Origin of the sequence: Frankia sp. AgPm24, assembly GCF_023243055.1 — a bacterium.
GTDB classification, from domain to species: Bacteria; Actinomycetota; Actinomycetes; order Frankiales; family Frankiaceae; genus Frankia; species Frankia umida.
The window spans coordinates 1-56,680 of record NZ_JALKFW010000224.1; the positions used below are offsets into that span (position 1 = coordinate 1).

At 70.7% G+C, this 56,680-nt stretch carries 53 protein-coding genes and 6 pseudogenes (1 of these 59 cut by a window edge); 24 read left to right on the forward strand and 35 right to left on the reverse strand.

Translation table 11 applies throughout. The features are described 5' to 3' along the window. A partial coding sequence (locus tag MXD61_RS26820) for a helix-turn-helix domain-containing protein (protein ID WP_251080679.1) occupies positions 1 to 188 on the reverse strand: 188 nt, incomplete at its 3' end. Between the two features lie 309 nt (positions 189 to 497). After that, positions 498 to 1,568: a zinc-binding dehydrogenase gene (locus MXD61_RS26825; protein WP_374629625.1), complete on the reverse strand. Its 1,071-nt coding sequence runs from the start codon at positions 1,566 to 1,568 to the stop codon at positions 498 to 500. A gap of 84 nt (positions 1,569 to 1,652) precedes the next feature. Between MXD61_RS26825 and MXD61_RS26830 the strand changes: the two genes are divergently transcribed. Next, positions 1,653 to 2,078, forward strand: a complete 426-nt coding sequence (locus MXD61_RS26830; RefSeq protein WP_308222861.1) for a helix-turn-helix domain-containing protein — start codon at positions 1,653 to 1,655, stop codon at positions 2,076 to 2,078. Between the two features lie 138 nt (positions 2,079 to 2,216). On the opposite strand, the gene MXD61_RS26835 is transcribed toward MXD61_RS26830, so the two are convergent. The 3 genes and pseudogenes from MXD61_RS26835 to MXD61_RS26845 all read right to left on the reverse strand — a co-directional run bounded on the left by MXD61_RS26835 (position 2,217) and on the right by MXD61_RS26845 (position 3,488). Continuing rightward, positions 2,217 to 2,552: a hypothetical protein gene (locus MXD61_RS26835; protein ID WP_248816202.1), complete on the reverse strand. Its 336-nt coding sequence runs from the start codon at positions 2,550 to 2,552 to the stop codon at positions 2,217 to 2,219. A gap of 130 nt (positions 2,553 to 2,682) precedes the next feature. Then, a pseudogene (locus MXD61_RS26840) lies at positions 2,683 to 3,060 on the reverse strand (MFS transporter); the annotation flags it as partial. Positions 3,061 to 3,104: 44 nt separating this feature from the next. After that, positions 3,105 to 3,488 (reverse strand): cupin domain-containing protein, encoded by a 384-nt coding sequence (locus MXD61_RS26845; RefSeq protein ID WP_248816204.1) that lies wholly within the window; start codon positions 3,486 to 3,488, stop codon positions 3,105 to 3,107. Positions 3,489 to 3,719: 231 nt separating this feature from the next. Between MXD61_RS26845 and MXD61_RS26850 the strand changes: the two genes are divergently transcribed. Then, on the forward strand, positions 3,720 to 4,382 hold the full coding sequence (locus MXD61_RS26850; RefSeq protein WP_285223403.1) for a TetR/AcrR family transcriptional regulator: 663 nt from the start codon (positions 3,720 to 3,722) through the stop codon (positions 4,380 to 4,382). Between the two features lie 100 nt (positions 4,383 to 4,482). Here MXD61_RS26850 and MXD61_RS26855 read toward each other — a convergent pair. The 4 genes and pseudogenes from MXD61_RS26855 to MXD61_RS26870 form a co-directional block, all read right to left on the reverse strand. Further along, positions 4,483 to 4,725 (reverse strand): annotated as a pseudogene (locus MXD61_RS26855) (flavodoxin); the annotation flags it as partial. 134 nt (positions 4,726 to 4,859) lie between these two features. Further along, a complete protein-coding gene (locus MXD61_RS26860) occupies positions 4,860 to 5,267 on the reverse strand; it encodes a type II toxin-antitoxin system VapC family toxin (RefSeq protein WP_248816206.1) in 408 nt (135 codons plus the stop codon). Then, on the reverse strand, positions 5,264 to 5,509 hold the full coding sequence (locus tag MXD61_RS26865) for an AbrB/MazE/SpoVT family DNA-binding domain-containing protein (protein ID WP_248816207.1): 246 nt from the start codon (positions 5,507 to 5,509) through the stop codon (positions 5,264 to 5,266). Before MXD61_RS26865 ends, MXD61_RS26860 begins: the two co-directional genes overlap by 4 nt. Positions 5,510 to 5,585: 76 nt before the next feature. After that, positions 5,586 to 6,071, reverse strand: a pseudogene (locus MXD61_RS26870) (transcriptional regulator); the annotation flags it as partial. Between MXD61_RS26870 and MXD61_RS29070 the strand changes: the two are divergent. Continuing rightward, positions 6,068 to 6,699: pseudogene (locus MXD61_RS29070) on the forward strand (CoA transferase); the annotation flags it as partial. The pseudogenes MXD61_RS26870 and MXD61_RS29070 overlap by 4 nt on opposite strands. 156 nt (positions 6,700 to 6,855) lie before the next feature. Here MXD61_RS29070 and MXD61_RS29075 read toward each other — a convergent pair. The 3 genes and pseudogenes from MXD61_RS29075 to MXD61_RS26895 form a co-directional block, all read right to left on the reverse strand. After that, positions 6,856 to 6,948, reverse strand: a pseudogene (locus tag MXD61_RS29075) (TetR family transcriptional regulator); the annotation flags it as partial. Positions 6,949 to 7,252: 304 nt separating this feature from the next. After that, on the reverse strand, positions 7,253 to 7,597 hold the full coding sequence (locus tag MXD61_RS26890; protein ID WP_248816212.1) for an MBL fold metallo-hydrolase: 345 nt from the start codon (positions 7,595 to 7,597) through the stop codon (positions 7,253 to 7,255). Next, positions 7,525 to 8,115, reverse strand: coding sequence for an MBL fold metallo-hydrolase (locus MXD61_RS26895; RefSeq protein ID WP_248816213.1), 591 nt, complete (start codon positions 8,113 to 8,115; stop codon positions 7,525 to 7,527). Before MXD61_RS26895 ends, MXD61_RS26890 begins: the two co-directional genes overlap by 73 nt. A 138-nt stretch (positions 8,116 to 8,253) precedes the next feature. Between MXD61_RS26895 and MXD61_RS26900 the strand changes: the two genes are divergently transcribed. Next, a complete protein-coding gene (locus MXD61_RS26900; protein WP_248816214.1) occupies positions 8,254 to 8,631 on the forward strand; it encodes a helix-turn-helix domain-containing protein in 378 nt (125 codons plus the stop codon). 113 nt (positions 8,632 to 8,744) lie between these two features. Here MXD61_RS26900 and MXD61_RS26905 read toward each other — a convergent pair whose 3' ends face one another. Then, positions 8,745 to 9,206 (reverse strand): flavodoxin family protein, encoded by a 462-nt coding sequence (locus MXD61_RS26905; RefSeq protein ID WP_248816215.1) that lies wholly within the window; start codon positions 9,204 to 9,206, stop codon positions 8,745 to 8,747. Between the two features lie 296 nt (positions 9,207 to 9,502). After that, positions 9,503 to 10,027, reverse strand: a pseudogene (locus tag MXD61_RS26910) (transposase); the annotation flags it as partial. A gap of 101 nt (positions 10,028 to 10,128) precedes the next feature. On the opposite strand from MXD61_RS26910, the gene MXD61_RS26915 reads away from it, so the two are divergent. Both MXD61_RS26915 and MXD61_RS26920 read left to right on the forward strand, forming a co-directional pair. Continuing rightward, entirely contained in the window at positions 10,129 to 12,321 is a 2,193-nt protein-coding gene (locus MXD61_RS26915) for a WD40 repeat domain-containing serine/threonine protein kinase (RefSeq protein ID WP_248816216.1), read from the forward strand. A gap of 460 nt (positions 12,322 to 12,781) precedes the next feature. Then, positions 12,782 to 15,148, forward strand: a complete 2,367-nt coding sequence (locus MXD61_RS26920; RefSeq protein WP_248816217.1) for a protein kinase — start codon at positions 12,782 to 12,784, stop codon at positions 15,146 to 15,148. Here MXD61_RS26920 and MXD61_RS26925 read toward each other — a convergent pair. From MXD61_RS26925 to MXD61_RS28250, 6 genes are all read right to left on the reverse strand, one after another. Further along, positions 15,138 to 16,463: a PIN-like domain-containing protein gene (locus MXD61_RS26925; protein ID WP_248816218.1), complete on the reverse strand. Its 1,326-nt coding sequence runs from the start codon at positions 16,461 to 16,463 to the stop codon at positions 15,138 to 15,140. The genes MXD61_RS26920 and MXD61_RS26925 overlap by 11 nt on opposite strands. Further along, entirely contained in the window at positions 16,460 to 16,897 is a 438-nt protein-coding gene (locus tag MXD61_RS26930; protein ID WP_248816219.1) for a hypothetical protein, read from the reverse strand. The genes MXD61_RS26925 and MXD61_RS26930 overlap by 4 nt, the downstream gene beginning before the upstream one ends. After that, positions 16,890 to 17,828: a ParA family protein gene (locus MXD61_RS26935; protein ID WP_248816220.1), complete on the reverse strand. Its 939-nt coding sequence runs from the start codon at positions 17,826 to 17,828 to the stop codon at positions 16,890 to 16,892. The genes MXD61_RS26930 and MXD61_RS26935 overlap by 8 nt, the downstream gene beginning before the upstream one ends. A gap of 289 nt (positions 17,829 to 18,117) precedes the next feature. After that, positions 18,118 to 18,519 carry a type II toxin-antitoxin system VapC family toxin gene (locus MXD61_RS26940; RefSeq protein ID WP_248816221.1) on the reverse strand — a complete coding sequence of 134 codons (402 nt, stop codon included), beginning with the start codon at positions 18,517 to 18,519 and terminating at the stop codon, positions 18,118 to 18,120. After that, positions 18,516 to 18,761, reverse strand: coding sequence for a hypothetical protein (locus MXD61_RS26945; protein WP_248816222.1), 246 nt, complete (start codon positions 18,759 to 18,761; stop codon positions 18,516 to 18,518). The genes MXD61_RS26940 and MXD61_RS26945 overlap by 4 nt, the downstream gene beginning before the upstream one ends. 69 nt (positions 18,762 to 18,830) lie before the next feature. After that, positions 18,831 to 18,965 carry a hypothetical protein gene (locus MXD61_RS28250; RefSeq protein WP_285223399.1) on the reverse strand — a complete coding sequence of 45 codons (135 nt, stop codon included), beginning with the start codon at positions 18,963 to 18,965 and terminating at the stop codon, positions 18,831 to 18,833. Between the two features lie 535 nt (positions 18,966 to 19,500). On the opposite strand from MXD61_RS28250, the gene MXD61_RS26950 reads away from it, so the two are divergent. From MXD61_RS26950 to MXD61_RS26985, 8 genes are all read left to right on the forward strand, one after another. Beyond that, a complete protein-coding gene (locus tag MXD61_RS26950; RefSeq protein ID WP_248816223.1) occupies positions 19,501 to 20,289 on the forward strand; it encodes a hypothetical protein in 789 nt (262 codons plus the stop codon). 463 nt (positions 20,290 to 20,752) lie between these two features. Then, positions 20,753 to 21,109 carry a transposase gene (locus MXD61_RS26955; RefSeq protein WP_248816224.1) on the forward strand — a complete coding sequence of 119 codons (357 nt, stop codon included), beginning with the start codon at positions 20,753 to 20,755 and terminating at the stop codon, positions 21,107 to 21,109. 720 nt (positions 21,110 to 21,829) lie between these two features. Continuing rightward, a complete protein-coding gene (locus tag MXD61_RS26960) occupies positions 21,830 to 22,786 on the forward strand; it encodes an acyl-CoA desaturase (RefSeq protein WP_374629638.1) in 957 nt (318 codons plus the stop codon). Next, complete coding sequence (locus tag MXD61_RS26965; protein WP_251080689.1) at positions 22,786 to 23,040, forward strand: acyl carrier protein; 255 nt, start codon at positions 22,786 to 22,788, stop codon at positions 23,038 to 23,040. Before MXD61_RS26960 ends, MXD61_RS26965 begins: the two co-directional genes overlap by 1 nt. Continuing rightward, positions 23,037 to 24,050 (forward strand): cyclopropane-fatty-acyl-phospholipid synthase family protein, encoded by a 1,014-nt coding sequence (locus tag MXD61_RS26970; RefSeq protein ID WP_248816227.1) that lies wholly within the window; start codon positions 23,037 to 23,039, stop codon positions 24,048 to 24,050. Before MXD61_RS26965 ends, MXD61_RS26970 begins: the two co-directional genes overlap by 4 nt. Then, positions 24,047 to 25,498: a cytochrome P450 gene (locus MXD61_RS26975; RefSeq protein ID WP_248816228.1), complete on the forward strand. Its 1,452-nt coding sequence runs from the start codon at positions 24,047 to 24,049 to the stop codon at positions 25,496 to 25,498. The genes MXD61_RS26970 and MXD61_RS26975 overlap by 4 nt, the downstream gene beginning before the upstream one ends. After that, positions 25,495 to 26,271 (forward strand): thioesterase II family protein, encoded by a 777-nt coding sequence (locus MXD61_RS26980; RefSeq protein ID WP_248816229.1) that lies wholly within the window; start codon positions 25,495 to 25,497, stop codon positions 26,269 to 26,271. Before MXD61_RS26975 ends, MXD61_RS26980 begins: the two co-directional genes overlap by 4 nt. Beyond that, positions 26,268 to 28,127, forward strand: a complete 1,860-nt coding sequence (locus tag MXD61_RS26985) for a fatty acyl-AMP ligase (RefSeq protein WP_248816230.1) — start codon at positions 26,268 to 26,270, stop codon at positions 28,125 to 28,127. Before MXD61_RS26980 ends, MXD61_RS26985 begins: the two co-directional genes overlap by 4 nt. A 209-nt stretch (positions 28,128 to 28,336) precedes the next feature. On the opposite strand, the gene MXD61_RS26990 is transcribed toward MXD61_RS26985, so the two are convergent. After that, the gene (locus tag MXD61_RS26990; RefSeq protein ID WP_248816231.1) at positions 28,337 to 29,410 is read right to left on the reverse strand and encodes a hypothetical protein; all 1,074 of its coding nucleotides are present in this window, start codon (positions 29,408 to 29,410) and stop codon (positions 28,337 to 28,339) included. Between the two features lie 177 nt (positions 29,411 to 29,587). Then, positions 29,588 to 30,115 carry a hypothetical protein gene (locus MXD61_RS26995; RefSeq protein ID WP_248816232.1) on the reverse strand — a complete coding sequence of 176 codons (528 nt, stop codon included), beginning with the start codon at positions 30,113 to 30,115 and terminating at the stop codon, positions 29,588 to 29,590. 332 nt (positions 30,116 to 30,447) lie between these two features. Here MXD61_RS26995 and MXD61_RS27000 point away from each other — a divergent pair, with 332 nt between their 5' ends. The 6 genes from MXD61_RS27000 (at position 30,448) to MXD61_RS27025 (ending at position 35,569) form a co-directional block, all read left to right on the forward strand. Beyond that, complete coding sequence (locus tag MXD61_RS27000; RefSeq protein ID WP_285223400.1) at positions 30,448 to 30,933, forward strand: sigma-70 family RNA polymerase sigma factor; 486 nt, start codon at positions 30,448 to 30,450, stop codon at positions 30,931 to 30,933. Then, complete coding sequence (locus tag MXD61_RS27005; RefSeq protein WP_248816234.1) at positions 30,930 to 31,580, forward strand: anti-sigma factor; 651 nt, start codon at positions 30,930 to 30,932, stop codon at positions 31,578 to 31,580. Before MXD61_RS27000 ends, MXD61_RS27005 begins: the two co-directional genes overlap by 4 nt. A 466-nt stretch (positions 31,581 to 32,046) precedes the next feature. Then, a complete protein-coding gene (locus tag MXD61_RS27010; RefSeq protein WP_248816235.1) occupies positions 32,047 to 32,436 on the forward strand; it encodes a superinfection immunity protein in 390 nt (129 codons plus the stop codon). 206 nt (positions 32,437 to 32,642) lie between these two features. Beyond that, a complete protein-coding gene (locus MXD61_RS27015) occupies positions 32,643 to 32,837 on the forward strand; it encodes a hypothetical protein (RefSeq protein WP_248816236.1) in 195 nt (64 codons plus the stop codon). Between the two features lie 156 nt (positions 32,838 to 32,993). Next, a complete protein-coding gene (locus tag MXD61_RS27020; protein ID WP_248816237.1) occupies positions 32,994 to 34,313 on the forward strand; it encodes an LLM class flavin-dependent oxidoreductase in 1,320 nt (439 codons plus the stop codon). Between the two features lie 56 nt (positions 34,314 to 34,369). Continuing rightward, a complete protein-coding gene (locus tag MXD61_RS27025) occupies positions 34,370 to 35,569 on the forward strand; it encodes an LLM class flavin-dependent oxidoreductase (RefSeq protein ID WP_248816238.1) in 1,200 nt (399 codons plus the stop codon). Positions 35,570 to 35,642: 73 nt separating this feature from the next. On the opposite strand, the gene MXD61_RS27030 is transcribed toward MXD61_RS27025, so the two are convergent. Then, positions 35,643 to 36,350, reverse strand: coding sequence for a metal-dependent hydrolase (locus MXD61_RS27030; protein ID WP_248816239.1), 708 nt, complete (start codon positions 36,348 to 36,350; stop codon positions 35,643 to 35,645). A gap of 220 nt (positions 36,351 to 36,570) precedes the next feature. On the opposite strand from MXD61_RS27030, the gene MXD61_RS27035 reads away from it, so the two are divergent. Then, positions 36,571 to 37,908 carry a hypothetical protein gene (locus MXD61_RS27035; protein WP_251080694.1) on the forward strand — a complete coding sequence of 446 codons (1,338 nt, stop codon included), beginning with the start codon at positions 36,571 to 36,573 and terminating at the stop codon, positions 37,906 to 37,908. 211 nt (positions 37,909 to 38,119) lie between these two features. Here the strand turns inward: MXD61_RS27035 and MXD61_RS27040 are convergent, their stop codons facing one another. Then, positions 38,120 to 39,040 carry a hypothetical protein gene (locus tag MXD61_RS27040; RefSeq protein WP_248816241.1) on the reverse strand — a complete coding sequence of 307 codons (921 nt, stop codon included), beginning with the start codon at positions 39,038 to 39,040 and terminating at the stop codon, positions 38,120 to 38,122. 341 nt (positions 39,041 to 39,381) lie between these two features. Here MXD61_RS27040 and MXD61_RS27045 point away from each other — a divergent pair, with 341 nt between their 5' ends. Continuing rightward, entirely contained in the window at positions 39,382 to 40,350 is a 969-nt protein-coding gene (locus tag MXD61_RS27045) for a DMT family transporter (protein WP_248816242.1), read from the forward strand. Here the strand turns inward: MXD61_RS27045 and MXD61_RS27050 are convergent. From MXD61_RS27050 to MXD61_RS27060, 3 genes are all read right to left on the reverse strand, one after another. Next, on the reverse strand, positions 40,281 to 41,456 hold the full coding sequence (locus MXD61_RS27050; protein ID WP_248816243.1) for an AIM24 family protein: 1,176 nt from the start codon (positions 41,454 to 41,456) through the stop codon (positions 40,281 to 40,283). The two genes, MXD61_RS27045 and MXD61_RS27050, sit on opposite strands and share 70 nt — an antisense overlap. Positions 41,457 to 41,526: 70 nt before the next feature. Further along, positions 41,527 to 42,204 (reverse strand): AIM24 family protein, encoded by a 678-nt coding sequence (locus MXD61_RS27055; protein ID WP_163550206.1) that lies wholly within the window; start codon positions 42,202 to 42,204, stop codon positions 41,527 to 41,529. A gap of 2 nt (positions 42,205 to 42,206) precedes the next feature. Continuing rightward, on the reverse strand, positions 42,207 to 43,811 hold the full coding sequence (locus tag MXD61_RS27060) for a TerD family protein (protein WP_248816244.1): 1,605 nt from the start codon (positions 43,809 to 43,811) through the stop codon (positions 42,207 to 42,209). A 308-nt stretch (positions 43,812 to 44,119) separates the two neighbouring features. On the opposite strand from MXD61_RS27060, the gene MXD61_RS27065 reads away from it, so the two are divergent. Further along, positions 44,120 to 45,103, forward strand: a complete 984-nt coding sequence (locus MXD61_RS27065; RefSeq protein WP_248816266.1) for an aldo/keto reductase — start codon at positions 44,120 to 44,122, stop codon at positions 45,101 to 45,103. A 532-nt stretch (positions 45,104 to 45,635) separates the two neighbouring features. Here MXD61_RS27065 and MXD61_RS27070 read toward each other — a convergent pair. After that, entirely contained in the window at positions 45,636 to 46,205 is a 570-nt protein-coding gene (locus MXD61_RS27070; RefSeq protein WP_248816245.1) for a hypothetical protein, read from the reverse strand. Positions 46,206 to 46,485: 280 nt separating this feature from the next. On the opposite strand from MXD61_RS27070, the gene MXD61_RS27075 reads away from it, so the two are divergent. Next, entirely contained in the window at positions 46,486 to 47,268 is a 783-nt protein-coding gene (locus MXD61_RS27075) for a sporulation protein (protein ID WP_248816246.1), read from the forward strand. Positions 47,269 to 47,325: 57 nt separating this feature from the next. Here the strand turns inward: MXD61_RS27075 and MXD61_RS27080 are convergent, their stop codons facing one another. From MXD61_RS27080 to MXD61_RS27110, 7 genes are all read right to left on the reverse strand, one after another. Continuing rightward, positions 47,326 to 48,321: a DUF4097 family beta strand repeat-containing protein gene (locus tag MXD61_RS27080; RefSeq protein WP_248816247.1), complete on the reverse strand. Its 996-nt coding sequence runs from the start codon at positions 48,319 to 48,321 to the stop codon at positions 47,326 to 47,328. Then, a complete protein-coding gene (locus MXD61_RS27085; RefSeq protein WP_248816248.1) occupies positions 48,318 to 49,118 on the reverse strand; it encodes a response regulator transcription factor in 801 nt (266 codons plus the stop codon). Before MXD61_RS27085 ends, MXD61_RS27080 begins: the two co-directional genes overlap by 4 nt. Further along, a complete protein-coding gene (locus MXD61_RS27090) occupies positions 49,106 to 50,530 on the reverse strand; it encodes a histidine kinase (protein ID WP_248816249.1) in 1,425 nt (474 codons plus the stop codon). Before MXD61_RS27090 ends, MXD61_RS27085 begins: the two co-directional genes overlap by 13 nt. A gap of 233 nt (positions 50,531 to 50,763) precedes the next feature. Further along, entirely contained in the window at positions 50,764 to 51,189 is a 426-nt protein-coding gene (locus tag MXD61_RS27095; protein WP_248816250.1) for a GNAT family N-acetyltransferase, read from the reverse strand. A gap of 163 nt (positions 51,190 to 51,352) precedes the next feature. Next, positions 51,353 to 53,623 (reverse strand): alpha/beta fold hydrolase, encoded by a 2,271-nt coding sequence (locus tag MXD61_RS27100; protein WP_248816251.1) that lies wholly within the window; start codon positions 53,621 to 53,623, stop codon positions 51,353 to 51,355. 59 nt (positions 53,624 to 53,682) lie between these two features. Continuing rightward, complete coding sequence (locus tag MXD61_RS27105; protein WP_248816252.1) at positions 53,683 to 55,467, reverse strand: N-acetylglutaminylglutamine amidotransferase; 1,785 nt, start codon at positions 55,465 to 55,467, stop codon at positions 53,683 to 53,685. A gap of 252 nt (positions 55,468 to 55,719) precedes the next feature. Beyond that, positions 55,720 to 56,680 carry the 3' portion of a carboxylate--amine ligase/circularly permuted type 2 ATP-grasp protein gene (locus MXD61_RS27110; protein ID WP_248816253.1) on the reverse strand. It continues 1,655 nt past the right edge of the window, so only the last 961 of its 2,616 coding nucleotides appear in the window; its start codon lies beyond the right edge, outside the window — the gene reads right to left on this strand; the stop codon is at positions 55,720 to 55,722.

Genomic DNA, 56,680 nt, shown 5'->3' on the forward strand with positions numbered 1-56,680 from the left:
ATCCGCCGCTGTTCCTGGGACCACGCCCGGTGCCGTTCGGCAAGTGCCCGGTTGTACACGTAGCGGACACAACCGAACGTTTTCGCGAGCTGTTCGGCCTGTTCCGGGGTCGGGTAGAAACGGTAGCGGTACGCCCGCTTCACCACCCGACTTCCCACACCTGACAGAATACACGATTCCCCGGTCATTCTGGCAGCCGAGTTGACGCGCTGACCCCGCCCTGAAGGACGGGGCCTGCGCGCTACGTTTCCCGGTCACGGGAGTCGGCCAACCCCAAGACTCGTACCGCCGCCACACCGGAGCTACTGATCGCCACCGACAGGATCTCGCCTGGCGGGCCTGGCTCGACGTGAACGAGGATGTCTCCGACGGCGCCTGGCTGGTCCTGGCGAAGAAGGGCACGACAGCAACCGGCAGCGTTGCGCCCTGCCCAGCCAGCGGGGACGTAGGTACTCAAGCAGGCAGGTTTCCACGCCGGCCGCGTCACGTCCGCCCGGTCAGGCCTGTCCAGCCAGCAAAAGCAGCTTTCCGGTGGTCCGCCGACCCTCCAACAGCCGATGCGCCTTCGCGGCGTCGCTGAGATCGAACACCTCCTGGACGGGAATGACGAGTGACCCGTCGGCTACCAGGGCGAGCGCCTTCTCCGTGGCCGGGGCGATGATCTCAGGGGCGGCGAGTGCCAGATCGATGCTGCTCCAGCCCATGACCGCGACGTTGGCCAGGGCGAGTGCCATCGGCGACGGCAAGGACTCGGTCCTTCCAGCAGCCGATCCGAACTTCACCAACCGCCCCCTCGGGGCGAGCGCGGCGAGGCCGGCTTCGAAGACCTGGCCACCCACCGAGTCGAGCACCACGTCGGCGCCCCGGCCACCAGTCGCACGGTGCACGGCTGTCGCCAGCTCTGCGTGTGGCACGACGATGTCGTACCCGTGGGCCCGGGCGACCTGGACCTTGTCGGCCGAACCCACCGTCCCGATGAGAACGCTGACGCCGAGATGCCGGGCGACGGCCGCGATGGCCGCACCCGCCCCACCCGCGGCGGCGGAGACGACGACCACCGACCTCGGTCCGACCCGTGCCAGTTCGGTCAGCATCGCCACCGCGCTCGTCCCGATCGTCACGGCTGCCGCGGCGGCCTCCAACGACATCCCGGCGGCAGCGCCGACGAGCGGGAACACCCGAGCGGCCGGGACATTCACGAGCTCCGCGTACCCTCCGACAATCGTAAAAGCGGCTACCGCGGTGCCGACAGGAAGATCAACGATGCCCGGGCCGACAGCGGCGACGTGACCACTCACTTCCAGGCCCGGGACGAACGGCAGGGCGGGCACGGGAACGGCCCCGCGTCGTTGCAGCACTTCGACGAAGTTCACGCCCGCGTACGCGACCCGTACGGCGACCTCACCCGGGCCGGGCTCGGGCTGGACGAGGTCTCGCCGGATCAGGACCTCTGGCCCGCCGGTCCTGTCGAATCCGACGGCGCGGCATGTGCGCCCGGCACCCGGCGCCTGAGTCAGGGGCGTCGGTACGACGGAACCAGGACTCGGTGCGCTCGACGTTTCACTCATGGGGAAGACGCTCTACGGCCACGTCCCAACTGGGAAGTACCCACTTCTCAGTAAGCTACTTTCCTCATGGGCTACGCTTCGGTCGTGGATCACACGTCTCACGAATCGGGCCCCCGGCCCCTGGTGGCGTCGTCCGGCCTACCAGCCGACGTCTACAGCGCCGGCTGTCCCACCCGGGATGTCCTGGATCACCTCGCGAGCAAGTGGACGATTTTGATCATCGACGCGCTCGGTGCGGGGACGTATCGGTTCGCGGAGCTGCGCCGCACAATTGACGGAATCTCCGAGAAGATGCTTGCGCAGACCCTGCGTCGCCTGGAGCGAGATGGTCTGCTCACCCGGACCGTGTACCCGGAAGTCCCACCGCGCACCGAGTACGCCCTCACCCCCCTCGGACGCAGCATCAGCGCACCTATCGCATCGCTACGCATCTGGGCCGAGCGGAACATCAACGACGTGCTTGCAGCGCGCGGCGCGTACGAGTCCAGAAGCAGTCATCAACAACGCTGACGGTGCTTCCACTTCAGCCCGGTGACGATGGCCCCGACACCGCAAAGCCGCCGTGGACGTGGAGGGCGTACGGCCGACCTTGCGGCACGGATAGCAAATCTGGTCGCAGAAATGTGCCGAACCCTGGTCAGGAAGAAGTCACTTTTGGCGACGGCTGGTCCGACTCGAACCGTTCAGTGTGGTGATGCGCTGTCGTAGATCATCGAAGAACACGACCTCGTAAGAAGGCCCCAGCTCCCGCGCTACGCGGATCGCCAGAGCGTAGCCTCGCTTGTTCCAGTCGGCCTGGACCTGTTCGCTCGGCCAGCTGTAGCCGTTGGCGATCAGTATGCGGGTGTAGTCGGCCGACCACAGGGCGAGCTCGTCACGCAGCACGTCGGTCAGCGGCAGCGCTTCGGGCGACAGCTCGACGCCTTCGGCCCACAACGGAAAAGCGTAGTAGTCGGCCATCACCTTCACCCGCCGCACAGCCATGGTTGATCATAACGCCGAGATCAGTTCTGAGCCTGTGAGACGCACGCCGCCGAACGCTGCGGCGTCAGCGGCGGTCCCCGCATCGGTCGTATCGCTAAGAAGCGTGCCCGCTTCTGCTATCGGGTGACGCCGTGATGAGGGTGAAGGCGATGGGAGCGAGGACGGCCGCGCCGACACCCTGCATGGCCCGGAAAGCAATGAGCTCCCCTGAACTCTGGGCGAGCCCTCCGGTCAGACTCGCCACCCCGAAGACGACGAGCCCGGCCAGCAGCGCCCGGCGCCTCCCGACCATGTCGCCGATCCGGCCGCCCAGCATGATCAGGCCACCGAACGTCAGCGAGTAAGCATTGACCACCCAGGTCAGGCCGCTTGGGCTGAAGTCGAGCGCGGACCGGATATGCGGCAGCGCCACGTTCACCACCGAGGTGTCCAGCGCCACCATTGCCTGTACCAGCAACACGACCACGAGAAGCCACCGGGCGAACTTCTCGGACGGGTACCTCGGGATTGTCTGGTTCGCCGTGGTGGTGGGAACAATGGTCTTGGGGTCCGTCACGCCCGCTTCTCCAACCGGGAGCCGAGGCGCAGTGCGATGCTCATCAGATCGCTCGGAGCATCCAGTTCGAAACGGTGCCAGCGATGGCGCGGGACGACGAAGCCGGTCCCGGCACCCAGGGTGATCACAGTCTGCGCGCCTTCAGCCTCCTCCTGCCGCAGATAGAGGCGGACCTGCCCGGACAGCACGCACACACCCTCCTCGCTTTCGGGATGCACTTCCCAGTGGTCGCTGTGGAGGTCGTGGTCGGTCTCCGCGTGCGTGAGGCTGACCGTCCAGCCCTCGTCATCGGCATCCATCCGCCGTTCCTCGACGGTGACGGTTCCGTCAGGGCGCAGGCGCAGCACAGCGGTGAACAGGTCGACAGGAGTCAGGTCCATCAACGGGCCTCCTAGGCTCGCGAGGGGTCTGCGGCATGACGGCGGTTGGGCTGGAAGCGCGCCGACCGCCTGAGGCGACTTTAGGAACACGTTCGAAAAGTAGCTCAGGCGGCGCTTGGAGTCGAGCCGCGGCCGGCAACGTGATCCAGGACACTCACCGACAGCGCCGTCGAGCCGGGGCATGATGAACCCGTGACAGCGGCAGACTCCTCGGTCCCGGCTCGCGGCCGGATGGGTCGCCCGCCGCGCACTTCCCGCGCGGACATCATCGCGTCAGCACGCCGCTTGATCGACCGGGACGGCTGGGAAAAACTGACCATGCGCCGACTTGCCGCGGAGGCCGGCACCGCGTCGACGACTCTGTACCACCACGTCCGCGACAAGGACGATCTGCTCACACAGCTCCTGGACGACTATGCGGAGCAGATGCCCCGCCCTGCCATGCCAGCCGACCCACGAGAACGCATCATCACGGCCGCGACGGTCATCCGGGAGACGCTGGCCGCCTGGCCGTGGGTCGTCGGGGTTCTGATCCAGGATGATCGGGTGGGCCGGGCAGCGCTGGGGATGGTGGAGGCACTCCTCGCCGGGGCCATCGAGTGCGGATGCACACCGGAGCAGGCCGTCGACCTGTACCGGAGCATCTGGTACTACACCGCCGGAGAGATCCTCGTCCGGGCGAACCGTGACCGTCAGCGAGCCGAAAAGCGCGGTCCGGCCCAGCGCGACGACCTCATACGTGGGGCCGACGCCACCGAACTACCGCACCTCGCGGCGCTCGGGGAACGCTGGGCCAGCCTGGCCAGCCGGGACACCTACTCTCTCGGCCTGCGCAACCTCGTTGACGGATTTCTCCGAAACCTGCCAGATCGCGGCGAACCCAACCGTGCGTAGCAGTACCGGTTGCCCCACTACGGGGATGGCCCGAGCGTTCAGCCGTCAGGCCGTGGGTGAGACCTCTCCGCGCTCGTTGTCGATCAGATGCCCAGCCGAGTCACTCGGCCATCAGACTGGCCGCGACCGTCGCCCCGAACTCCCAGCAGCCCTCACGGTCAGCAGCGGACAGGTCGCCCACGACGGCGAGCGGGTCACGTAGACGCTTCCATTTCAGACCGGTGGTGATGGCCTCGACCCCGCGGACCGCGCCGGTCGTGTCGGAGTTGCCGTGGACGTAGAGCGCGTACGGCCGCCCGACGGTTGCATCCAGACAGGGGTAGTGGATCTGGTCGCAGAAATGTGCCGAACCCTGGTCAACGACGTTTTACTTTGAGGTACGTCCCAGCATTGACCGGAACGGGAGCCGACCGGGCTGAACGCGGCCTGTGGGCTACGGGATCAGCTGCGGGCGCCAGGAGCGGGCTGGTCAGCCCGTCAGGAAGCGAGCTGCTCCACGGTGACTCCGATGGCTTCGTAGGTCGCGGTGGCTCGCTGGTCGAGACTGATCAGGGTCGCCTGGTGTTCCGCCGCCGTGAAGGCGATCAGGGCGTCATAAGCCGGGCCGCCCAGGATCTGGTGGGCCGCCACTGTGGCCAGGAGTTCCTGGTAGCCCGGCTCCGACAAGGTGAGAAACGGATCGGTGAACCGCTCGGTAAGAAACGTGTGCACGGTCGACGGCAACGCCCGGTGCGGGGGCGGAAGGCGGGTCAGGACCGAGTAGGACTCGACCGCCGCGTGCGCCACCAGGCGCGGCCGGCATGCCATGGCCTTGCGCGCGACGGCATGGTGCTCGTGCCAACTGGCGAAGCAGGCCACGACCACACTCGTGTCGACGGCCTTCATCGCCGGGTTCGCTCCAATGTCGTGCGTACCAGGTCGGCTGTCAGTACCGGCATGTCCGTCCCGGCAACGGCAACCACGCCCTCGCCCTCATCCACCAGCGTCATCGGAGTTGGTGCCGGCACGATCTCCAGCCGCCCGTCTCGCTCCACGATCTCCAACGACTGGCCCGCCGTAAGCCCGAGAGCATCACGCAGCGCCTTGGGGATGACGACGCGCCCCGCAGCGTCAATGGCAGTCCGCATGCCAGAAATCTACCATCGACTGCCCAGGGCGGCTTCCTCCGCGGCCACCTGGATCACACGCCGGCCGCCGCCGGTCCGAGGGGAATTCCTGGGTGCCGAGTACGCGCAGCAGATCCAGCCGCTCGCGGGTTTCGGCGTCCGCGCTGGCGGCCTGCAGCCGGTCGACGAGCCCGGTGACCATGGGGTCGCCAGAGCGGCGACCGGCGACCGCGCGCAGGTCCGCGACGAGCTGGCGGGCGTGATTTTCCTGTTCCTCGGGCGGGCAGACGGCGCGGGCAGCGGGGTCGGTGAACCAGCGGTGGGCGATGTAGCGGCGGTCGCCGGAGTGGCCAGCGTGGTCGCCCATCACCAGCAAGGCGGCCCGGTTCTGGGCGAGGACCTCGCCCAGGTCGGATATCACCAGGGCCGGGGTGTCACCGAGCAGGTCGAGCATGCGGATCAGACCGGCGCGGGCCAGGTGGGCCACCCCGTCAGCCGGCTGGGGTTGGTGACCGGCCAGGTAGAACAGGTGGTCGCGCTCGTCCTCGGACAGGCGCAACGCCCGGGCCAGCGCTCCGAGCAGCCCGGGTCCGGACCGAGGCCGAATGGCGAGCCTCGGCTCCCGGCGCGACCGCCGCCACCGGACCACTGGTGCACACCACGGAACGCGACGACGACGCCGCACTCACCCTGGCAGGCGGCGCGCTACCCCTAGCGGGTCTGCGGGTACTCGACCTCACCCGCGTCCTCGCGGGACCGGTCTGTGGACGGACCCTCGCCCTGCTCGGCGCGGACGTCCTGCGCTTGGACCCGCCGGTTCCCGCGGAGATCAGCTGGCAGCACCTCGACACCGGCCAGGGCAAACGCTCGGCGCTCCTGGACCTGGCGACGGCGTGACGCCCGGCGCCCTGCCCGCGCAGGCGCTCGACCACGCCACGGGCTACGTCCTCGCGGCAGCGATCATCGACGCGCTGGCGGCGCGCGCCGCCGACGGCCGGGACCGCAACGTCGCCGCCTCCCTCGCGCGCACCGCGACCTGGCTCCTCGCCGCCCCCGGCCCCGACACCCATCATCCGCCGGCCGCCGCGCCTCTTCCCGCGGCGCCGGTCACCCATGGCCAGGTCACCACCGCGCGCCCGGCGATCCCCCGCTTCGACGACTACCCCTTCCCCGCGCACTCATGGGGCGGCGACCAGCCCACCTTCCGCTGACGGACCAGGCCACCACCGCGTCCGACCGCGATCTCGTCACCGGAAGACCCCGCCGGCCGGAAGTGGATCTCACGCCGTGCAGGACCGGCGCCTGCATACCTGGCCTGGCGACAGACCTGGATCGCCGCGACCACCTCCTGATCACTGGGCGCACCCGTTGACGAACAGGTCGATCCACCGCGCCAGCGCGGCGTAGGAGGTCGCGCTGGTCGCCAGCAGGGCTGGTCCAGCCTGGGCGAGGCCCTCGACCCAGACACCCTCGCTTCGATCCGCCTCCACCAGGTTCGGCAGGATGTCATCTCGTGACCACCGCCGTCGTCCTCGGGACAGGCTCGCCGGTAGCCCGAGGTTCGAGTTCAGACCGGTTGCGATCGTCTCCACGTTCCGGATCGCGCCCGTGGCGTCAGAACCACCGTGGACGTACAGGGCGTACGGCCGACCGATGATTGCTCCAAGCAGGGATAACAGATGCAATCTCGGAAATGCGCCAACCCCTGGTCACGGGACCGCCACTTTTCGCAACCTTTCGCCGGCCCCCGTCCGGCGGCTGGCCTCAGCGTGGCGTGAACCTGTTGTTGTCGCGGCGGATGTGCATGGCCCGCTCCCCGCCGAAGTAGGCGGGGATGACCAGAGCATTCACCTCGGCGGCGTGACCGAGTATCCGCTGACGGGTCCTTACTGCCTGCCGCGGGTCATGGCAGAAGCAGCTGGACACGTGCGGTTCCCAGAACTGGGCGGGGCTGTGCACCAGATCACCGACAAGCACCGCCCGTTCGCCAGCCGACTCCACAGTGACGACCCCGCTCCCGGGTGTGTGACCGGGCGCTAGGTCAAGGCGCAGGTTCTCGTCGATCGTATGGGATTCTTCCCAGATAATGGCCTGGCCGGCCTGTAGCACGGTTCGATCGACTCGGCGAATACGGCGGCCGAGCGTCCGGGCTGCTCGACGAGCACGTCGGGGTGAAAAAAGTCGAGGTCGGGCCGGGAGAAAAGATAGCGGGCATTGGGAAACGTCGGCGTCCAGCCGCCACCATCAGCGCCCTGCCGAGTGTTCCAGCCGACGTGGTCGGCGTGCAGGTGCGTGCAGATCACCAGATCGACGTCGGCCACGGTGACGCCCGTGGCCGCGAGCCGGGCGGGGAGGTCCGCGCCCGCCGGAGCCCCCGGTCGGATCACCGACGCGCTCAGGCCCGTGTCGACGAGAATGGTCCGGCCAGCGCTGCGCAGCAGCCAGGTCTGGACGGCGATCCGCACCTGGTCGGTGTCGGGATTCCAATGCGCGGGCGCCAGCCGGAACTGGTGTGCCGTCCAGGTGTCCGGGTCGGTGCCGGGGAAGAAGTCGGCGGACGCCAGCGTCCAGTGTTCGACGTGCGGGATCCGCGTCAGCGACACGGCGCCGACCTCCAGGGTGTCCATGACGGATAGCCTGGACGGGGCGTCCGTCGTGGGGAAGAAGGCACATTAATGTCCACTGCCGAGTCCACGGAGTCCCCACTTCGACTTGCCGGTGAGGCGACCCCAAGGTCCGCGGCTGACCGGAGCGCCGCCGCGTGGGTGGTGACCGAGGAGCAACGCCGGGACTGCCCGGTGACAGGCCTGCTGCGCCGCGTCGGCGACACATGGAGTCTGGTGGTCATCCGACTGCTGGCCGAGCGTGCCTACGGTTTCAATGAGCTTGACCGCGCTATCGAGGGGATCAGCCGCCGCGTGCTGACCCGAACCCTGCGCGGTTTGGAAGCTGACGGATACATCCGTCGCACGTCACTCGGTGACCGGCCCGCCCGCGTGCAGTACTCCATCACCGACCGCGGGGTCTCCCTGCGCGAGCAGCTTCTCCTGCTCGGCCAGTGGGCCGTCGCCGATCGCGGAGGTGACACGGAGGCGAAGGCCCGGATCGCCGAGCTGGCCGAGGCGGGTAGCCAAAAAAGCTGATCATTTTACGATTACGCGCAACGGGCGCGCGGACGTGATGCTGATCTCCGATGCCGAGTACGCGTCGATACGCGAGACCCTCGACCTCCTGTCAGACGATTCGGATGGTTATGCTACGTGTCCGCGAGCGTGGCCGCCACGGTCGCCCCCAACTCCCAGCACGCTTCGCGAGCAGCAGTGTCGAGCGCTCCCACCACCGTCAGCGGCTCCCGCGAGCGCCTCCACCGCAGCCCCGCAGTGATCGTCTCGACCGATCGTACGGCGCCTGTGGTGTCGCTGCCTCCGTGGACGTAGAGGGCATACGGCCGACCGATGGCTGCTTCAAGGCAAGGATAATACACACCATCAAAAAAGTGCTTCAAAGCCCCCGACATATATCCGATATTCGCCGGAGTACCAAGAATATATCCATCGGCAGCCAATACATCCGAGGCCGTGGCCGAGAGTGCCGGCCGAACCTCAACCTCCACGCCCTCGATTTCGTCCGTCCGAGCACCCGACAGAACGGCCTCTAGCATCTCCTGCATGGTCGGGGACGGGGTGTGATGGACCACCAGCAGCTTCGCCACAGCCATACCCTACCAAGCTAAGGCCCACCCCCTCATACGAGAAGGTGGGCAAGTGGTCAGGGACAGGTGCACGGGCTATATACCCAAACACGCCTCCGTGCAGCATCGTGGCCGGCAAGGTGGTGAATCGCATCCATGTAGCGGGCGGCTGCGTCCATATCTCCGAAGCAGTGACGGGGAGAGATCCAGCCATTCGGTTCCCGATAGGCGAGGTGGATTTTCATGCCCACCGGAATCGGCTGGGCCTCAATCTGCGGCTTCGGGAACTCCACGCGCGCCACGCAACATCCAAGCGGTGTGCGTCAAACGCCCGAAGGCCCTGCCTGGTAGCCGGATAGCGCCTCGTGGCGCGGTGTAGATCGATTCGCGCTTCGCTCCCTGATTTTCCGCATGGATTCCTCGGACAGGTAGCGCCGGTCGGAGACCTGCCACTCGTCGTGGGTCTCCATGAGCACGGCGGTCGCGAGACGAAGCAGCGCTTCCCGATTCGGGAAGATCCCAACGACGTCGGTGCGGCGTCTGACCTCCCGGTTCAACCGTTCCAACGGGTTGTTCGACCAGATCTTGCGCCAGTGCGGTTCCAGGAAGTCCGCGACGGTGTCGACCTGGGCGCGCACCAGCTCGGCGGTCGGCTGCGCGAAGACCGTCCCGATCGTGGCCGTCACCATCGACGCGGCATGCTTGGGCACCCGAACAGCGACGTTGCGCTGGAAGTGGACCCGGCACCGCTGCCACGAGGCGCCGGTCAGCACCTTGCTCACCGCGGCGGTCAACCCCCGGTGCGCATCGGAGATGACCAACTGGACGCCGTCCGCACCGATGGCCAGGCCCCGGTGAATTGCCGGGCGCCGGTCCCCGAAGGCCCGGGCACGTCCCGAATTCCATGGGTCTCGCGATACCCACCAACGGCCTGTGCAAGGTTTGCGGTGTGATTCTCAACGAGGCGCAGCTCGCTGCGGCGCTGCCCGCCTACGATCTGGGCCCCCATCTCGGTCGGGGGGCGTTCGGAGTCGTCCTGGCCGGTCGGCACCGTGAGCTGGGCCGGGACGTCGCCGTCAAGGTTCTGCCGATCAGGCAGACAGGGACATCCGAGGCTCGGCTGCTCGCGCTCCTGGACCATCCACACATCGTTCGGGTCTTCGACGCCGTTACCGTGGACGACCTCCATCTGATCGTGATGGAGCTGCTGCCGGGCGGAACGCTGACCCGCCGCGCGGCGGGGATCACCACCGAGGCCACGTGCGCGGTCGGGCTGGCGGTGGCGGACGCGCTGGAGTGCGCCCACCGCAACGGGGTGCTGCACCGCGACATCAAGCCGGAGAACATCCTCTTCGACCGCTCCGGGCTGCTGAAGGTCACCGACTTCGGCATCGCGAAGATGGTGGAAGGCGCGGCGGCGGACGCGAGCGCAAGCGCCGTCGTCGGCACGCCCCGGTACATGGCCCCCGAACAGCTGCTCGCGGGACGGCTCAGCGCCGCCACCGACCTGTACTCCCTCGGGACGATGCTGTACGAGCTGTTCAGCGGACGACCGCCGTACGGCGCCGGGCTGTCCGCTCCGTCGCTCATCGCCCACCACCTGAACGTTCCGGCGCCACCGCCGGACGGTGTTCCCGCCCGTATCTCCCAGGTACTGATGCGCGCACTCGCCAAGGAGCCCGCGGCCCGTCAGCCGTCCGCCCACGCCTTCGCCCTGGAGCTGGCCCAGGCCGCCGCCACCGAGCTCGGCCCGGGCTGGCTGGCCCGCTCCAGGATCCCGGCGCGCCTCGACGACGACATCCGCGCGGCAGCCGACAGTCACCCACACCCGACCGCGAGCGAGACCCCGACCGCGGACGTGACCCCGGCACCGCACGCATTCCAGGGCGCGCACGCGACACCGGGCGCACCTCCGACCCCGACCCCGCGTCCCGCGCCTGACGCGGGTGGCTCCGCGGGGCCGGGAAGCGGTGGAAGCCCGCTGGCCGGTCTCCGGCACCCCAGCCGTCCCGTCGCCGCGGCGATCGTGATCGCGCTGCTCGCCGGAATCGGGACCCTGCTGACCATCACCCTGAACGACGGTGATGACAGCGACGACGCCGCCGGAACACACGTGGCCACGGCCGGCCCGCAGAGCCCGCCGTCCGGTGCCTCGCCATCAACGTCCACCACCGACAGGCCGCCGGCGCCGCCCGGTACCAGGAACGCCCCCCGGCTGCTGGGCTCCCCGCTGACCGCGCACACCGCGGCGCTGTGGACGGCGCGGTTCTCGCCGAACGGCAGGCTGATGGCGACCGCCGGTGACGACCAGGTCGTCCTGCTGTGGGATGTGTCCGACCCCGCCGCGCCCCGTGACCTCGGGACCAGGGCAATCACGCATCCGGGCCGAGTGGAGGAGGTCGCGTTCGCCCCGGACGGCCGCACTCTCGCCGTCGGCGGCGACCGCACGCTGCGGCTGTGGGACATCAGCGAACCGACTGCCCCGCGTGCCATCGGCCAGCCGTTGAGCGGCCACCTCGGCTACGTGTACTCGATCGCGTTCTCACCGGACGGCAGGCGGCTCGCGTCCGGCGGTGGCAACGACTCGCTCGTTCTCTGGGATGTGTCGGACCGGACCAGACCGGTGCTGCTGACGCGGTATGACGGCAGCACGGCCGCGGTGGCCTTCGCGCCGGATGGGCGCAGCCTGGCCAGCGGCAACGGTCCACGGGTCCTGCTGTGGGACGCCTCGACGCCGAACAACGCCAGCCCGCTGGCCGAGCTGCCCTCCGCAGCCGCCGCCTATGTCTACGGCCTCGCCTACTCCCCGGACGGCCGGGTGCTCGCCACCGCCGGGGACGCCAGAACGGTCCAGCTGTGGGACGTCACCAACCGGGCGACGCCCCGCCCCCTCGGCCCACCGCTGACCGACCACACCGCGACCGTCGTCTCGGTGGCCTTCGCACCGGACGGGCGCACGATGGCCACCGCCAGCGACGACCACACGGTACTGCTCTGGGACGTCACGAACCCCGCCGCGCCAAGCCGGCTCGGTGAGCCGCTGACCAGCCCCGGCTTCATCTCGGTCGACTTCTCACCGGACGGACACACCCTCGTCACCGCCGGCGGCGACCACCTGGTCCGCCTGTGGAGCGTCGGCTGACTTGTGACTCCGCGAGTGGGATCTCGCTTCGAAGTACCAGGCGTTCCGCTGCCCGGCCTTGTCCCCGGGCAACGACCAGGATGCTCCGGGGGCAGTCCGGGGGCGGTACCGATCGTGCTGGCGTAGGTTCAGGCTTCTCACCAGCATCTTTGACAATCGGGCGAGAAACGGGCCCATACCCGCGTTGCACACGCACGGCGCGGCCCCTGTTCACTGCCGAGTCCACGGAGCCCGCTTTTCGTGCTCGGCCAGTGGACCGCCACCGATCTCGAAGACGGCATGCACGGTACCAGCTTTTCAGGTCACCGAGGGCGCAGACGTTGTCTCGGCAGCGCGGAGACCATCCGGTCGTTCGACGGGGAGAAGCCAGGTTGTGGCGCTTCGTGGCTGACTACTAGGCTTCATCACGATAGCGGCCTGATGGAGACGAAGTGAGACGACGGACCGTACGGGACGATCGGTGATCATCGACCGGGAACGGGTGGCGGAGGCCCTGCCTGGTTATCTTCTGGGTGAGCAGCTTGGGTCAGGGGCGTTCGGGCTGGTTCTCGCGGGCACGCACCGGCAGATGGGCAGACCGGTGGCCATCAAGGTGATGGCAGCGGTGGGCACCGCATCCCCTGCGGCTGGCTTCGCCGCCGAGGCGCAGATGCTGGCCCGACTGGACCATCCGCACGTCGTGCGGGTCTACGACTATGTCGAGGACCGCGGCCTGTGCATCGTTGTGATGGAGTTGCTGGCCGGGGGCACCCTGACCAGGCAGCGGGCGGCGATGGGCCCCGAGCAGGTCTGCGCGGTGGCGTTGGCGGTCGCCGCGGCCCTCGAGCACGCGCACCGCCACAAGGTGCTGCACCGCGACATCAAGGCCGACAACATCATGTTCGCCGGTGACGGCACGCTCAGGGTCACCGATTTCGGCATCGCCAAGCTGTTCGAGGGCTCGGGGACGACCACCACCGGTATCGCTGGCACGCCGGCGTACATGGCCCCGGAACAGATCGAGGGTGGCCAGCTGGGGCCGTGGACCGACCTGTACGCACTGGGAATCGTCCTGCACAGCCTGTTCACCGGACGGCTGCCGTTCGACCCGAAACTGCCGCTGCTTGTCCTGCTGAGCCAGCAGGTGACCGAGCCACCACCGCCGATGCCCGGGGTGGCCGCTCCGCTGGCCGAGGTGGTGTTGCGCATGCTGGCCAAGTCCCCCGCCGACCGTCCCCCGGATGCCGCCACGTTCGCACTCGAGCTGGCCTCCGCCGCCACCGCCGTGTTCGGTGTCGGGTGGACCGCACGTGCGCGGCTGCCGCTGCATCTCGACGAAGCGGTGCGTGCCGCCACCAACCGTCCACCCGGGTGGGCACGCTGGGACTTCTTCATCGCCCATGCAAGCGCCGACCAGCCGTGGGCGGACTGGATCGCCTGGGAGCTGGAGGCCGCCGGCTACCAGGTGCTGCTCCAGGCGCGCGACGGCGCGGCCAGGTCACGGTGGACCGCCAACCTGCGTGACGGCATCCGGCACTGCGCCCAGGTGCTGGTCCTGCTGTCCGGCGCCGGTCTGGGGCCGGTGGTCGAGCAGACCGGATGGGGCGCCGAGCACGACGCGGAGATGGAGACGCTCGCGGACCGGATCGTGGCGGTGCGGGTCGAGGACCGTCCCCACGCGGATCCACCAGGCGCAGCGCCGGTTCTCGACCTGTTCGGCTACTGCGCTGACACCGCGCGCAAGGCCCTGTTGGACCGGGCGGCTGTCGCCCTGGCCGGGCGGGCGGAGTCCCCGGGCCCGGGAGTTCACACATCTCTCCCACCGGTCAGGGCGATGACCGGGCCGGTGACCCTGGTGCCGCCCCGGCTGCCGGCCCTGCTCGTCGCGCCGCCCTTCCCCGCGAGGCTGGGCTCCCCGCCGCCGGACCACGGGGAGAGCTCTCCGGTACCGACCGCGTCGTCCCGCCCGCCGACGTCGGACCCGCCGGCATCCAGCCCGCCGGCCTCGGGCGAGTCGGCCTCAGGCGAGCCGGCCTCAGGCGAGCCGGCCTCGGAACGGTCCGGGTCGTCGGCCGAGGCTGTCCCGGATGGCGCGGAGCCGTCGGCAGGCGAACCCCGCGAGAAGCCGATCGCGGGTCGGCCCACCGGTCCGCGCGTCAGGAGCCTGCGACGGGGGCTGGAACGCAACACTGTGATCGTCGGCGTTGTCGTGCTCGTCCTGGCAGTCGCCGCTGGAGTGCTCATGGTGTCCGTTTACCCTCGGACATCTCCTCGCCGCCCCACGGCGCTGCCACCCGCCACGGTGCCGGCGCACTCGGCACCCGCGGCCAGCCCGACCCGGTCGCCGTCGGTGCAACCGAGTGGCTCGGCCTCGCCTACCGCGGCGGTGACCACCCCGCCCAGCAGCTCCGGCACGACCGCCGCCGGGAGCACCGCGCCGACGAACGCCGCCACGAACGCCGTGACGCAGGCCGCCGTGCGCCCGACCGCGGTCTCTGTCAGCGGCATCAACGGTGGTGACGACCGGACGCAGGTTCCGGGTTCCGAGGCGGACACCTCCTGGGTCGGCAACAACGCGACGTGTTCGGCATGGCTGGACAACAACGGCTCCGGCGCGCTCGCGGGGGTGCTCAACACCTCGCTGACCCAGTCCTGCGTGGCCGAACTGTTCCGTAGCGACGGGATGGCATATACCTTCTCCGCGTCATGGGGTGCCAAGAAGACAAACTTCATTCCAGTCGCGGGTTACACGATGTGGATCTGTGTATGGCACGCGGACCAGCAGTCGACCACCGAGCAGTGCTCACCCCACTTCAGGATGAACGGCACCGTCCCGGTCAGGAAGTGACATCCTCATGGTCCCCGGTCGGCCCCTGCACCGACGAGGCCGGCGGGGCATCGGCGTCCGAGCCGAGCGGGGCGAGCAGTAGCACCACGTCGGACGGGACGCTGAAGCCGATGGCGCTGCCCAGCGGGGACCGTTCGTCATAGTCGGCGACGAGCAGCTCCGGCAGATCCGGCGGGAGCAGACCACGCTCCTGGAACTCCTGGGTGACCCGCCGTACCGGCCGGGTGAAACCACGCAGGCTCCGTTCCTCGGCGTAGCCTCCGATCCGGTAGACCTCCTCGCGGCTGATCGAGCCGTCCAGTTCCGCCGCTCGCCGGACGACCTCCGCCTGCACGGGCGCCTCGTCGTCGAGGCGGCGCATCACCGCCTGAATCCCGGCCGCCGTCCATCCGTTCTCCTCGAGCAGACGGCTCACCCGCTCGACGTCCTCGACCGAGGAGTCCGCCACGTTGACACTGAGCGCGTTCTTCGCGTGGTGAAGCAGGCCGTCCGGGCGAAGCATGAAAAGCCGCCTGCCGGTGGCCGCGTACATTTCCCGGAACAGCTCCAGCCGGGGGCCGCGGGGCCGGCCCTCGGTCCGGTGCCACCAGTCCTCCTTCAGATCGGCGGTGACGAAGACGACGTCGGTGCACCGCCGCTGTGCCTCCCCGACCGTCTGACTCCAGACCAGGTAGTCACCGACCGCACCGTCCCCACCCTTGGCCTTGTCCATGTAGCCCGGGGGAATGCGCGCCTCCAGCCGCCTGCGGCCTTCGGCGACGCCTTTCGCATGCTCCTGCGTATCGGGCGGGCGGCCGACCCGGCCGTCGAGGATCCGTTCCAGCGCCGCGAGAACGGGATCCGTCGCGGTATCCCGCAGATAGTCGTACGCGGAGCTGTCGTCGATGACGGAGATGTCATGCGCCACCTCGTTGAAAGCCTCGTCCAGCAGATCCTTCAACCGCGTCGACTCCGACTCCTCCAGGGCGACCCGGTTCGCCCACGTCTGAAGCGCCTGCGACGCCTGGGAGCGTAGGTCGACGAGCCGTTTCCTGGTCTCCGCCGTACCCCGCGGGTCACCCAGCACCGCCTCCCGCGCACCCCAGAACTCCGCGACCACCTGGGGCGGGATCCACAGACGGTCCCCGATCCTCGTGAGCACCTCGATCAGGTCACCACGAGCAGCCGTCGTGTAGCGATAAAGATTGAGCAGCACGTTGGTGTCCGGGACCACCAGGCCCGTCACCAGCGCGTTCTGGTAGTCGACGTCCGACGGCGTCCGGTACCCCTCGTAGCCGTCGAAAAGGCCGAGTCCGGGCGAGGGCCCGGTGGTCACGAACGCAGCTCGTTGCGCATCGCCTGCTGGCTCACCCGGACCCCGACGGTTCCATCGACGATCTTGCGGACCAGTTCCTCCCGGCGGTCCTTCGACACCCCCCGGATACCGAGGCCGCCGGCCAGCCGACGCAGTACGGCGACGGACCCCAGCCCCGCGACATATGTCGTCGCCTCTTCTCGGTCATACAGGCCCGCAAGACGTTCGGACACCGCAGCCGGGTCGGGCGCACCGGTCGTGCCCCGTTTCTCCACCGACGTGTCCGTCGTCGGGTCGGTCGGCGGCGCGTCCACCGGGGCCGTCGCCTGCGGCGTAAGGGTGAGGGCTCGCCGACCGGTGACGAGATCGCTCAGCGCCTGCCCGTCGAGGGTCCGCACGAAGGCCGAAAACCGGTCGAGCGCGACGGCAAGGAGTCCTGGGACGTCGTCAGCCATGTGGTACCGCTCCGATCTTCCGCACGAACTCGGTCACCAACAGGCGGAGCTCCCGCTCGATGTCCGGGCCCAGACGTTCGGACAGCACCGCGGGAACGCATCGCTGCGGCGCGGACGCGTAGTACGTCTGGCTTTCCCGGAGCATGGCGTCGAACGTGGCCACCCGGCCGCGGGTCTGGTCGACGAAGTTCTGGAACGTCGGGATCAGCTGCCCGGCACGGGCGTAGCGGACCATCGTGAAGACGACGCCGAGCAGGTGCGGCGACAGTCCGTCCACGGCCCCCTGACCCGTTGCACCGGTCTCGGCGGCCGCATGGAGCTGCCGCCTGAACGCGTCCAGCCGAAGCTTCAGATGATCGACCGCGAACGTGGACAGAACCTCGGGACGGGCCGGGACTATCACACCGTCGCTGGCGGCGATAGCCGATCTGGTGATGATCCCGAAGTTGGGCGGACAGTCGATCAGCACGAGGTCGTACGCCTCGTCCCGGACGGTCTCCAGCGCCTCCCCAAGGCGGCGGATGACGCGCAGGTACTTCTCCCGTGAGCGGTATGACTCCGCCTTGCCGATCTCGATCGCAAGTGCTTCCTCGACGTCGCCCAGCATGAGATCGGACGCGACCAGGCCAAGCTCACCCCCACCCGCACGGATGTAGAAGTTCGCCGGCTCGGGCACGGTCACGAACGGGACCAGGCTCACCCGCCGGTTGGCGGGTCGGCGGATCTCGTACCAGTGCCGGATCGTGCGTTGCGGCGCCAGCATGGTCCGCCACTCCTCCGGCCGGTAGAACGACAGAGTGAGGCTCGCCTGCGGATCGACATCGAGCAGCAGAACGCGCCGACCCTGCCGGGCGATCTCGGCTCCGATGTTCGCGGTGAGGGTCGTCTTGCCGACCCCACCCTTGTAGTTGATGACGCTCGCGACCTTCATCGCGCGGTCTCGGCGGTCGGCGGCCCGGTGGTACCCGCGTCCCGTGTCCACACGCCACGAAACGCCCGGCCCACCACTGGTCCGCCTACTACTGCTCCCCCCACCAGTGCTCCCCCCACCAGCGGCCGCACCACACCACCATCGACATCCGGCGCGGATGCCCGTAAGCGCCGTGTCGATGCGGAAGGTGAGATGCGCCTTTCAGTGCATGCAGAAGGTGACAATATCACCACCCCAGGAGGGCGTTGAGTGCGTTGGTCATCCCTAGAGGGAAGCGTGCCCGCTTCTGCTATCGGGTGACGATGACCGTCGCGCGGTGTCCGGCAGCGTTCCTGAGCTTGGTGTCGCCGGTGAGCAGCTCGCAGCCGAGTGCTTCGGCGAGCGCGATGTAGGCGGCGTCGTAGGCGCCGAGGTCGTGCCGCAGTTCCCACATCCGGGGGTGGTAGGGCCAGACCGGATGACGGGTGATCCGCAGGCGCGCGTAGTCAGCCAGCATCTGCTCGCCGCGATGATCAGTGATCTTCCCTCCGGCGGCAAGCCCGCGAACTGTTGACGCGACCTCGACGTCGAGATGGTGCGGGGCGTGCAACGTACGCGGGGCGGACAGACGATGCCGGAGCACCTCGTCGCCATTACGGACCGACAGCACATCCATGACGAGCGAGCAGTCAACCACGTACGTGAGGGTCAACGCCGCCCCTCGTCGCGCGCCGCGAGGACGTCGTCCATGGTGAGCTCCACCGGTTCCCTGTCCCGGGCGATGCGGGCGATGACCTCGGCGTTGGTCTCCATGGCCGCGTCAGCATCCATCAGGTCCCGCAGATACCCGGACAGCGACTGGCCGAGCGATCTGGCGCGCTCGCGCAGGACCGCCAGCGTCGTCGGATCGACATCGCGCACCTGGACGATGCCCAGATCAGCGGACTCGCTCACATCTCCACGCTACCACGCGTTCATGCATGGCGCATGAACGCATCCTCGGTGCCCAACCAGACCCGAGCGCTACGACATCAGGCTCGCCGCCGCGCTGGCGCCCAGCTCCCAGCAGGCCTCCCGGTCCTTCGCGTCCGGGGTACCGATCACCGTCACCGGCTCATGCAACCGCTTCCGCTTCAGACCGGTGGCAATCGTCTCCACGCTGCGAACCGCACCCGCGGTGTCGGAGCCACCGTGAACGTACAGGGCGCATGGCCGACCGATACTTGCTTTCAAACAAGGAAAATAGGCCTGGTCGCAGAACTTGCGGAAAGTCAACTACGTTGCACGGTCACGCTACGTGTTTCCATGAGGTCGCCACCTCGGTGACACCGAACCCCGTGAGCCGGGCCTTTCGGCGAGATCCGAGGCCCAGGATCCGCGAACATCAGCGGCCATCTACCGGGCGAGGGCCGTCCGGTCGCGAGAACGGGGCGCTCCACCCAGGCGATATTGCCACACAGAGCACCCGCCAGGTCACAACAGGATAGATTAGAGGGCGCCGTCCGGACGAGGCCCGCGCCGCGGTAGCCACCATCACGGAGAGGATCGAACTGCCTGGATGGGAAGGGACAACGGAACACGGCCCGCGCAGATACGGTCAGGCTCGGGAGCCCGGTACCCTACGCACCGACTGTGGGCACTGATCGCGTCGATCCTCCTCACAATCGGGGGCATCGCCGTACTCGCCTTCAGCATGGCCGCAGACAGCGAATACTACGGATCAAACTCGACCTACAACAACGACTACTCAGATCCTCCGCACATCCCGTTGGCCGCGCTTTCCCTCTTCCTGATGCTGCCGATAGGAACGATTCTCACCTGCCTACTCGGCTGGGACCTCCATCGTCATCGACGACGGACGATGGGCAGGTTCACGGCCAGTGAACGGCGGGAGATAGATCGCGTACAGGCTTGGCACGCAGAGCTGCATCAAAACTGGGTCTACGCCCGCGGCCTGCTCCATCATCTGACCACCGGTCGTGGCATGCAGGAGCTGCGTTTATGGGGACCCGTTGTACGCCCGGACGAACGCGTCTATCTGCATGTTCCAGCATATTACTCGCGCTTCTACGGCACCGATCCCATCTACGTCCACATGTCCGGGGTCTTCCTTGGCAGCGCACCCTTCATGGCCGCCGGATACGCGCTGACCGCGCTGGGAAATCACAGCCGCCGCCAGGCCGCGCTGGCAGCCTCGATTCCGCAGTGGCGGGAATTCACGACTGCAACCGTCCTCGTGACCAGCGAAAGGATACTGTGCGAGGTCGGCGGCCGCTGGCTGTCCTTCTTTCCGCGCCAGGCGGTGGCCATCTATCCGGATCCGGCCGACTGGTCGATAGTCCTCGACTTCGGAGACATCGAACCGCTTCGTCTCTCGGGCCTGAACGGTCCTACTCTCGCTGTCGCAATCGTGTGGATCGTCTACGGCCACTCGGCGCTGGCGGAACATCCAGGGCTGGAGCCCCTTCGCCGCCATCCGTAGGCGCCAGTCGTGTACGCACCGGGTTGAGTCTGCCCCCCGATCCCTGCCAGACGGCGAGCCAGTGCAATGGTTGAGACCTGTGGATCGGCCGGGAGGACGTACCTTCCCGGTGATCGAGGTTGAGGTCCCAGTCAGGCCGACGTTGACGCGTCGGTCGGGAAGGCACACCCGTACTCCCGGTAGTACCCGAGGACAACACACCCGAGAACGGCTCGACGGCCAGGCCGTCGCTGATTGATGAGATCGTCCGGGAAGGTGCCCGGCGGATGCTCGCGGCCGCGTTGGAGCAGTTCCTCGGCTCGGGTGCCGGCCTGTCCGCCTCGACAGTGACCCGGCTGACCACGGCCTGGCAGGGCGACTACCAGGCGTTCACCGCCCGGGATCTGGCCGGCATCGACTGCCATCCCAAGCGTGGAACCGCCGGAATCGACGCCCTCGGGGTACTGACCGGTTTCACCGGGTCATGGTCCACGACGCCTGGGCCCCCTACGACACCTACACCAGCGCCACCCACCAGCTGTGCGTCGCCCACATCCTGCGTGAACTGCAGGCCGTCAGCGACACCGCCCCGGCCGGGACCTGGTGCTGGGCCAACGCTGGCCACCCACATCGGGATCGCCCAGACCTCACCCCGCGGCACGACACACATGGCCACCCGCCACGCCCGGGCCTGCCGCACCCTCACCGGCGCCCGCCAGTTCTACGCGATCCGAAGCTACCTGACCACCGCCACCAGACACGGCATCGGCCAGGTCCCCGCCCTCGTCCACCTCGCCGAGAGCCACCCCTGCCCGACACCGGGGCCTTCGCACGGATGTGATCACTCTGCTGGTACGGCTCGAACGCCGCTTCGAGAAAAGGATCTCGTCCGCAACGAATACCTGACCAGGCCAGGCGGCGGCCGCGTCCCAGCAGAGGTAATCGCCGAGATCGTCGACGAAATCTTCCTCCCGCTCGTCCGCCCGACCAGCCCCGCCATCCACCGGCCGGACGATCCGCCCCCGACAGCATCGGAAGCAGAGCCCGGAAAAAAGTGATCCTGTACGTCGCCGGGGCCCTCTGCCGGAAAAGCACGATCCGTTTGCGCACCCTATTGGACGATCCTGCTTCGTGATGGACCAGCGGCCCGGCGTGGCCGGCGCTTACCTTGTTAGCCGTACACCAATGACCCGGCCAGCCAGGGAATATCCCCTCGGTAACCGCTTCCGCCGCCGTCCCGCTCCTGGGGCGGAACACCGGTCGTCCTCGCGGTCACCCAGGCACCGTCGGCCAGAAATGGCGCGTTCGCGCGTTGTTCGCCTGGCCGGCCGACCACCGTTGACCGAACGTCCGTGTTCGACGGCCCGAAACCGCGACCACCCTTCGACCAGCTTTCCCGCCGACCCGCGCCGATGTGCGCGCCACGGCACCCCGAAGAAAGGTCGGTGACGCAGTGGACGGCCAGCCAGTCGTACTCGGCGCGACGACGACGGACGGCACCGGCCCGCCCTCCGGGCCGACGGACGATCAGTCTCGCCACACGGCACCTCGCCGCACGACCATCAGCAACGAGTACGTGCACCGGCTCCAGCGCCGGCACTTCCTGCTCTTCGACGTGCTGCCGATTCTCGGCACCGCGGTGGCCCTCGCCCTGCTCGCGGTGCGTCCGATCACCCTGGTCGACCTTGCGCTGCTGGGGGCGATGTGGGCCATCACCCTGATGGGCGTCAGCGTCGGGTACCACCGGCTGTTCACCCACCGCTCGTTCACCGCGGCCCCGTTGCTCGGGCTGGTCCTCACGGTCTGTGGATCGATGGCCGGGCAGGGCGGGCTGGTGTCGTGGGTCGCCCTCCACCGCCGCCATCACGAGCGCAGCGACCGTGACGGGGACCCGCACTCGCCGAACCTCGCCGGCGGCGGACTCGCCGGCCGGCTGCGGGGCCTGGCCCATTCCCACTTCCTGTGGATGCGCCGCCACGAGTACCCGAACGTCGTGCACTACGCACCGGACCTGATCGCCGATCGCCGACTGATCTCCGTCGCCCGGCATTACCACGTCTGGGTCGTGCTCGGGCTGGCGCTGCCCGCCCTGGTCGGCGGACTGGTCGAGTGGAGCTGGTACGGCGCGGTCACGGGCCTGCTGTGGGGCGGACTGGTGCGGATGTTCGTGGTGGAGCATCTCATCTGGGCGATCAACTCCTTTCTGCATTCCTTCGGACGCCGGTCGTTTCGGACCCGGGAGAACAGCCACAACAGCGGCCTGCTCGCCCTGCTGACGTTCGGCGAATCCTGGCACAACAATCACCACGCTTTTCCGGAGTCGCCGTCGTTCGGATTGCGCTGGTACCGGCTTGACCCGGGAATCTGGACCATCCGCGCATGCGCGGCGCTCGGCCTCGCCAGCGACCTGAAGACACCGTCGGCGCGCCGGCAGGCCACCCGCTACGCCGATCTCCCCGCCGCCGAAATCCCCGCCGCCGACGTCGCCATCGCCGTCGCCGAGGAAAGGGCATCGTGATGCACAGCCAGGAATCCATCGCGCAGTGGTGCCGGTCGTATCTTGCCGGCGTGCTCGGCACCTCGGCGGAGAAGATCCTGCCGGACGCGTCCTTCGACCGGCTCGGCATCGACTCGGCGGTCGCCGTCTCGCTGCTGATCGAGGTGGAGAACGAGTACGGCGTCGATCTGCCGCCGGAGGCGCTGTTCGAGAACCCGACGATCAACGCCGTCGCCGCCTATCTGTACCCCCGGGTAGGGGCTGGCGCCGTATGACCACCGCGGCGGACATCGATGCCGGCGCCCGGCGGGCAGGGGACAGTCCGCGGGCCGAGGACAGTTTGCGGGCGCAGGAGGCCATTCGGTACCACTATGACGTCAGCAACACGTTCTACCAGCTCTGGCTCGACCGGTCGCTGGCCTATTCCTGCGCCATGCCGGCCGCTCCGGACGACTCGCTCGAGCACGCCCAGCAGCGCAAACTGGACTTCCACCTGAACGCCGTCGGCATCGGCCCCGCGGCCGGTGTCGGTGCCGCTCCCGCGGCCAGCATTGGCCCCCCGCCCGGCCTCGGCCCCGTGCCCGGGAGCGGCTCGAGCACGCGGGTGCGGTCACTGCTCGATGTCGGCTGCGGCTGGGGCGCCGTCCTGCGGCTGGCCCGCGACCGCGGCGTCCCCCGGGTCGTCGGGCTCACCCTCAGCGACGAGCAGGCCGCCCATCTCGACGCGGACCGCGGCCCAGGCTTCGAGGTGCACACCCGCGACTGGCGGGACTACACCCCGGACGCCCCGTTCGACGGAATCATCTCGATCGGCGCGTTCGAACACTTCGCCCGGCCGGAGGACACCGCAGCCGAGCGGATCGAGCGGTACCGGGAGTTCTTCGGCCGCGTCCGGGACTGGCTCACCGACGACGGCGTCCTCTCGCTGCAGACCATCGCCTATGCCAACATGCCTCGGGAGAAGGCCAGCGCGTTCATCCAGGAAGAGATCTTCCCCGCCGCCGAACTGCCGACGCTCGCGGAGATCACCGCCGCGGCCGAGGGCATCCTGGAGACGCGGCTGGTGCGCAACGACCGCCTGGACTACGCGTGGACCTTCGAGCAGTGGGCCGCCCGACTGCGGGCGCGCCGCGACGAGGCCCGCGCGCTCGTCGGCCCGGAGGTCGTCGCCCGCTACGAGCGATACCTGCGTATGAACGCGCTCGGCTGCCGAATGGGCAAAATCTGCCTGTATCGGCTGGTGTTCCGCCCCTATTCCCGCGCGTACTTCCGGTCTGACGTATGACCGCAGGAGACCTGATCGCTCCCGCAGCGGGAGCGGCGGGGAGCTCGGGGGCGGGAGCGGCCCGGGTACGGTTCAACCCGTTCGGCGCCGAGTTCCGGTGTGACCCGTATCCGATGTACCGCCAGCTGCGCGAACAGCGGCCCGTGCACCGCACCCTCGGGATGTGGGTACTCAGTCGGTACGCCGACGTGCGCGAGGTGCTGCGCGACCGGACGTTCAGCGCCGGGGTGATCCCCCGCCAGATCAGCCGGCAGGCGGCCCGCCTCGAGGTGACGGACACCGGCCGCGTCGAGCGGCTGAGCCTGTCCTCGCTGGTGTTCACGGACGAACCGGCGCACGGACGGCTGCGCGCGCTGGTCAACCACGTGTTCACCGCGACGGCCATCGACGGGCTGCGTCCGGGCATCGCCGCGACCGCCGACCGACTGCTGGCCCAGGCGTGGGCCGAGGGCGGTGTCGACGCCAGTGTCAGTGGCGGCGGCAGCGGCGGTGCGGAACACCAAGGGGAACACGGAGAGGAAGGGGGAGGGGAACGCGGAGACCAGGGTCGGATGGACGCCGTCGCCGGATTCGCCGCGCCGCTGCCGGTTGCGGTCCTGTGCGACTGGCTGGGCCTGCCCGCCGAGGTACGGCCGCACGTCGCCGGCTGGACCCACGACATCCGGTTCATCCTCGAACCCGGCCTGATGCGCCCGGGCGACCTCGTCCGGGTCCGCGAGGTGCTCGACGAGTTCATGGCCGTGCTGGGCGAGGTGATCGCCGACCGTCGCGCGAGGCCGGGCGAGGACCTGATCAGCCGGCTTCTGGCGGCCCGCACCGGCGGCCAGGACCGGCTCGAGGACGCCGAGATCGCCTATGTCGGCGTGATGTGCTTCGTCGCGGGGCTGGAGACAACGACCAGCCTGCTCGGCAACACGCTGCTCGCGCTGCTGACCCACCCGGCTCAGGACGCGCTGATGCGCCGCCGCCCGCAGCTCGCTCGCGCCGCCGTGTCCGAGGCGCTGCGGTACGACCCGCCACTGCAACTCACCAAGCGCCTGGCCACCCGCGACGTCGAGATCGGCGGCGAGCGGATTCCGGCCGGCGCCGAGGTCCTGCTCTGCCTCGGCGCTACGGGGCGTGACCCGGCCGTCTTCGCCCGACCGGACGAGTTCGACATCACTCGGCAGGCGCGCGAGCACCTGGCGTTCGGGCACGGCATGCACGGCTGTCTCGGCGGCGCACTTGCCCGGGCGCAGGTCGAGATCGCGCTCGAGTGCCTGTACCGACGCTCCGACCTGCTCCGCCTCGCCTCACCCGCCGAGAGTCCGGCCACCGATCGTCCGGCGGCGGATCGTCCGGCGGCGGGCCCGGGAACGAACCGAGGAGAGGGGCCGTCGTGGCAGGACCACAGCTTCATCATCCGCGGTCTGACGAGCCTGCCCGTGACGTTGCGGGGCGGGTCGTGACGGCGCCCGGGCGCGCATGGCTGCGCGCCGAGCCCGCGAGCCCGGCCGCGACCCGGCTGCTGCTGCTGGCGCACTCCGGGGCCGGCGCCGCGTCGTTCACCCGATGGCTGGGACTGTTCGGACCGGGCGTCGGGCTGGTGCGGGTCCAGCTGCCGGGCCGGGAGGACGCCGCCGCCGAGACCCTGGCGAGGCGACTGCCCGAGGTCGTCGATCCACTGCTGGCCGAGCTCGCCCCGCTGACCAACGCTCCGCTCGCACTGTATGGGCACAGCATGGGTGCTCTGGTCGCCTTCGAGCTCGCCCGCGCGCTCACCGCCGCCGGCACGGCGCCGGTCCACCTGTTTGTCTCCGGACGCCGAGCCCCCCATCAGCCGAACCGGCGCCCGCGCATCGACCGCCTGCCCGACGACGAGTTCGTCACCGCGCTCGAGCGGCTGGGCGCCGCCGAGCGGGTGGCCCGGACAGCGGCGTTCCTGCGCTACGCGATCAGGGTGACCCGCGCCGACCTCGAGCTGTCCGAGGAGTACGACCACCGGTCGGTGCCGCGCCTCGCGTGCCCCATCACCGGGTTCCATGGCGACAACGACCTGGTCGTCGACCGGGACCAGGTCGAGGCCTGGCAGGCGGAGACCGACGGCCCCTTCGTCCTGCGCACCTTCCCCGGCACGCACTTCTTCCACCAGGAGCACCGGGCGGCCATCGCACAGATCATGAGCGAGGCGCTGACCGGAAAGCCCGCGACGGAGCCGGTGGGGACGGGGAGGTCCCGGTGAGCCAAGCACCGACGCCGCTGCCCGACGTCCTGCGTGCACGGGCCCGGCGCCAACCGGAGGACCGGGCGTTCGTCTTCCTCGACGAGTACGGCCAGGAGGCGCGCACCCTCACCTACGGTGAGCTCAACGCCCGGGCGCAGACTGTCGCGGCGGCCTTGGCCGGCGTCGCCGCGACGCCCGGCGAGCGGGCGCTGCTGGTCTTCGAGACCGGCCCGGACTTCCTCGCCGCCTACCTCGGCTGTCTGTATGCCGGGGTGGTCGCCGTGCCGGTCGTCCCGCCCCGTGCCGGACATGTCCGAGCCGGGACCCTGGCGATCGCGCGGGACTGCGCGCCGGTGGCGCTGCTCGGCGAGGCAGCGACCCTTGACCTCGTCGCCCCCGCGCTGGCCGAGGCCTGCCCCGGCCTGCGCCGCCTCGCCGTCGACCGACTCGGCTCCACGACCCTCTGGGGAGTCGACGCGGATCAGCCGGATCGGGTGCCGAGGGGCGCCGACCCGGCGCCGACGTCCCCGGACGCGCTCGCCTTCCTGCAGTACACCTCGGGCTCCACCGCCGCGCCCAAAGGCGTGATGGTCACCCACGGGAACCTCGCGGCCAACCTGGCGATGCTCACCCGCGCGTTCCGGCACGACCCGGGCTCGCCCTGGGTGGGCTGGACGCCGCTGTTCCACGACCAGGGGTTGATCGCCAATGCCCTGCACCCGCTGTACCTGGGCGGGCTCGGCGTGCTGATGACCCCGTCGACGTTCATCCGCCGCCCGCTGCTCTGGCTGCGAGCGATCTCCCGGTACCGGGCGCAGACCAGCGGCGGTCCGAACTTCGCCTTCGACCTCTGCGTCACCCATGCCGCCCGGCGCCGGGCGGTCGCGGGCGCTGACCACGACCTGTCCGACCTTGATCTGAGCTGCTGGACGAACGCCTTCAACGGCGCCGAACCGCTGCGCGAGGGGACGCTGCGCCGCTTCGCCGAGACGTTCGCGCCGTATGGACTACGCCCGCAGGCCCTGTACCCGTGCTATGGCCTGGCCGAGGCGACCCTGATCGTGACCGGCAGCGAGCCGGGACGTGGCCCGCGCACGCTCGCCGCGGACCCGGAGGCCCTGGCGGCCGGGCAGTGCGTGGCGTCCACCCGCGCCGATGCCCACGTTCTGGTCGGCTCCGGACAGGTGCCCCCGGGCAGTGACATCCGGATCATGGATCCGGAGACGGGACGGCCCCGGCCACCGGGCGGAATCGGCGAGATCTGGGTCGCCGGGCCGCACGTCACCGCCGGCTACTGGCACCGCCCGGAGGCAACCGCCACCGCGTTCGTCCAGCTCGCCCCAGCCGCACCGAACGCACCGAACGCACCGAACGCACCGAACGGGTTCTACGAGTCCGACCAGGCGAATGGGCGCTACCTGCGCACCGGCGACCTCGGCATGATCGTCGACGGCGAGCTCTACGTCGCCGGACGCCTGCGCGACCTGATCATCATCCGAGGCCGCAACCACTTCCCCCAGGACATCGAGTTCACCGCGACGACAGCGCATCCCGCCGCCCGCCCAAACGGCGTCGCCGCCTTCACGGTCCCCGACGCGGGTAGCGACCCACGGCTGGTCGTCGTGCTGGAAGTACGGGCAACGCCGGGCGTCGACCTGGACGAGGTGGCCGGGGCGATCCGGGCGGCGGTCCTGCGCGAACACGACCTCACGATCGGCGAGGTGGTGCTCACCCGACCGGGCGCGCTCCCCACGACCAGCAGCGGCAAGATCATGCGGACCGCCGCCCGACAGCGCTACCTGGACGCCGATCTCCCCGCCCCGCGCCGGCGCACCGCACCGGCCGCCGCATCGAACACCGCGATGACCGGTTAGGCCACGCCGAACCGACCGACCCGGGACGCACGAGCACCACGCGTCGAAAACGCTCAGGTTCCACATCACCCACGATTTACACACACGAGATCTGTTCGGCGCCACCCGCCGCTTCCCCGCCCGCGACGACCGGCTCGATGAACGGTTTCTGATGGGCTAGTTCAGCCGCCACCGACAACCCAACCGATCACAAAACAGCGGCTGCCGTACTAGGGCGTGACCGTCAGCTGAGTGCTGACGCTGGTGCCGTTGGCCGTCGCGGTGAAGGTGACGGTCTTCGTGGTGCTGACCCGCCGCGCGGTTGTGACATTGACCGTGAGGTTGGAGCCCCCGGCCGGAATGACGACCTGCGATGGGACCCTGGCGACCTGCGGGTTGCTGGAGCTGAGAGTGACCGTCGTTCCGCCCGCCAGCGCGCCGCTGCTCAGGACCGGGAACAGCTTGGCCGTGTTGCCGAGGCTGTTACCGGCCTTGACCGTCGCCGGAGACGCAGTCAGACTGATCAACGTCGGCTGCACCTCGCCGCTGCTCCCGGCGTCGCGCACCTGCAGGTACATGGATGTCGGCGTGGAGCCGTTCGTGTCAACGGGGGCGGTGAGGGCACCCGTCTCGACATTCAGCATTTTCGGGTTGCTGGTGCCCATGGCGAGACGGAAGCGCGCCTCCGGATATCCGCCGTCGGCGGTGGAGAACTGGATGCTGTACCAGCCTCCGGTGGGAACGCTGCCGTTGAACTCGCCCGGATACAGGTTGGCTCCGGCAGTCCACCAGAACTGCTCCGCCTCGCTCAGCGTGACGGTCGGGGTGGCGTCGCTCACGGCGGGGAGGTCGCGTTCGATCTGGGCAACCCGCTCGCCCGGCAGCCCGGTGGCCGAATCCACCCCGTAGAAGCGGAAGGTGGCATGCACCGGCTCCGGTGACTGGTAGCCGAAGGCGAAGGAGCTGATCAGATGGCTACCGCTGAACGGAACATCATCGGCGAGCTCGGTGGCGCCTTCGGCGTAGTAGGTCGGGTAGGTCGGGTAGCCGAGACTGATGTTGCTGTAGAACTGGGTCTCCTCGGCGGCTTGGGCGACACCTGCGGACATCGCCAGTACCAGCGCCACGAAGCTGCCGACAATCAGCTTGCGCAGCCCGTCCTGCCTGGCATGGGTGCGCCGTTTGAGGGTGGCGGCTCCCTCGGACAAGCCGAGCGGCGCAGCGGGCGGAATCGGCAGCGCCTGGGTGGTGCGGCGGTCTTTTCTCATGCCTCCTGATACGACACCGGTCCCGATCCGGTTCAATATCCGCCGGCCTGAAACAGCGATACCTGGGCTGCCAGGGACAACTACCAGCGTCCTGATTCGCCGACTCACTGGCAGTATTGCGTGGGGCCCCGGACCACGTCCGGGGCCCTCAACCTGTCAAGAGCCACTCGGCGTCGCGAGAATACTCGGAACCCTCGTCGGAGGGTGTTGGGGTCAGCTGCCTTCGATCGGGTTGCCGTCGGGTCCGACGACGAACCACTTGCCACCGAACTTGTCGATTCCCTGCCCCATGGCGGCCCCGGCCGTGGTGTCCTTGGCGAAGTAGTACAAAGGATGACCATGGTAGGTCACCTGAAGGGTGCCGTCCGCTCGGGTGGTCGTGGCGATCTCGCTCGACGTGACCCCGGAACCGGCTTCCGGCGCCTGGGACACGACGTAGGGCGGCCATGCCTTCGCGCAGTTCTCCGAACACATGGAGGTGACGCCCTGATCGGCTCCGAACAGGTAGAGCGTCCGACCACCGCCGTCGACCAGGATCGTGCCGAACCGGCTGGTGCTGACGTCCAGCGTGGCTGCCGGTCCGGAGGCGGTCGCGCCGCCGATGGCCGGGGTGCTGGTCGGCGATGCCGCCGGAGCCGACGAGGTCGTCGCGGCTGTCGTGCTGCCCGCGGCGGTGGCCGACTCCCCGTCGCTGCCGCAGGCCACCAGGACGAGTCCTGCCGCGCCAAGGGACAGAACCATCACGGCGATCTTCTTCATGCGGTCTCCCGATTCGGCCGCCGGCACCGCGGACAGGGCGTCCGCTGCCAGGCGGCGTTCGCGTGCTGATTCGTCCCGTAGCTCTACGAGCCCGCGTCCCGAATCGGTTCAACGACACCAACGGTGACGAGCGTCACTTGGGACCGCCGGCGGCCGCGACAGGGCCACTCCCTCGAACCGTTGAACCGAACTGAGCCGGCCGTCGTACACCAGGAGCAGGCGGCGACCGTCGTTCTCCGTCAGGGTCGTCCTCTGTCAGGGGTGTCATGCGAAGAAGGGTTTCCCGCGAAGCGTCGGACGCGGAGGAGGAAGCGATGGCCCGGTTGTACCGGGACCATCACAGGGTGCTGTTGTCGTTCATCGGCAAACACGTCGACGACCGTCACCGCGCCGAGGACATCGCGCAGGAGACGCTGCTGCGAGCCTGGCGCAATCTCGACTCGCTCCGGCCCGACGGAGTTCGTTCTTACCTGTTCACGATCGCCAGAAATGTCATCACGGACGCCTGGCGGGCCGAGCGGCGACGGCCGTCCCTTGTCGACCACGGCGGCGAAGTCGTGGCGACCGTGCCCGTCGTCGACGACGTGAGCCAGGCCATCGAGGCGTGGGTGGTCACGGAAGCGCTGGATCGTATTTCGCCCGCGCACCGGGCCGTCGTTCAGGAGCTGTACTACGAGGGAAGGACCGTACGCGAGACGGCGGCCCGCCTTTCGCTGCCAGAAGGCACCGTCAAGTCCCGTGCCTACTATGCGATCCGCGCGCTGCGTGACGCGTTCGAGGAGATGGGGGTCGGTCGATGACACCCGAGCACGACGAGGTCAGGTTCCTGCTCGGGGCCTTCGTCCTGGGCGGTCTGGAGGTCGATGACCGGAACGCCGTCGACGCCCATCTCGCCGGCTGCCCCGGCTGCCGCGCCGAACTCGAGGAGACCGCGTCGGTTCCCGCGCTGCTCCGACGTCTGCCGGGCCCCGCGGGGGGCGGTGAACGCTCCCTGGACGATCTGCTCCAGCGGGTGCGCGCCGAACGACGGTCGGTTCGCCGAACCCGCTCCTGGCGCCTCGCGGCGGTCGCTGCCGTGCTCGTCCTGTGCGCTGGAATCGGTCTCGTCGTGAACAGTCCCGCGGCCAACGCGCCGACGGGGCAGTCAGTCTCTTTCGTCGCCGCGGCGGGCACGACGATCACCGGTCGTGCCACGCTCACCTCGAAACCATGGGGAACGTCGCTGGCTGCGGCCTTCACCAGTCTTCCCGGCAGCGGCCCCTTCGCCCTGGAGGTCGCCAGCATCAACGGCACGACGGAAAGAGCGGCCAGCTGGTCGTCGACGCCGACGTCGAAGGCCAGCGTCGTCGGGGCGAGCTCGATCCAGACGGACGCCATCGACGTGGTTCGAGCCGTCAACCGTGACGGCCTGGTGCTCGCCGTCGCACACCCGCGGCGCGGCGCGTAGACGTCGCAGCCGTCAATCCGGGTCGCAGCCGTCAATCCGGATCGGGATGAGTTTCCGATCGGTGCCCAGCAGACCCGTTCCCACGCGGCCCGCCACTGGATGCCGCCGTAGACCGAGCGCAGATAGCGCTGGGAGACGATGGCCAGGGTCCGCCTGGAGCGGACCCTGCCCTCCTGAAGGAACACATGCCGGTTACCGCCCGCGACAAGATCCCAGTGCTCGATCCGTGACGACTCGACGGGAGGTGGTGCGTCCACGCAGGTGTAACCGTGCCTAGACAAGTCGCTGACCAGCAGCTTCGGGCGCCGCCGACCGACAGCTTGGACAACAACGATGGTCGCGGATAGTCACGACAGAAACGGAGTGGGTGCCGAAAGCAACGATCGTGTTACTCTGTCGACCGTACGATCGACTGCCTGGATCGCGACGAGCACCGTTCCTTACACACGAAGATCGGGGGATTTCCGTGAAGACAGCCGGGATATTCTTCATTCTCATAGCGGTGGTGCTCTATGTGCTTCCGAGCATTGTCGCCCTGGTCCGGGGACGCCAGTCGGCATCGGTCCTCGTGATCAACATCTTCCTCGGGTGGACACTCGTCGGCTGGGTGGTCGCTCTCGCGCTCGCGGTCAGCACGAACCACGGGCCCCAGAACGTGCAGGTCCATCCCGGCACAGCGCCGCCGCCGCCACCGATCGGCCCGGGCGGGCCCCAGCAGTGGCATCCGCAGGCCCCGTACCAGCAGCAGAACCCGTCCCATCCCCAGCAGTACTGGCAGGGGCAGCCGGGGCAGGGCAATCCTCCGGTCGACCCGCAGTACCAGCCTCCGTCCGGCGGGCAGTTCCCGCCGTCCTGAACCACCGGCCGCCGCTTCAGCCGCGCCTCGAACCCCACCAAGTCCGTAGACAAGGTGCCGGCAGCGGGTTACGTTCGTGACGGGATCAGGTTCGCCACGCGGATGGGCCGTCCACCAGTCGGGCCGGCGCAGGTGGTGATGCTGCCCAGCAACGGTAGGGCGAGGTCAGGCCAGCCGTCGGGCCTCGGCCGTGGGAAGGGAGGACCATGTCAACGGTTTCCTCCCCCACCGGCCGGCTCCCCGCGCCCGCCGGCCATCGGCGTCTCCGCCAGGCTCACCGGCACCTGACCCGGCGGCTGCAGATCGACCTGCTTCGCTCGTCCAGCGCGCTGTGTCCCCGCCTCGGCCAGGGCGCCGCCTGGCGTCGCCGTGTCTCCCACCGCCACCACCAGTTCGTCTGACCTGCGCCGTCCCGGTCATCTGCCGTGTTCCTGGGGTCGTGCCCCTCGGCCTCGTGCGAAGCCCGCCACGCGGTCGCACCTTCGGCGCCGGTCTTGTTCCCTCGGCGACACGTCCCGAGGCCATGAGTTTCCCGCCCGCCGAAGAAGGGTCCAGCCATGAGTGCGATTCCCCTGGCAGTCCTCGACCTCGTTCCGCTCAGTGATGGTTCGACCAGCGGCGCGGCGTTGCGCAACACCGTCGACCTGGTGCAGGTCGCGGAGCGACTCGGATATCACCGCTACTGGTTCGCCGAGCACCATCTCAATCCGGGTGTGCTCGGCTCGTCGCCGACGGTGTCCATCGCCCTGGTCGCCGGCGCGACCTCGAGCATCCGGCTGGGGTCGGCCGGCGTGCAGGCCGGCCACCGCACCCCGCTGTCGGTGGTCGAGGAGTTCGGCCTGATCTCGGCGCTGCACCCAGGTCGCCTCGACCTCGGTATCGGGCGGTCCTTCGGCCGACGTCCACCCCAGGCGTCCCCGGGCGGGGCGACACCCGCGACCGGCAAGGGCCCCGCGGCCGGTCCTGACTCGCCGGACGCCAGCGGTTCCGCGAGCTCACCGAACGGCCCGGGGTCGGCGGAGTCGGCGGGGTCGGCGAACGGCGCCGCGTCCCAGCAGCGTGACGCGGCGGCCGTCAGTGTGCTGGAGGCCTACCGGGCCTCGCGCGGCGGTGGCGATCACAGCGTCGAGGCGCGGGCCGCGAACGGCCTGCTGCTGCCCAGGCAGGTCGACATCTCGAAGCTGCTGTCCCCCGCCAAGATCAACCTGATCACGGGGCTGCTCCAACAACCCGGCGCCTACAGCCAGGACTACGCCGAACAGGTCGACGAGATCCTGGCGCTGCTGGCCGGGACGTACCGTTCGCCGGACGGCCAGGAGGCGCACGCGAGCCCCGGCGAGGGCGCGGACGTGGAGGTCTGGATCCTGGGTGCCTCGGGGGGGTCGAGCGCCGAGGTCGCCGGGGCACGCGGTCTGCGGTTCGCCGCGTCCTACCATCACAGCCCGAGCACCGTGCTGGACGCGGTCGACGCCTACCGCAAGGCCTTTCGGCCCTCCGCCGAGCTGGCCGAGCCGCATCTGTCGGTCTCCGCGGACGTCGTCGTCGCCGAGGACGACGCCCGGGCCGCCCACCTCGCCGCCGGTTACGGCCTGTGGGTCCGCAGCATCCGCACGGGCGCGGGCGCCATCCGGTTCCCGACCCCGGAGCAGGTCGCCGCGCATGTGTGGACCGACGAGGACCGGGATCTGGTCGTCGACCGCACCGAGACGCAGCTGGTCGGTTCGCCGAGCACCGTCGCCGACCGCCTCGAGCAGCTGCTGGAGGCCACCGGCGCCCAGGAACTGGCCATCACGACGATCACCCACCAGCATGCCGACCGGGTCCGCTCGTACGAACTGCTCGCCAGGGAGTGGCGCCGCCGCGGCCACGTCGGCTGACCCCTCCGCCACCCTGACCGAGCCGGCGTACCGACGCCAGATCGAAAGAGGACCTCATGACCGGATCGGCTCCGCTGCATCTCGCCGCCGCGCTGGACGGAGCGGGATGGCATCCGGCGGCCTGGCGCGAGCCGAACGCCCGGCCCGCGGACCTGTTCACCGCCGGTTACTGGACGGAGCTGGTCGCCGAGGCCGAACGCGGCCGGCTGGACTTCGTCACGATCGAGGACGCCCTCGCGCTGCAGTCGGCCCGTTTCTCCGGCCCGGACGGACGCACCGACCGGGTCCAGGGCCGTCTGGACGCGGTCCTGATCGCCTCCCGGGTGGCGCCGACGACCTCACGGATCGGGCTGGTACCGAGCACGTCGGCGCTGGCCACCGAACCGTTCCACATCTCCAAGGCCATCGCGACCCTGGATTACGTCAGCGCCGGGCGCGCGGGCTGGCGGGTTCAGCTCGGCAGGCCCGGGGAGATCCCCCACCTCGGCCGGCGGGCGCCGGTGACGCTCACCCTGGGCAACCGCAGCAGCCCTGAGCACGAGGCGCTCCTCGTCGACTGGTTCGACGAGGCCGCCGACCACGTCGAGGTCGTGCGCCGGTTGTGGGACAGCTGGCAGGACGACGCGGAGATCCGCGACGTCGCCACCGGGCGGTTCGTCGACCGCGACAAGCTGCACCACATCGAGTTCGCCGGCCGCTGGTTCAACGTGCGCGGCCCGTCGATCACCCCGCGCCCGCCGCAGGGCCAGCCGGTGGTCACGGCGCTGGCGCACGCCAGTGTCCCGTACCGGTTCGCCGCCCGCGCCGCCGACATCGTCCACGTCACCCCGTTGGACGCCGACCACGCGCGGTCGATCGTCGCCGAGGTCCGGGACGAGCAGGACCGGGCCGGTCGGGGCGGTGAGACCGTGCAGGTCTTCGCCGATCTGGACGTCCTGCTGGCCGGCACCACCGAGGCCGCCGCCGCCCGGCGGGCTTGTCTGGACGAGCGGCTGGACAAGCCGTACCGCTCCGACGCTCGGATCTTCACCGGGACGCCCGCGGACCTCGCCGACCTGCTGCTGGACTGGCAGGACGCGGGGATCACCGGTTACCGGCTGCGTCCCGCCGTCCTGCCCGACGACCTGCGGGCCATCACCCGCGAGCTCGCCCCCGAACTCGCCGCGCGCGGCCGGTTCCGCACCGACTACACCGCCACCACGCTGCGCGGCCACCTCGGCCTGGCCCGCCCCGCGAACCGCTACGCCACCGCCTGACCGGGCACCACCCGCGGAACCGACACCACCCGCGGAACCGACATCACCCGCGGATCGGTTCGTTTCCCGCTGGTCAGCGCACCCAGTGGTAGAGCGCGCCGCCGCTGAGGACCTGGACGGTCAGGACGACCCCGGCGCAGGCCAGCAGCGGCACGACGACCAGCCGTTCCACCCGGCCGTCGGTGCGGGGCACCAGCACCGTCTCCATCCGCCAGGGCACCGGCCACAGCAGCAGACAGCCGCGTGGGGTGAGGCAGTCGCCGAGCAGATGGGCGAGGCAGCCGATGGCCACGGGGTAACCGGCGAAGCCCATGTCCAGGTCGTGCATGGCCCAGACCGCGCCGGCGGCCGTCACGCAGTCCTTGAGTCCGGACCAGAACTCGTGGCCCTCGAAGTCCAGACCAAGACCACGCAGCCCGAAGCCGACCAGGATGAACAGCGCCGCCCACCAGCCATAGCGAAAATGGATGGCCAACATCGACATCGCGTAGCCCATGGCGAAGGCGAACAGCAACGAGTGGGTGGCATGGCGATGCCCCCCGCTGAGCCGGCTCACCCACCGGCAGAACTGGCGCGAGATCGGCCCGAGCGTCCCCGCGATCCGTCCCGACGGATGGTCCATGTCCGGCAGCAGGCCCGCGCCCGCGGCCACCACCGCCCCGGCGATCACCTGCCCGGTCGACAGCGACAACGCGTGCGACCCCCACCACTGCTCCCGCGCCAGCAGGGGGGCGGCCGCCAGCCACAGCACCGCCCCGCTCAACGCGTGCGTCCGACCCATCACCGCGACTCGACCTCACCGATCAGCACGCGGGGGACTTTAGCGCCCACCGCCGGTCGCACGACGGGCAACGCCCACGGACGGCACCTGTCCAACCTCATCCGGCGGTATCCACGCAGGTCGTAGTTTGGTGCCCGTGACGGTCGACGAGACGGGACGCATCCCCGAGCCGAACCCGCCCAAGCCGAACCCGCCCGAGCCGAACCCGCCCGGACCGGACCTGCGGGTGGCGGTCGGCTCGGCCGTGGCCATCGGGGGTGTGGCGGGTGCGGCGCTGGCCGCGGGCCGCGGTCGGCGGGCCACGGCGGCGGGTGCGCTGGCCGGCGGGGTGGCGCTGGGGGCATCCGAGGCGCTGGCCCGGACCCGGCAGCGACCCGGGGAGATCCCCGCGCTCTGGCAGCGGATCGCCACGGCCGCGGCGCTGATGGCCCCGGTCGGATGGGCCGCCGAGCAGGTCACCGGTGCGAGCCCGCGCACCGTCGGGGCGGCGACCGGTTCGGTGGCCGGGCTGCTCGGGCTACGTCCGCAGAAGGTCCTGCTCGGACCGTTGTTCGGCGCGGCCCTCGGCGCCGGTGCGGCCCGGCTGCCCGGGCGACGTCCGGTGCCGGGCGCGGTGGTCGCCGCGACGACGATGGCGAGCTGGCGCACCCTGTCGGCGCTGCTCTTCCGGGACGCCCAGGTCAGCCTGCTCGCCGAGCGGGTGGACCCGGCGGACCTCCCGTTCGTCGTGCCCCGCCAGGCCACCGCCCGCCGGGTCGGCACCGGATACATCCGGGATCTGGCCGATGAGCTGGGCGGACGGTACGAGGCTGCCGCGGCCGACGTCGGCATCGTCGCCGATCTCGGGGAACTCGCCGGGCCGGAGTTCGACCCCGCCGGCGTCGACCCGCTGGTCCGCGAGTTCTACGAGCACACCACTCGGTTCGCCCTCGACATCGAGCCGCGCTGGCGGATGTGGGTGCGCCCCGGCTACCTGCTCTACCGGACGCTGCTGGCCCGCCCGCTCGGGCAGGCGAACGTGCCGATGAACCAGCGTGAGACCCAGCGCGGCATCCACAGCCGCATCGACACCATCACCCTGCCCGCGGCCACCCCGCCCGGCTCGGCCCAGCCGGTCTCCGGTCAGCCGGCCTCAGCCCCGGTGGGGTCGGAGGCGGTGGCTCCGGTGGCGGTGCGCGGCTGGATTCGCTCGTTCGCCGACACCGACGAGCCGATCTACGTCGGCATCTACACGACGTACCGGTTCGGCGACCGTGGCTATGTCAGTGTCGGCTTTCCGCTGCCGCAGGCCAGTTTCACCGCGACGCTGGTGCCACAGGCCCGGCCCGGTGGGGGTCTCGTCCTGACCAGTCGCAGTGAACTCGACCATCCCGGCCATTACCTGGCCACCCGGGACTCCTCGGATGGCCGGCTGACGGCGCTGGCCGTCCATGGTTTCGCCGAGACGTTGGAGGTCCACACCGTCGACGGTGAGCTACGCGCCGAACACGCCTTCGCGATCTTCGGTATTCCGTTTCTCGTCCTGCACTACCGGATCACCCGCAAGCCTGCCGGCTGACCCGCGAGCCCTTCGGCGCAGCCGCGAGCTCCTCGGCTGGACCCCGAGCTCTTCGGCGCAGCCCGGCGTCCTCCCTCCCCGCCAGGTTCGACGAGGAGGGAGGACGTTTTCGGCCCTGGACGAGCCGCCGGACGGCGGGGCAGGGCGTCCGGACATCAAGGCCGCACCGGCGGTCGCCGTGGACGGCGCCGCGGCCGGGCGGTGGGCGAGGTCAGCCGGCGTCGTTGCCGGTGACCGGGGTCGAGGTGGTACGCCGCCGCGGCACCAGCGTCGGACGCAGGCAGCGGGGCTGGCGTGGACTGATCGCCCGTGGGGCGAAGTTCCCGCGGGCGGCCGCGTCCGGCGGACCGGACTGCGACGGGATGTCCGGCCGCGGGGGGATACCCGAGGACGGTTTGGGCGGCTGACCCGGCCCCGAGGATCCCGGCCGACGTGGCGGCCGCGCTGGCAGGTGCGCCGAGGGCTGGCCGGCCGTGGGTGGCGCGGGCCGGGGCGCGGACCGGGGTGGCAGCGTCGGGAAGGAGGGATGCCAGGGCGGCAGCGCGGCGCCCGGTGGCCGCTGTCGGGGCAGTCGCGGTGGTATCGCCGGGCGCTGTCCGGGGACGGTCGGCGGCGTCAGCGGTCGCTGTCGGTGCGGCAGCGCCGGGATCGACGGACGCTGGGTCGGGGCGGTCGTCGGGGCGGTCGTCGGCGGTGTCCCAGCTGGCGTCGATGCCGGTGGCGTCGTTGGCCGCTCGGGCGTTCCCTCCGGGATGGTGCCGGTGCTCGCGGTGGGCAGGGCGGCACGTCTGATCATCGGGATGGTGAGCGAACCGGTGTCGCTACCCGGTGCCACCTCCGCCGCGAGAGCGGGCGAGATCACCTCGGTGACCGACGGGGTCAGGGTCGTCGTCATCGAGGTGCTGGCCGGCAGCGAGACGCTGGCCAGCGAGGAGGCACCCTCGCTCGAACTCCCGGTGGTGGGTCGCGGGTCAGATGGTGCGCCGTCCTGGGACGGCTGCGCGCGTGTGGAGACGTCTTCTGGTGGACAGTGGCGTGGGAGCGCCGTCCTCGCGGTCCGTCGGCGCAAGCGCCGCTCCGCCGCCGCGAGCGCGACGAGAAATCCCAGCAGGATCATTGCCGGCGTCAACATCGCCGTCCTTCCCCCCCGAACAGGTCACCGAGGACCCGCCCCCGTTACTTCTGGCAGAGGCGTCCAGGCCCGATCGGTCCCGCGTCGTCATGGTTCTTGCGGGCAGTTGACACGGTACGAAGGGATGGCCCGGGTACAGCCCGATGCGCTCACACCGCGACGGTTAGCCGAATCGGGGGGTGCATGCCCTGGCCAGGTGTTCGTGGTTACCCCCGCGGCCGGCGCCGGACCGGTACATTCGCGCCATCGTGTCCACCATTTCCGGTCCGGTCGATGTGTCCCGGTCGTCCGGACCCGCACGTTCCCACCGTCGCGTCACCCTCTGATTGCCGCGGTCGCCGGTGCCCACCTTCGTTCCACTCTCGCTTCTCGCCGCGTTCCTGCTGGCCTCGTCCGCGGCGGTGCAGCAGCGCGCCGCCGCACGCAGCCACTACGTCGCCGACGACGACGCGCGGGCCGTCGTACCCGGACCAGGCCACTTCCTCGACCTCGTGACCCGGCCCCTGTGGCTGGTGGGCTGGCTGCTCAACCTCGCGGGATTTCTCATGCAGGCAGCGGCCCTGCACCTGGGCACGCTCACGCAGGTGCAGCCGCTGATGGTCACCCAGCTCGTCTTCGCGCTCCCGCTGGCGCTCGTCGGAACCCGGCTACGGATGGCCCGCACGGCCTGGTGGGCGGTCGCGGCGATCTGCGCCGGGCTCGCTCTGCTGCTCGCCGTGCAGGATCATCCGCCCGCGCACGCACCGCTGGACCGGACCCGGATGGTGATCGCCACCGCGGCGATCGCGGTCGCGGTGGTCACGCTGGTCGGGGTGTCGTACGCGCGGCGGCCGGCGGCGCGGGCGGCGCTGCTCGGCACCGCGGCCGGCCTGCTCTACGCGCTGAGCGCGCTCCTGCTCAAAGAGACCACCGACGTAACCCTCACAAACGGGTTGCACGCAACAGTCACGCGCTGGCCCGCATATGCCCTGTGTGGGGTCACACTGACGAGCCTGTGGCTGGGTCAGGCGGCCTTCGCGGTGGGCCCGCTGGCCGCGGCGATCACCGCGATGACCATTACCAATCCGACCGCGGCCTACGCGCTTGGCCTGTCGGTGTTCGACGTGCCCACACCTCGGCAACCCGGGGTGACCGCAGGTGTGGTCGTCGCGGCGGGACTCGTGATCAGCGGCGTGTATCTGCTGTCCCGCCCCGCCGCCCTGCCCCGCCCACGACGCACCGCGCCGCGCCAGCCACCCGCTCAGCGGTTGCCGAACAGGCCGCCCAGTCCGCCGAGGTTGCCGAACCCGCCGCCGGGCCCACCCTGCTGACCGCCGCCGTGGCCCCCCAGCTGGTTGCCCTGGAAGCCCTGGTCACCGAATCCGAAGTGGCCGGCCGCACCGGCCCCCGCCAGCGCGTTGTACGGCGGCAACAGCTCACACGGCTGGACGATGACGTAGCCGTCGCCGCTGAACTGCATCTGCCAGCTCTCACCGGTGTTGCCCCGCGGCCGCCACACCGACGAGGAGGTCACCGCCGCCTGCATGCTCACCTGGAGGCCCGCCGACCAGCCGACGACCGCGTCGGCATCGGCGAAGTAGTAGTTCTGGTAGGTCACCCGCATCACCAGGGGCGCACCCGAGGTGCAGACCGCGACCCGTCCGGCGCCCCGTAGTTCGATCTGGTACGACCCGACGCCGGCGATGCCGACCTGGGTGTCGACGCGGACCAGGTCCCAGTTGAGCTCGGTGCTGAAGGCGAGCACGTTCTTGCCGTCGACGGTCAGCCCGTCGCGACCGTCGAGGTCGAGCAGGTGGATGTCCTGGGCCTGGTTGGCGAGGAAGACGTTGCCCGAGCCGGAGACCTTCATCAGGTTCAGGCCCTCACCGCCGCTGAAGAAGCTGCGGAACTGCCCGCCCCAGCCCTCCCAGTGCGCGTCGAAGTTCACGCCGCCCTGGTAGGCGACCATGGCGCCCTTGCGGGCGTAGAACTCACGCATGCCGCTCGGGCCCAGGTTCGCGCGTAGCAGCTTGGAGTTCTGCAGCGAGAACGGCTCGTTGGACTGCCGCTCGGGATTGTCCAGCAGGCTGGAGCGAATCCCCCCGGCTGGTCCGCCCGCGCCGGGCGGCATTCCCCCGGGCCCACCCGGCCCGCCGGGTGGCGTTCCGGGCCCACCCGGGTAGCCGCCGCCTGGCCCAGGCGGATAGCCCTGGCCCGGCCCAGGCGGATAGCCCTGGCCTGGCCCGGCCGGCGGATAGCCACCTGGCCCCTGACCTCCCGGCGGGTAGCCCTGCCCGGGCGGAGGCTGTGGCGGGTAGCCCTGCCCGGGCGGAGGCGGCGGATAGCCCTGCCCGGGCGGCGGATAGCCCGGCCCGCCCGGCCCGCCGGGGTAGCCGCCTGGTCCGCCGGGATGATTGCCGTACCCACCCTGCGTCATGTCCTCGTCCTCTCCGCCGTCCCCGGCCGGCAGGGGATCCACTGGATTCGGTTGCCGCGGCGCATGTCCGCTAACCCCGCAGCGACATGGTGGGGCGTTCGTCCTCGCTGGGCTGGACGACGACGAAACCCTGCCCGGAGAAGCCGAGCTGGAACGCCTCGCCGGAGCCCCGCCCGATCAGCCCGCCCAGGCGCGCGGTGCGCCGCGGCTGCACCTGGAGGCCGTCGGTGTAGGCGACGAGCGCGTCGGTGTCGACGAAGGTCGGGGCCTCGCGGGTGTCGAGCACGATCGGGTTGCCCTTCGCGGTGAGCGCCACCCAGCCGTGGCCGCGCAGCACCACGTTGAACATGCCCATCCCGGACAGCATCGTGATGCCCCGGACCCGTTCGATGTTCCACTGCAACGACGCGTCGAACGCCAGGATGTTCTTGCCGTTGACCGACAGGCCCTCGCCGGCGAGCTGGGCGACGATGACCTCCTTGCCGTAGTCGGCCAGGTAGAGCAGGCCCTGCCCGGTGGCGGTCATCAGCGGCACACCCTCGCCGGTCGCCCAGGAGGACGCGATCCGGCCCAGCTGCGGGGGCTGCGGGTTGAAGTCGATCAGACCCTCGTAGGCGATCATGGACCCGGTGCGGGCGAACAGGTCCTGCCCGGGATTCATCACCACCTTGACGATCTTGGAGCCGTGCTTGCTCATCCGTTCCATGACGGGCGTCGGCCCGTAGTGGTCCATCAGGCTGCCGTACATGCTCACACCTCGTAGGGCTGGACGACGACGAAGTGCCCGGCGAAGCCCATGAACTGCAGGGCCAGTGCCTCTCCGCTGCTGCCAGCGTAGATCTGACGTGAGATCCGGACCTGGGTGGAGACGCTGACCCGCATCCCCGTCGTCCAGGCGACCAGGGCGTTCATGTCGGCGAACGTCGGTCCGGCCACCGGCAGCGTCATCGGCGTGCCCCTGGTCATGACGACCACCGACCCCGGGCCGGACACCTCGAAATGGAACAGGCCGCCACCGGGAATGCCGGGGCTTTCGATCCGGCGCACCTCGGTGCGCACGGTCGCGTCCATGGCCAGCAGGTTGTTGGCGTTGATGCACAACGACGAGCTGCCGAGCTCCACGATGTGCAGGTCGGCGGCGTCCTGGGCGAGGAAGACCTCGCCGACGCCCTTGCAGGTCATCAGCTTGAGCTTCTGACCGGTCAGCTTGCCCTCGATCATGCCGCGCAGGCCGCCGCTTTTGTAGTCGAACTCCACGTCGCCCTGGTAGGCGACCATGGCGCCGCGCAGCGCCAGCGCGTCCTCGCCCAGGGTCACCTTGACGAGTTTGCCGTTCTGCTGCGTCCAGCGACCGGCGGTCGGGCGCTCCCGGTAGGGCGCGAGGCTGTTGAGCGCCCCCGGCTGGGTCGGCTGCACCTGCGACGGCAGCGGCTCCGGCCCACCGAACCCGGCACCGGGCACCGGCGGCTGGCCGCCTGGCATGCCACCCGCCGCCGCGCCGGCGTAGGCCGGCTGCCCGCCCGGCGCCGGCTGACCGCCGTAACCGGGCTGGCCACCGTAGCCCGGCTGACCCGGCTGACCCGGTGGGGTGCCGCCGTATCCCGGCTGACCTGGGGGGGTGCCGTACCCCGGCTGGCCGGGTGGGGCGCCATAGCCCGGCTGGCCGGGTGGCGTTCCATAGCCCGGCTGGCCGGGTGGCGTTCCATAGCCCGGCTGGCCACCGGACGGCGGCGGGGGTGGCGGCGGCGCGGCGGGCGGCTGTGCCTTGTGCCGGTCATGGACCGGCTGGGCCGGGGGTGGGGGCGGCGGCGGTGCGGCGGCCTCGGGCTCGTCGGCGACCTCGCCGCCGTAGGAGCGGATCAGTTCGGCGAGCCCGCCCTGGAAACCCTGGCCGACCGCGGCGACCCGCCACACGCCCTTGCGGTAGACATCGCCGATCATCACCGCACGTTCACTGGTGAAGTCGGCACCCGTGAACGCGTAACGCAGCACCTCCACCCCGCCGGCGACGATGCGCAGGTAGCCGGAGGAGATGGCCGCGGCGCTGCCAGCCCCGTCGAGGGCGGCGCAGAACGACAGCCGGCCGATCGACGCCGGCACCCGGTCCAGACTGACCTGGAATCCCTGGCTGTCGCCTGGCTGCGGACCGACCTGGCGGACCGAGCCCTCCGGCGAGGACGGCTGGTTGAAGAAGATGAAGTACCGGTCGTCGGAGAGCCGGTCACCGGTGTCGAGCCCGAAGCAGGAGATGTCCCACTCCCCCGGCGCGCTGATCTGCACGCCGACGTACAGGTCGGTGTTCGGGGTGACTGCCGACAGCTGGGTCTTCTGCCCGCGACTGAACTGGGTGACCACGGCACTCCCCTCACTCGCCTGCCGCCGCCCGTGGGCCGCCGGGCCACGCCATGCCCGGATGTTCGCCGGACCTGCGGGCAAACTAGCAGCTACCCACCGGCCCCACGGCACACGCCGACCATCCAGGGCCTGTCGTGGACGGGACACCCACCACATCTCCCGGTTGTGCGCGCGCCCGGGCCACCCCACCTCGCGTTTTCGCCCAGCCCGGCCCGACCGGCCGCTGGCTGCGTCGCGCACGCCCGTTCACATCACTTCGGACGGCAGCCGTCTCGCCACTGGATGCACCGGTGGCGTTGACTGGACGCATGCGCCACGTCGAGCACAGCGTCAGCAGCAGCCCGAAACGCCTGTCGAAGATCGGCCTGGGGACCTGGCAGTTCGGATCCCGGGAGTGGGGCTACGGCAGCGAATACGCCGACCAGGGCGCGGCCCAGGTCGTCCGGCGGGCGCTCGAACTCGGGATCACCGTGTTCGACACCGCCGAGGCATACGGTTTCGGACGCAGCGAACGCATCCTCGGCGCGGCTCTCGCCGCCGGCACCTTCCAGGAGGTGTACCTCGCGACGAAGATCATGCCGGTGCTGCCGGTGGCGGCCGTCGTCGAGCAGCGGGCCGTCGCCAGCGCGAGCCGGCTCGGCGTCCGTCACCTGGACCTGTACCAGGTGCACCAGCCGAACCCGCTGGTCCGCGACCGGTGGACGATGCCGGGAATGCGGGCGCTGCGCACCGTCGGGCTCGTCGGGGACGTCGGCGTGAGCAACTACTCGCTGCAACGCTGGCAGGAGGCGGACGCGGCGCTCGGTGCGCCGGTGCTGTCCAACCAGGTCGAGTACAGCCTTGCCCGGCCCCGCCGGGGCGCCGCGCTGCTCGAGTTCGCCGCGGCCGAAAACCGGATCGTCATCGCCTACAGCCCGCTGGCCCAGGGCCTGCTGTCGGGCCGTTACTCCGCCACCCACCGGCCCGCCGGCCGGGTCCGTTCCGCCAACTCGCTGTTCCTGCCCGAGAACCTCGACCGGGTGGTGCCCCTGCTCGACACCCTGCGCGACGTCGCCGCCGCCCACGACGCGACGCCGGCACAGATCGCCCTGGCCTGGGCGATCCACCATCCCCAGGTGATCGCGATCCCCGGGGCGTCCAGTGTCGCTCAGGTCGAGAGCAATGCCGCGGCCGCCGACATCACCCTCGCCGACGACGAGTACGCCGCGCTCACCACCGCCTCGGAGCGGTTCACCCCCGTGGCCGGCCGCGCCGCTGCCACCGCCCTCGCCACCCAGGCCCTGCGCCGCTGACCGCGCCCGCCCCCGCGGGCCCTTGTTGACCTGAACCCACGTTCATGTTCTAGCGTCACCGCCCGACGACAGTGCGACGTTGCCACCCGGCGGTACGGGCTGCCGGGCGTCGCCGGCGGGAGCACCCATGGCCACCGACATCACGCCCCATCCGGACGAGGAACTGGCCCGCCAGCCGGCCGGCTACTGGACCGGTGCGGCCCACCGCACGATCGTGGGCCGCATCCGCGCCGAACTCGCCGTCGACGATCTCACCCAGCCGCGACGCGGCGCCGCCCCTCCACCATGGTCACGTTCCGTGGCGTCGTTTTCGGGGGTCGCGGGCGTGCAGGATGCACACGGGTCGTCGTGGGGGTATTCGCGTCCGATTTGCCCCCCACAACGACCCGTGTAGGCGGATCTTGCTCGGGGGTCGGTTGCGGGGTGTGGTGGGCCGGCCAGCCAGCCAGCCCGCCCGCTACACCCGGGGGGCGCGGATTTCCGGGCGACGCGGAACTGGCCTGGCCCGCGCGTGCTGCCGCTGCCGCCGGGGTCAGGGGGCGCGGACGGTGCCGTCGGGGGCGTAGACGTCGTCGGACGTGATGTAGTGGAAGGGCGGGCAGACACCGGTGGAGTGGTGGGCGGCGGCTTCCAGGGCCAGCCGGACCCGTTCGTCGGCGTCGAGGCCGGCGGTGGTGTGCAGCGAGCCGCTGGCGTACTCGTCGCCGCTGCCGATCGCGTAGTAGTCGTCGACACTGCGGCCGATCTGGTAGTCCGAGTCGATCCGGTACAGGTGCCCGCGGATACCCACCAGGAACAGCCCGCCGCTTTCGTTGCCCGACTCGTTGCGGGCGAAGCCGCCGTCGCGCAGGCAGTCCCGGACCACGGCGATGAACTCCGTCGACATGAACCGGTCGAGATCCCAGTCCTGCGGGACGGGCGGCACGAGGCTGTACCGCAGCAACTGGCCCATCCGGAACGAGTCGGTGAAGCCCATCAGGAACTCACCGTTGCGAAACACCTTGGTGTCCGCACGCACGGTGACGGACCAGCCGGCCACGCCAGCACTGTCCCCACCGATGACGACCCGGCCGTCTTTCTGTACACCGACGATGCAGGTCACGAAGCGGGATGGTACCGGTTCTGACCGCAGGCGGATGCCCCACCCGTCAGCCTCCGTCGTCTTCGTCACGGACCGTCTTGAAGGCGACGGTTCGGCCGTCCCGGCGGCCTGGCATGAAAGGCTTGACCATGACGGCTCGGGACAGCCGTCGACGCGGCATGCGCGGACGTGGGCGAGCGGCACGAGCCGGCGACCGGGCGGCCAGCCGTGGCCTGGCCACGGCCAGCCAGACGGTCAGACAGCCAGGCGATGAGGCCGGGACGAGAGGGAAGTAACGGCGATGGTGATGAAGCGGTTCATGTCGCGGCTCGGGGTGGGCGCGGCCGAGGTGGACACGGTGCTGGACCGGCCGCAGACCCAGCCGGGCACGGTCGTCACCGGCGTGACGAACATCGTCGGCGGGAAGGTCGAGCAGGAGATCGAGAAGGTGCTCGTCTCGCTGGAGGCCACCGTCGAGGTCGAGCGGGACGACTCCACCTGGTATGAGCAGGTGACGTTCGGTACCCAGCAGGTCGGGGGTGGCTTTACGGTGGCCCCCGGCCAGCGGATCGGCGGTCGGTTCGAGCTGGCCGTGCCGTGGCAGACCCCGATCACCACGGTCGGTGACTGGCAGCTGCGCGGAATGAAGATCGGGGTGCGCACGAAGCTCGCGATTCCCGGCGCGGTCGACCCGGGTGATCTCGACCCGGTCGAGGTGCATCCGCTGCCGATCCAGGAGGCGGTGCTGGCCGCGCTCGGCGACCTGGGCTTCCAGTTCCACTCCGCCGATGTCGAGAAGGGTCGCCTGCACGGTTCCGATCTGCCGTTCTACCAGGAGATCGAACTGCGCCCCTCCGGTGACTACGCCCGGCGGATCCGCGAGCTGGAGGTGACCTTCCTGGTCGACGGCGCCGGCACCGATGTCGTGCTCGAGGCCGACCGCCGCGGCGGCCTGCTGTCCTCGGGCGGCGACGAGCTCACCCGCTTCCGCCTGTCCCACCACGACCTCGACCGCCAGGCCCTCGGCGGTCTGCTCCACCAGCAGCTCGAACATCTCGGTCGCCGCCGCGGCTGGTTCCGCTAGACCGGACCTGCGTCCCGCGGCCCCGGTAGACGAACGCTCCCCGGGGCCGCGGGCCACTCAGGACACGGGACGGTAGCGCACCGTCACATCGCCGGCGGCGGTAGCGACCCGGAGATGACGACGGGCTCGCGGATCGGACCCGATGGTGATGTCCCGGTCTCCGGCATAGGTGGTCACGTCGGTCGCATAGGGCGGGGAGTCGGCGGGCAGCAGCACGCGCACGTCACCGGCCGAGCTCTGGGCGTCCAGGTCGTCCGGTGCCTCGGCGGCCTCCAGTGTCAGATCGCCCGCCGAGCTCAGAGCGTGCACGGAGCGGGACCGGGAGTCGAGCACGCGCACGTCACCGGCCGCGCTGGAGGCGTCGACCGTGCCCCGCGACCCGGTGACCACGATGTCGCCGGCCGAGGTGCGCAGCCGGGCGGGACCGTCGAGACCGGTCGCGCTCACGTCCCCCGCGGACGTTCGCAGGGTGACACTCCGCCCGGACGGAACAGCGAGGAAGTAGGCGGACCCGCAGTCCCAGAGACCCCACCGCGAGCAGCGGCTGGACACCCGCGCGGTGTCACCGGTGATCCGTATGTCGAGGGAGGGCATCCGCACGACGCCGCTGAGACGGGCGACCAGAACCAGCCCGGACGGCGCTGCCCCGGACGGCGCTGACGTGGATGTGCCGCTGGGGAACACGATGCCGCGGGCGGCGCTGACGCCAGGGCCGTACAGGGCCACGTCGCCCCCGTCGGCGGTCATGTCGATGTGGGTCACCGACGCTGGCAGGACCCGGCTCTCGACCCGCACCTCCCGGCCGCTGGTTCCAGTGACCACCGAGATCCCGAAGATGGCCCCGAGGACGACCGCGATCAGGCCGCCGACGAGCAGCGCCGGCACCCGCCCGGGCCGCGCTCCTGCCCCGTTCCCGTCCCGGTCGGGACCGGGACGAAGGGCGGAGTCAGCGAGCCGGACGGCACCGCTGCCGGGCCCAGAGCCGGAGCCGGGCCCGGAGCCGCGGCTGACGGGGTCGTGGTCGAGAGCCGGGCCGCCGGTGGGATCGGTCATCGTGGGGCCTCCTGCGGATGCGGCCGGGAGTCACCGGAACCGGTGCCGGCGCTGTGGCCGGGACTGATGCCGGGGGAACCGGGACTGACGCCGGGGGAAGAGGTGACATCGTGGCCATCGGTCGAGTCGAGGTAACGCAGGACGGCGAGCACCCGTCGGTGATCGTCCTCGGCCGCCGGTAGGCCGAGCTTGGCGAGGATGCCGGTGACGTGCTTCTCGACCGCGCGTTCGGTGATGACGAGCGCGGCGGAGATCCCGGCGTTCGAGCGTCCCTCCGCCATCAGGCGCAGGACCTCGTTCTCGCGGCGGGTGAGGGCGGCCAGGGGGTCGGCCCGGCGGGTGCGGATCATCAGCTGGGTGACGACCTCGGGGTCGAGCACGGTGGCACCTTCCGCGATCCGCGCCAGCGCCGTGTGGAAGTCTGCGACGTCCGAGACCCGGTCCTTGAGCAGATAGCCCACGCCGCCGTGGTGACGGCCGTCCCGGCCGGTGTACCGGCTGCCTTCGGCGATGAACAGATCGACCGCGTACCGTTCCTCGACGTACTGCGAGAGCACCAGCACGCCGACGGCCGGCCACTGCCGGCGTAGCACCAGCGCTGCCCGTATCCCCTCGTCCACGAAGGTCGGGGGCAGCCGGACATCGACGACGCAGACGTCCGGCGGATCGGCCGCGACCGCGCGCAGCAGCCCCTCCGCCTCGTCGACCGCGGCCGTCACGGTGACGCCGAGGTCCTCGAGCAGCAGGATCAGGCCCTCCCGCAACAGCACCGAATCCTCGGCGATCATGATGCGCATGGCAGCTCCAGCCGCAGCGTCGTGCCGGTCCCGGGCGGGCTGGTCAGGCTGAACGTTCCGTCGACGGCGCGGGCGCGGTCCCGCAGGCCGGCCAGGCCGGTACCGCCCCGCTCGCCGGCACCGCCGCGGCCGTCGTCGGCGACCTCGACGACGAGTCGCCCCATCCCCGGGCGCGTGGCGTCCTGACCCGGCGTGCTCGGGTCCGCGTACGCGCGGCGCACGGTGACGCTGACCCGGGTGGCATCGGCATGGCGGGCCACGTTGGTCAACGCCTCGGCGACGAAGAAGTAGGCGACGGCCTCGGCGTCCGGGTCGCGGTGCCGAGTCGTGGCCTCGTCCACGTCGACGCTGACCGGCACCGGGCAGCGGGCGACGAGTCCGGACAGCGCCGCGTCCAGGCCGCGGTCGGTGAGCACCGCCGGGTGGATGCCCCGGGCCAGGTCACGAAGCTCGGCCAACGCCCGTTTCGCCTCGGCGTGGGCCTCGGCGACGAGACCGGCGGCGCCGTCGGGATCCTGCGTGAAGCGGGCCTGGGCTCGTCCGAGGGTCATGGCGACGGCCACCAGCCGCTGCTGCGCGCCGTCGTGCAGGTCCCGTTCGATGCGGCGACGCTCGGCGGCGGCGGCGGCGACCATCCCGGCCCGGCTGGAGGTGAGATCCTCGACCCGTTGAGCCAGGAGTTCCCCCTTGCGTGGGGACAGCAGCCAGCGGGCCAGCTGATAGTGCGCGGCGGTAAGACCGCGGGCGAGCCAGGGCGCGGCGAGCAGCGCGGTGGCGCCGAGCCCGACGTGCAGTGCCACCGAGCCGCCGTAGCCGAGGTCCTGGCCGAACACACGGTCACCCGCGGTGAGGGTGAACCCGTAGGCGGGGAAGAACACGAACGCGAGCCCGCCGCCCCAGGCGACGAACAGCAGCCAGCCACCGAGCCAGCCGAACAGCGGGACGACGACCAGCGCGTAGCCGGCATCCAGCCAGCTGCCACCGGAACGCAGTCGCCGCAGCTCCCCGCCGACCCGGTCCGGCAGCCTGAACCCGCCGGGCCACCGGGTGTCGAGACGCGCCCCGGCGCCGACGGCCGGCGGTGGAGGGGCGGGCGAGGCGCGTAGCGGGAGCCGTCGACCCAGCATCGTCTCGAACCGCCAGGCGTCCACCCGGGTGGCCAGCCGGGCGGTGACCAGCCCGGCCCAGATCAGCGGCACCCCGACCAGCGCGACCAGCAGCATCGGCACACCCACGACGATCAGTACGAGCACCGTCAGGAACACCGGCACGGCAAGCACACCCGTGAGCGCCGTGAACGCCGTGGCCGACCACGCCGGCCCGGCGTATGTCGCGCGCGCCAACGCCCGGATCCCACCGCCCACCCGCCGCGCCCCGGTAGGGGCGTCACCCTCCTCGACCACACCTGTCATAGCCGCCCGTCCTCACGTCGCCACCTCCCCCGCCGATGGTGCGGCCCAACGGGCACCGACAGTTCTCGGCGGGCCCGGCACGATTCGCCGGACACCTCGGAAGGTAGATCGTCCGGCCTCGGCCGCGCGACGGAGCTGACCGGCCAGTACGGACGGGGGTTAGCCGCACCATCCCCGTCCGCCGGGGCCGGGGGCCGGCACGGCCGGTGCGCACGGACGCAGGAGCACGCCGCTCACAGACGGCGGGCGAGGCCGAAGGTGGAGATCGTGTAGCCGGTGCGCAGGGCGAGGCGGTGGGCCTCGTGGCGGTGGGTATCGATGCCGAGCTGGATGTGTTCGCAGCCCAGACGGCGGGCCTCCCGATCGGCCCAGGCGAGCAGGCGGGTGGCGTGCCCGCGGCCGCGGGCGACGAGGATGGTGGTCAGATCGTCGACCGCGAGGTGTCGTCCGGTGGCCAGCGACGTGATCTGGCGGAAGCCGAGCGCGCCGGCGACCCGACCGAGTTCTCCGTCCCAGGACGCGATCAGCCGGTAGCCCTCGGGGCGCTGCACCTCGTTGACGAGGCGGACGAACCCCGTCGAGGTCAGGTGGGGTCGTAGCTGTCGCATGGGGTCGAACGCCAGCCAGGTCCGGTCCGCCTCCAGCTCCTCGATCTTCACGGTCCGTATTCTGTCAGTACCTTCCTGGGAGCGCTTCGCCCACCCGGTGTGACGTGCCGACTCCACCCGCTATCCACGGATTCGACTAACCGATTCGCCTGTGGATGTGGGCTGGTGGATGCGGCCTGTGGAGGAGGCCAGGCGACACGGCGGGTGGAGGTGGCTAGGCGACGGCGTCCTCGGGCTGGCGATCGGTGAGAAGCTGGGCGGCGAGCCAGGTGACGGTCTCGCGGACGAACCGCAGACGGCCGGCGAGGCCGACCACCTCGTGGCCCTCGTCCGGGAACAGCAGGTAACGACATGGCACACCGTGGGCCTGGGCGGCGGCGATGGTCTGCTCGGCCTCGTGGACGGGCACGTTCGTGTCGTTCTCGCCGTGCACGACCAGCAGGGGTGCGGCGAGCCGGCTCATCCGGTGCAGCGGGGACAGCGCCCGCAGCAGGGCCGGGTCGGTCCGCGGGTCGCCGTACTTGGTGACGGCGCTGGCCGCGATCCACGGCTCGGTGTGCTGGTAGAAGGTCTCCAGGTCGACCATCCCGCAGACGTCGACGCCGGCGCGGAACAGCTCGGGGTGTGCGACGAGGGCGGCCAGCGTCAGATAGCCGCCGTAGGACCGGCCGGCGACGGCGATGCGCTGTGGGTCGGCGAGTCCGGCGGCGACGAGATCGCGCACGCAGCTCGCGACGTCCTCGATGCCGTCGAAGCGGTGGTGCAGATGGTCGGCTTCCTCGAAGGAGCGGCCGTAGCCGGTGGAGCCGCGCACGTTCGCCGCGAACACCGCGATCCCCCGGGCGTTCAGGGCGTGGATCAGCGGGTTGAACGTGGGCCGTTCCTGCGCTTCGGGCCCGCCGTGCAGGTAGATCAGGGTCGGCATCGGCCCGGGCGGCGCCGGCGGGCGGTACCAGAAGCCCGACAGGGTGAGCCCGTCATGGGCGGCCAGGGTGCGCGGTGCCGGTTCGACGAGCGCGCGCGGCTGCCGGGGTGCGCGCGACACCAGACATCGGTGGACGGCGCCCCACCGCGCCTCCCCCGCGTCGGCATCTTCTGAGTCGGCGCCGAGGTGGCAGGTCCAGAGCTCGGCGGGCACGGTGGCGTCCTCGACGGCGAGGACGAGCTCCCGTCCACCGGGGCGACCCAGCAGCGCGGTGATCACCGCTCGCGGCGGGGCGGGCAACGGGTGGACCTCGCCGGTGGACAGATCCACGCCGGTGAGCTCGCTGCGTCCCGCCACGTTCCACGCGACGACGGCCCGTCCCAGGCCGGCGGCGCCCAGCCCCGTCCCGATCAGCTCCGCCTCGGCCCGTGCCGTCGCGCCCCGTCCCATCCCGTCCCGACCCATCCGGCCCAGACCCATCCCGCCCAGAGCCGTGTCGACCAGCTCCACACCGGCCAGTTCCGGGCGGGGGGCGGCCACCTGTCCGGTGGGAGTGTCAAGCAGGGCGATGCGTTCGACATCGGCGTCCGGGCGGGCGGCGAGCACCCGGGCGGGGCCCGGGCCGTCGACCGCCACGTCGAGCAGGGCGGCGCGCTCACGACCGCCGAGATCGGTCACGAGCAGGGCACGGTGCCCGCCGGCGACGAACCGGCCGGACAGCACGGTCGCCCGCCCGCCCGGCAGCTCCCAGGACGCGTAGGTGGTGCCGTCCTCGGCCGCGGTGGTGAGCCGGGCGTCGACGATCAGGGCCCGGCGGACCCCCCGCGGCCCCTCCCGCAGCAGCAGTCGGTGGCCATCCGCGATGGCGACGGCGTCGAGGATCTGCAGGGCGACGCCCTCGGCGAGCACGACCCGCCGTCCGTCCAGGGTGATCAGCACCGCCAGGGTGTGTCCGGACGGGTCGGTCCGGTCGGACTCGGTGACCAGCAGCGCCTGGCCGTCGGTGGTCCACCGCGCCGGGGCGGCGGCCCCTCCGTCGCCGCCCGCGAGCCGCCAGGCCCCGCCGGGACGGCCACCCGCGCCGAGCCCGGACGCCGGATCGACGATCCGCACCTCGGTGAGCTCCCCGCCGCCCGGCGCGACCTGCACCGCCAGCAGCTCCCCGCCCGGTGACCACATCGCGGCCCGCACATGCCCCGGCCCGGTGTCGACGGCCACCCCGTACCCGACACCGTCACCGTCGGCACCGCCCACCCCGACACCGCCCACAGCCCCGGCACCGTCGATGTTCCCGGCACCGTCGACGCTGCCGGATCCGGCGGGCGCGGCCATCGCGCGGACCCACAGCCGTGGGCCGGTGGGTCCGTCCGCGATGTAGGCGAGCCGACCGTCGGCGGCCAGGGCCGGTGCGCGCACGCCGACCGCCGTCGCCCAGGCGTTCGGGAGGTCCGTCGGCAGCGGTGCCAGCACGTCCAGGACGGCGGGACGCTGCGCCGGCACATCGCGGGCCAGGGCCTGCGTCGACGCGGTCAGGTCCTCGGGGTAGGAGGCTCGGGTCATCTCAACTCCCTACGGCATCGGGTCGGCTCGGCTTGGGCTGGCCGGTCCGGTCGGTCGGATCAGGTCAGGCCATGATTCTGCAACCACATCTCGAGCAGCGCAGCCTGCCAGAGCGCATTCGCCCCAAGGGTGGTGCGGTTGTCGTTGGGGGCGGCGAGCATCGACTGCACCCAGGACGGCCGGTAGAGCCCGCGGGCCTTGGCCGCCGGGTCGAACAGCGCCTCGCGGACCCGCTCGAGGAACGGGCCGTTCAGGTGGCGGATCGCCGGCACCGGGAAGTAGCCCTTGGGCCGGTCGATGACGTCCACCGGCATCAGTGGGCGCCCGATGTCCTTGAGGACGCCCTTGCCGCCGGAGGCGAGTTTGAGTTCGGGCGGGCAGGCCGCGGCGAGTTCGACGAGTTCGTGGTCGAGGAACGGGGTGCGGGCCTCGAGGCCGGCGGCCATCGTCATGTTGTCGACCCGCTTGACCGGGTCGTCGATGAGCATGACGGCCGAGTCGATGCGCAACGCCGCGTCCACGGACGTCGCCGCCCCCGGATGGGCGAAGTGGGCGGCGACGAAGTCGCGGCTGGCGTCCCGTTCCAGCAGGTAGGACGGCTCCACCATGGCCGGCAGGTCGCGGTGCGGCCGGTCGGCGAACACCGACAGGTAGGCGTCGACGGCTGCCTCACGGGGGACGTCGGCCAGCGGCGGATACCAGGAGTAGCCGGCGAACACCTCGTCGGCGCCCTGCCCGGACTGCACCACCTTCACGTGGCGGGACACCTCCTGCGAGAGCAGGTAGAACGCCACGCAGTCGTGGCTGACCATCGGCTCGCTCATCGCGGCGATGGCGGCGTCGACGGCGGGCAGCAGCCGGCTGCCGGGCACCCGGATCTGATGGTGATCGGTGCCGAAGTGTTCGGCGATGATGTCCGAGTAGGCGAACTCGTCGCCGGACTCGCCGCCGGCCGCCTCGAACCCGACGCTGAAGGTCGCCAGGCCCGTCTGCCCGGCCTCGGCCAGCAGCGCGACGATCAGGCTGGAGTCCAGCCCGCCGGAGAGCAGCACGCCCACGGGCACGTCGGCGACCATCCGCCGGCGCACCGCGGTGCGCAGCCGGGCGGCGATCGCGTCCTGCCAGTCACCGGCGTCCCAGCCGGCGTAGGCGTCGTCGCGGGTGAACGACGGGCTCCAGTACACCTCGTCGGTGTACTGACCGTCCGGCTCGACGACCCGCACGGTCGCCGCGGGCAGCTTGCGCACCCCGGCGAGGATGGTGTGCGGCGCCGGCACCACCGAGTGGAACGAGAAGTAGTGGTGCAGGGCGACGAGGTCCAGATCGGAGCTGATCCCGCCGCCGGCCAGCAGCGCCGGCAGGGTGGAGGCGAACCGCAGCCGCTCGGCGTCCACCGCGTAGTAGAGCGGTTTGATGCCGAGCCGGTCTCGGGCGAGCACGAGCCGGCCGGTGTCGCGTTCGGCGACGGCGAAGGCGAACATGCCGACGAAGTGGTCGACGCAGTGGACGCCCCACCGGTGGTAGGCCTTGCCGATCACCTCGGTGTCGGAGGTGGAGAAGAACCGGTAACCGGCGGCGGTGAGCTCGTCGCGCAGCTGCTGGTAGTTGTAGATGCACCCGTTGAACGCGGTCGTGAGGCCCAGTTCGCTGTCGACCATGGGCTGCGCGCCCCGCTCCGACAGATCGATGATCCTCAGTCGGCGGTGGCCGAACGCCACCGGCCCGGACGCCCAGATCCCGACGCCGTCCGGACCACGCGCCACCATCGTCGCCGTCATCCGAACCACGGCGTCGACGTCGGCCGCCCGACCGTCGAACCTCAGCTCGCCACTAAGCCCACACATAGCGCTCCCGTCGGGTTACTGGGATCAGGCATGATCCCTTCTCCGGACGTACCTGCCCGGCGTCGAGAGACTTCGTCGTCTCCACACGATCGATGCCGGACGTTTCACAGTCGTGTCGGCCCGGTTGCGGTCACGCACGGTCCACATCCGCGCAGGCCGTAGCGGCCCCGCTTCGCACCGTCGGCACCACCGGGCCGGTGCGGCCGAGCTGGTCACCGACCGTTCGGGAACGTGGCGCCGACCGCGGTTCCGTCAGCGGCGCGGGATCCAGGTGTCCTTGGAACCGCCGCCACGTGAGGAGTTGACGATGAGGCTGCCGGGTGGGGCGACCCGGGACAGCGCCGCGGGGATCACCACCGGTTCGGACCCGGCGTAGACGAACGCCCGCAGATCCACCGCGCAGGGCTGGAGCTGGCTGTCATGCCAGGTGGGATGGGTGGACAGGGCCACCACCTCCTGACCGATCCAGCGTCGCGGGTCGGCCAGGATCTGTTCGCGCGCCTCGGTGAGCTGGTACGGCTCGGCGTGCGGGCCGATCAGCACGCCCGCGCCGCCGAAGCCGTCCACCGGCTTGACCACCAGCTGGTCGAGGTTGGCCAGCACGTGTTCGCACTGCTCCGGGTCGCCGCAGACGTAGGTGGGCACGTCGTCGAGCACCGGCTGTTCACCCAGGTAGTAGGTGACCATCCGCGGCACGAAGGCGTAGGTGACCTTGTCGTCGCCGACCCCGTTGCCGGGCGCGTTGGCGACACTGACCAGCCCGGCACGCATCGCCCGCAGCAACGCCGGGCCCAGCGGCGCGCCGTCCGCGCCGACCGCGTTGAACAGTTCGTCCTCGTCGATGCGCCGGTAGAGCACGTCCACGCGGTGCCGGGTGGCGCCGTCGACGCGGTGCGCGCCGTCGTCGTCGACGAGCAGCTCGCCCGGTTCGACCAGCGCCACCCCCATCTGCTCGGCGAGCATGGTGTGCTCGAAGTAGGCCGAGTCACCCGGCCCGCCGGAGAGCACCGCCACCACCGGCTCACCGCCACCGCTGGCCCGGCTGCCACCGGTGCTGCTCCCGCCGCCGGGACGGGCCGGGGCGGCGGCCAGCAGCGCCTCGTGCAACAGCGCCGGGATGCCGTCCAGGCGCAGGATGCCGCTGGGCGGCCCGAGTTCGGGCAGCACCGACTCGGCGAGCCGGCGTCCCTCCAGGGCGTAGGCGATCCCGGAG

Bases quoted from the DNA above. Each gene is read 5' to 3' on its own strand.
- MXD61_RS26825 (WP_374629625.1), bottom strand. From the start codon at position 1,568: ATGAGTGAAACGTCGAGCGCACCGAGTCCTGGTTCCGTCGTACCGACG.
- MXD61_RS26835 (WP_248816202.1), bottom strand. From the start codon at position 2,552: ATGGCTGTGCGGCGGGTGAAGGTGATGGCCGACTACTACGCTTTTCCG.
- MXD61_RS26845 (WP_248816204.1), bottom strand. From the start codon at position 3,488: ATGGACCTGACTCCTGTCGACCTGTTCACCGCTGTGCTGCGCCTGCGC.
- MXD61_RS26850 (WP_285223403.1), top strand. From the start codon at position 3,720: ATGGGTCGCCCGCCGCGCACTTCCCGCGCGGACATCATCGCGTCAGCA.
- MXD61_RS26860 (WP_248816206.1), bottom strand. From the start codon at position 5,267: ATGAAGGCCGTCGACACGAGTGTGGTCGTGGCCTGCTTCGCCAGTTGG.
- MXD61_RS26865 (WP_248816207.1), bottom strand. From the start codon at position 5,509: ATGCGGACTGCCATTGACGCTGCGGGGCGCGTCGTCATCCCCAAGGCG.
- MXD61_RS26895 (WP_248816213.1), bottom strand. From the start codon at position 8,115: ATGGACACCCTGGAGGTCGGCGCCGTGTCGCTGACGCGGATCCCGCAC.
- MXD61_RS26905 (WP_248816215.1), bottom strand. From the start codon at position 9,206: ATGGCTGTGGCGAAGCTGCTGGTGGTCCATCACACCCCGTCCCCGACC.
- MXD61_RS26930 (WP_248816219.1), bottom strand. From the start codon at position 16,897: ATGGCTGACGACGTCCCAGGACTCCTTGCCGTCGCGCTCGACCGGTTT.
- MXD61_RS26935 (WP_248816220.1), bottom strand. From the start codon at position 17,828: ATGAAGGTCGCGAGCGTCATCAACTACAAGGGTGGGGTCGGCAAGACG.
- MXD61_RS26950 (WP_248816223.1), top strand. From the start codon at position 19,501: ATGGCCGCAGACAGCGAATACTACGGATCAAACTCGACCTACAACAAC.
- MXD61_RS26955 (WP_248816224.1), top strand. From the start codon at position 20,753: ATGGTCCACGACGCCTGGGCCCCCTACGACACCTACACCAGCGCCACC.
- MXD61_RS26965 (WP_251080689.1), top strand. From the start codon at position 22,786: ATGCACAGCCAGGAATCCATCGCGCAGTGGTGCCGGTCGTATCTTGCC.
- MXD61_RS26970 (WP_248816227.1), top strand. From the start codon at position 23,037: ATGACCACCGCGGCGGACATCGATGCCGGCGCCCGGCGGGCAGGGGAC.
- MXD61_RS26975 (WP_248816228.1), top strand. From the start codon at position 24,047: ATGACCGCAGGAGACCTGATCGCTCCCGCAGCGGGAGCGGCGGGGAGC.
- MXD61_RS26995 (WP_248816232.1), bottom strand. From the start codon at position 30,115: ATGGTTCTGTCCCTTGGCGCGGCAGGACTCGTCCTGGTGGCCTGCGGC.
- MXD61_RS27000 (WP_285223400.1), top strand. From the start codon at position 30,448: ATGGCCCGGTTGTACCGGGACCATCACAGGGTGCTGTTGTCGTTCATC.
- MXD61_RS27005 (WP_248816234.1), top strand. From the start codon at position 30,930: ATGACACCCGAGCACGACGAGGTCAGGTTCCTGCTCGGGGCCTTCGTC.
- MXD61_RS27015 (WP_248816236.1), top strand. From the start codon at position 32,643: ATGTCAACGGTTTCCTCCCCCACCGGCCGGCTCCCCGCGCCCGCCGGC.
- MXD61_RS27020 (WP_248816237.1), top strand. From the start codon at position 32,994: ATGAGTGCGATTCCCCTGGCAGTCCTCGACCTCGTTCCGCTCAGTGAT.
- MXD61_RS27025 (WP_248816238.1), top strand. From the start codon at position 34,370: ATGACCGGATCGGCTCCGCTGCATCTCGCCGCCGCGCTGGACGGAGCG.
- MXD61_RS27030 (WP_248816239.1), bottom strand. From the start codon at position 36,350: ATGGGTCGGACGCACGCGTTGAGCGGGGCGGTGCTGTGGCTGGCGGCC.
- MXD61_RS27040 (WP_248816241.1), bottom strand. From the start codon at position 39,040: ATGTTGACGCCGGCAATGATCCTGCTGGGATTTCTCGTCGCGCTCGCG.
- MXD61_RS27050 (WP_248816243.1), bottom strand. From the start codon at position 41,456: ATGACGCAGGGTGGGTACGGCAATCATCCCGGCGGACCAGGCGGCTAC.
- MXD61_RS27055 (WP_163550206.1), bottom strand. From the start codon at position 42,204: ATGTACGGCAGCCTGATGGACCACTACGGGCCGACGCCCGTCATGGAA.
- MXD61_RS27065 (WP_248816266.1), top strand. From the start codon at position 44,120: ATGCGCCACGTCGAGCACAGCGTCAGCAGCAGCCCGAAACGCCTGTCG.
- MXD61_RS27075 (WP_248816246.1), top strand. From the start codon at position 46,486: ATGGTGATGAAGCGGTTCATGTCGCGGCTCGGGGTGGGCGCGGCCGAG.
- MXD61_RS27080 (WP_248816247.1), bottom strand. From the start codon at position 48,321: ATGACCGATCCCACCGGCGGCCCGGCTCTCGACCACGACCCCGTCAGC.
- MXD61_RS27085 (WP_248816248.1), bottom strand. From the start codon at position 49,118: ATGCGCATCATGATCGCCGAGGATTCGGTGCTGTTGCGGGAGGGCCTG.
- MXD61_RS27090 (WP_248816249.1), bottom strand. From the start codon at position 50,530: ATGACAGGTGTGGTCGAGGAGGGTGACGCCCCTACCGGGGCGCGGCGG.
- MXD61_RS27100 (WP_248816251.1), bottom strand. From the start codon at position 53,623: ATGACCCGAGCCTCCTACCCCGAGGACCTGACCGCGTCGACGCAGGCC.
- MXD61_RS27105 (WP_248816252.1), bottom strand. From the start codon at position 55,467: ATGTGTGGGCTTAGTGGCGAGCTGAGGTTCGACGGTCGGGCGGCCGAC.